The 57,671-nt window shown below is 45.1% G+C and carries 46 protein-coding genes and 1 pseudogene; 13 read left to right on the top strand and 34 right to left on the bottom strand.

The window, feature by feature from the left end:
- Positions 1–165 precede the first annotated feature (165 nt).
- The 8 genes from ASG89_RS23825 to leuC all read right to left on the bottom strand — a co-directional run bounded on the left by ASG89_RS23825 (position 166) and on the right by leuC (position 12,360).
- Complete coding sequence (locus tag ASG89_RS23825) at positions 166–3,873, bottom strand: dynamin family protein (protein ID WP_057313520.1); 3,708 nt, start codon at positions 3,871–3,873, stop codon at positions 166–168.
- Positions 3,874–3,960: 87 nt separating this feature from the next.
- Entirely contained in the window at positions 3,961–4,236 is a 276-nt protein-coding gene (locus tag ASG89_RS23820; RefSeq protein WP_028554377.1) for a hypothetical protein, read from the bottom strand.
- A 25-nt stretch (positions 4,237–4,261) separates the two neighbouring features.
- Positions 4,262–4,933: an endonuclease III gene (nth, locus tag ASG89_RS23815; RefSeq protein ID WP_057313519.1), complete on the bottom strand. Its 672-nt coding sequence runs from the start codon at positions 4,931–4,933 to the stop codon at positions 4,262–4,264.
- A gap of 194 nt (positions 4,934–5,127) precedes the next feature.
- The gene (locus ASG89_RS23810) at positions 5,128–7,857 is read right to left on the bottom strand and encodes an S-layer homology domain-containing protein (protein ID WP_057313518.1); all 2,730 of its coding nucleotides are present in this window, start codon (positions 7,855–7,857) and stop codon (positions 5,128–5,130) included.
- A 33-nt stretch (positions 7,858–7,890) separates the two neighbouring features.
- Positions 7,891–8,475: a GerMN domain-containing protein gene (locus ASG89_RS23805; RefSeq protein ID WP_057313517.1), complete on the bottom strand. Its 585-nt coding sequence runs from the start codon at positions 8,473–8,475 to the stop codon at positions 7,891–7,893.
- Between the two features lie 68 nt (positions 8,476–8,543).
- Positions 8,544–9,983, bottom strand: a complete 1,440-nt coding sequence (locus tag ASG89_RS23800) for an N-acetylmuramoyl-L-alanine amidase family protein (protein ID WP_235549899.1) — start codon at positions 9,981–9,983, stop codon at positions 8,544–8,546.
- Between the two features lie 280 nt (positions 9,984–10,263).
- Entirely contained in the window at positions 10,264–10,869 is a 606-nt protein-coding gene (leuD, locus tag ASG89_RS23795; protein WP_057313515.1) for a 3-isopropylmalate dehydratase small subunit, read from the bottom strand.
- A gap of 69 nt (positions 10,870–10,938) precedes the next feature.
- Positions 10,939–12,360: a 3-isopropylmalate dehydratase large subunit gene (leuC, locus tag ASG89_RS23790; RefSeq protein ID WP_057313514.1), complete on the bottom strand. Its 1,422-nt coding sequence runs from the start codon at positions 12,358–12,360 to the stop codon at positions 10,939–10,941.
- A 258-nt stretch (positions 12,361–12,618) separates the two neighbouring features.
- Here leuC and ASG89_RS23785 point away from each other — a divergent pair, with 258 nt between their 5' ends.
- The 4 genes from ASG89_RS23785 (at position 12,619) to ASG89_RS23770 (ending at position 17,086) form a co-directional block, all read left to right on the top strand.
- Positions 12,619–13,635, top strand: coding sequence for an ABC transporter substrate-binding protein (locus tag ASG89_RS23785; RefSeq protein WP_057313513.1), 1,017 nt, complete (start codon positions 12,619–12,621; stop codon positions 13,633–13,635).
- A gap of 11 nt (positions 13,636–13,646) precedes the next feature.
- Positions 13,647–15,692, top strand: coding sequence for a Fe(3+)-hydroxamate ABC transporter permease FhuB (fhuB, locus tag ASG89_RS23780; RefSeq protein ID WP_057313512.1), 2,046 nt, complete (start codon positions 13,647–13,649; stop codon positions 15,690–15,692).
- A 156-nt stretch (positions 15,693–15,848) separates the two neighbouring features.
- A complete protein-coding gene (locus tag ASG89_RS23775; RefSeq protein ID WP_057313511.1) occupies positions 15,849–16,742 on the top strand; it encodes a LysR family transcriptional regulator in 894 nt (297 codons plus the stop codon).
- Between the two features lie 32 nt (positions 16,743–16,774).
- A complete protein-coding gene (locus ASG89_RS23770) occupies positions 16,775–17,086 on the top strand; it encodes a DUF5658 family protein (RefSeq protein ID WP_057313510.1) in 312 nt (103 codons plus the stop codon).
- Here ASG89_RS23770 and ASG89_RS23765 read toward each other — a convergent pair.
- The 17 genes and pseudogenes from ASG89_RS23765 to ASG89_RS23685 form a co-directional block, all read right to left on the bottom strand.
- Entirely contained in the window at positions 17,068–18,327 is a 1,260-nt protein-coding gene (locus ASG89_RS23765; protein ID WP_057313509.1) for a methyl-accepting chemotaxis protein, read from the bottom strand. The genes ASG89_RS23770 and ASG89_RS23765 overlap by 19 nt on opposite strands.
- Positions 18,328–18,364: 37 nt before the next feature.
- Positions 18,365–19,144: a prepilin peptidase gene (locus ASG89_RS23760; RefSeq protein WP_057313508.1), complete on the bottom strand. Its 780-nt coding sequence runs from the start codon at positions 19,142–19,144 to the stop codon at positions 18,365–18,367.
- Positions 19,145–20,421: 1,277 nt separating this feature from the next.
- A pseudogene (locus ASG89_RS37865) lies at positions 20,422–20,772 on the bottom strand (response regulator); the annotation flags it as partial.
- Between the two features lie 35 nt (positions 20,773–20,807).
- Positions 20,808–22,700: a hypothetical protein gene (locus ASG89_RS23750; protein ID WP_157276780.1), complete on the bottom strand. Its 1,893-nt coding sequence runs from the start codon at positions 22,698–22,700 to the stop codon at positions 20,808–20,810.
- A gap of 26 nt (positions 22,701–22,726) precedes the next feature.
- Positions 22,727–23,266: a type II secretion system protein J gene (locus ASG89_RS23745; RefSeq protein WP_057313506.1), complete on the bottom strand. Its 540-nt coding sequence runs from the start codon at positions 23,264–23,266 to the stop codon at positions 22,727–22,729.
- Between the two features lie 6 nt (positions 23,267–23,272).
- Positions 23,273–23,803 carry a prepilin-type N-terminal cleavage/methylation domain-containing protein gene (locus ASG89_RS23740; RefSeq protein ID WP_057313505.1) on the bottom strand — a complete coding sequence of 177 codons (531 nt, stop codon included), beginning with the start codon at positions 23,801–23,803 and terminating at the stop codon, positions 23,273–23,275.
- Positions 23,804–23,839: 36 nt separating this feature from the next.
- Positions 23,840–26,233, bottom strand: a complete 2,394-nt coding sequence (locus tag ASG89_RS23735) for a vWA domain-containing protein (protein ID WP_057313504.1) — start codon at positions 26,231–26,233, stop codon at positions 23,840–23,842.
- Positions 26,234–26,248: 15 nt separating this feature from the next.
- Positions 26,249–27,448, bottom strand: a complete 1,200-nt coding sequence (locus ASG89_RS23730; protein WP_057313503.1) for an S-layer homology domain-containing protein — start codon at positions 27,446–27,448, stop codon at positions 26,249–26,251.
- Entirely contained in the window at positions 27,449–28,519 is a 1,071-nt protein-coding gene (locus tag ASG89_RS23725; protein ID WP_321166532.1) for a type IV pilus twitching motility protein PilT, read from the bottom strand.
- Positions 28,520–28,548: 29 nt separating this feature from the next.
- Positions 28,549–29,268, bottom strand: a complete 720-nt coding sequence (locus ASG89_RS23720; protein ID WP_057313502.1) for a hypothetical protein — start codon at positions 29,266–29,268, stop codon at positions 28,549–28,551.
- An 8-nt stretch (positions 29,269–29,276) separates the two neighbouring features.
- Entirely contained in the window at positions 29,277–29,888 is a 612-nt protein-coding gene (locus tag ASG89_RS23715) for a PilN domain-containing protein (protein ID WP_057313501.1), read from the bottom strand.
- A 5-nt stretch (positions 29,889–29,893) separates the two neighbouring features.
- Positions 29,894–30,892 carry a type IV pilus biogenesis protein PilM gene (gene pilM / locus ASG89_RS23710; RefSeq protein ID WP_057313500.1) on the bottom strand — a complete coding sequence of 333 codons (999 nt, stop codon included), beginning with the start codon at positions 30,890–30,892 and terminating at the stop codon, positions 29,894–29,896.
- A gap of 75 nt (positions 30,893–30,967) precedes the next feature.
- Positions 30,968–31,606: a prepilin-type N-terminal cleavage/methylation domain-containing protein gene (locus ASG89_RS23705; RefSeq protein WP_057313499.1), complete on the bottom strand. Its 639-nt coding sequence runs from the start codon at positions 31,604–31,606 to the stop codon at positions 30,968–30,970.
- Positions 31,607–31,652: 46 nt separating this feature from the next.
- Positions 31,653–32,879, bottom strand: a complete 1,227-nt coding sequence (locus ASG89_RS23700) for a type II secretion system F family protein (RefSeq protein ID WP_057313498.1) — start codon at positions 32,877–32,879, stop codon at positions 31,653–31,655.
- Between the two features lie 24 nt (positions 32,880–32,903).
- Entirely contained in the window at positions 32,904–34,634 is a 1,731-nt protein-coding gene (locus ASG89_RS23695) for a GspE/PulE family protein (protein ID WP_063868104.1), read from the bottom strand.
- Between the two features lie 60 nt (positions 34,635–34,694).
- Positions 34,695–35,714, bottom strand: a complete 1,020-nt coding sequence (locus ASG89_RS23690) for a VanW family protein (protein ID WP_057313496.1) — start codon at positions 35,712–35,714, stop codon at positions 34,695–34,697.
- 590 nt (positions 35,715–36,304) lie between these two features.
- A complete protein-coding gene (locus tag ASG89_RS23685; protein WP_057313495.1) occupies positions 36,305–37,150 on the bottom strand; it encodes a helix-turn-helix domain-containing protein in 846 nt (281 codons plus the stop codon).
- Between the two features lie 504 nt (positions 37,151–37,654).
- On the opposite strand from ASG89_RS23685, the gene ASG89_RS23680 reads away from it, so the two are divergent.
- Positions 37,655–38,146: a cysteine dioxygenase gene (locus tag ASG89_RS23680; RefSeq protein WP_057313494.1), complete on the top strand. Its 492-nt coding sequence runs from the start codon at positions 37,655–37,657 to the stop codon at positions 38,144–38,146.
- A 67-nt stretch (positions 38,147–38,213) separates the two neighbouring features.
- Here the strand turns inward: ASG89_RS23680 and ASG89_RS23675 are convergent, their stop codons facing one another.
- The 3 genes from ASG89_RS23675 to ASG89_RS23665 form a co-directional block, all read right to left on the bottom strand.
- On the bottom strand, positions 38,214–39,596 hold the full coding sequence (locus ASG89_RS23675; protein WP_057313493.1) for a glycine--tRNA ligase: 1,383 nt from the start codon (positions 39,594–39,596) through the stop codon (positions 38,214–38,216).
- A gap of 345 nt (positions 39,597–39,941) precedes the next feature.
- The gene (locus ASG89_RS23670; protein ID WP_057313492.1) at positions 39,942–40,742 is read right to left on the bottom strand and encodes a carbon-nitrogen family hydrolase; all 801 of its coding nucleotides are present in this window, start codon (positions 40,740–40,742) and stop codon (positions 39,942–39,944) included.
- A 63-nt stretch (positions 40,743–40,805) separates the two neighbouring features.
- Positions 40,806–41,342, bottom strand: coding sequence for a DUF1572 family protein (locus tag ASG89_RS23665; RefSeq protein ID WP_082593532.1), 537 nt, complete (start codon positions 41,340–41,342; stop codon positions 40,806–40,808).
- 163 nt (positions 41,343–41,505) lie between these two features.
- On the opposite strand from ASG89_RS23665, the gene ASG89_RS23660 reads away from it, so the two are divergent.
- From ASG89_RS23660 to mtnB, 8 genes are all read left to right on the top strand, one after another.
- Positions 41,506–42,705: a pyridoxal phosphate-dependent aminotransferase gene (locus tag ASG89_RS23660; protein ID WP_268795655.1), complete on the top strand. Its 1,200-nt coding sequence runs from the start codon at positions 41,506–41,508 to the stop codon at positions 42,703–42,705.
- A gap of 382 nt (positions 42,706–43,087) precedes the next feature.
- Positions 43,088–44,188, top strand: coding sequence for a glutamate 5-kinase (gene proB / locus ASG89_RS23655; protein ID WP_057313490.1), 1,101 nt, complete (start codon positions 43,088–43,090; stop codon positions 44,186–44,188).
- Between the two features lie 40 nt (positions 44,189–44,228).
- Positions 44,229–45,941: a proline--tRNA ligase gene (locus ASG89_RS23650; protein WP_057313489.1), complete on the top strand. Its 1,713-nt coding sequence runs from the start codon at positions 44,229–44,231 to the stop codon at positions 45,939–45,941.
- A gap of 11 nt (positions 45,942–45,952) precedes the next feature.
- Positions 45,953–47,200, top strand: a complete 1,248-nt coding sequence (locus ASG89_RS23645) for a glutamate-5-semialdehyde dehydrogenase (RefSeq protein ID WP_057313488.1) — start codon at positions 45,953–45,955, stop codon at positions 47,198–47,200.
- A 22-nt stretch (positions 47,201–47,222) separates the two neighbouring features.
- Entirely contained in the window at positions 47,223–48,092 is an 870-nt protein-coding gene (proC, locus tag ASG89_RS23640; RefSeq protein WP_057313487.1) for a pyrroline-5-carboxylate reductase, read from the top strand.
- Positions 48,093–48,152: 60 nt separating this feature from the next.
- Positions 48,153–49,421 (top strand): 2,3-diketo-5-methylthiopentyl-1-phosphate enolase, encoded by a 1,269-nt coding sequence (locus tag ASG89_RS23635; protein WP_057313486.1) that lies wholly within the window; start codon positions 48,153–48,155, stop codon positions 49,419–49,421.
- Complete coding sequence (locus tag ASG89_RS23630; RefSeq protein ID WP_057313485.1) at positions 49,418–50,080, top strand: 2-hydroxy-3-keto-5-methylthiopentenyl-1-phosphate phosphatase; 663 nt, start codon at positions 49,418–49,420, stop codon at positions 50,078–50,080. The genes ASG89_RS23635 and ASG89_RS23630 overlap by 4 nt, the downstream gene beginning before the upstream one ends.
- The gene (gene mtnB / locus ASG89_RS23625; RefSeq protein WP_057313484.1) at positions 50,077–50,712 is read left to right on the top strand and encodes a methylthioribulose 1-phosphate dehydratase; all 636 of its coding nucleotides are present in this window, start codon (positions 50,077–50,079) and stop codon (positions 50,710–50,712) included. Before ASG89_RS23630 ends, mtnB begins: the two co-directional genes overlap by 4 nt.
- 234 nt (positions 50,713–50,946) lie before the next feature.
- On the opposite strand, the gene ASG89_RS23620 is transcribed toward mtnB, so the two are convergent.
- The 6 genes from ASG89_RS23620 to ASG89_RS23595 form a co-directional block, all read right to left on the bottom strand.
- Entirely contained in the window at positions 50,947–51,633 is a 687-nt protein-coding gene (locus ASG89_RS23620) for a DnaD domain-containing protein (RefSeq protein WP_057313483.1), read from the bottom strand.
- A 38-nt stretch (positions 51,634–51,671) separates the two neighbouring features.
- Positions 51,672–52,967: an asparagine--tRNA ligase gene (asnS, locus tag ASG89_RS23615; protein WP_200963535.1), complete on the bottom strand. Its 1,296-nt coding sequence runs from the start codon at positions 52,965–52,967 to the stop codon at positions 51,672–51,674.
- Between the two features lie 65 nt (positions 52,968–53,032).
- Positions 53,033–54,241: an acetate kinase gene (locus ASG89_RS23610; protein ID WP_057313481.1), complete on the bottom strand. Its 1,209-nt coding sequence runs from the start codon at positions 54,239–54,241 to the stop codon at positions 53,033–53,035.
- Entirely contained in the window at positions 54,238–55,110 is an 873-nt protein-coding gene (locus ASG89_RS23605) for a 3-hydroxyacyl-CoA dehydrogenase family protein (protein ID WP_057313480.1), read from the bottom strand. Before ASG89_RS23605 ends, ASG89_RS23610 begins: the two co-directional genes overlap by 4 nt.
- A gap of 286 nt (positions 55,111–55,396) precedes the next feature.
- Positions 55,397–56,902: an AAA family ATPase gene (locus tag ASG89_RS23600; RefSeq protein WP_057313479.1), complete on the bottom strand. Its 1,506-nt coding sequence runs from the start codon at positions 56,900–56,902 to the stop codon at positions 55,397–55,399.
- Positions 56,895–57,431 carry a hypothetical protein gene (locus ASG89_RS23595; protein ID WP_057313478.1) on the bottom strand — a complete coding sequence of 179 codons (537 nt, stop codon included), beginning with the start codon at positions 57,429–57,431 and terminating at the stop codon, positions 56,895–56,897. The genes ASG89_RS23600 and ASG89_RS23595 overlap by 8 nt, the downstream gene beginning before the upstream one ends.
- Positions 57,432–57,671 lie beyond the last annotated feature (240 nt).

The following is a 57,671-nucleotide window of genomic DNA, read 5'->3' as shown; positions in this document are numbered from 1 at the left end:
CTCGGATTTAAACGCTTAAATAGGCATAAATTCACAAAAACGTGTAGTAATCCCCCCTATTCTTTTAAATCATCGGGATACCCACCATTGTAAGCCCTTACATGAGCAATCCAAAAAAAGGGGTAACGAAGTTCCGCAGAACCAAGTCCCCCTTTTGATAAACGGCTATACAAAGGCCTTTAACTGATGCTGTTTGGATATGAGTTCATCCAAATCAATCTTCATTTGTAGGGCATCGCGCAGCCCTTCTGCATGCTCTTTGACCTGCTGTTCCATAATTAATTTCTGAGCGACTAACCAATTCTCTAATTGGATGCCATACGCTTGTTCAAGCTCTAGCGTTTGACTTTCAATAAATGCAACAACCGGCGCATTGATCCGATTCTCCAATTCAGCCTTCAGCTTACTTTTCCCGTCACCTTCAAAAAATTGCTTCGCATTCTTGAAATAACTTTGAAGCAGCTTCAAGCTCACTTCTGAAGCCTCAAGCTTTGTTGTCACGTCAGGCGTCGCAAACGCATTGGACTCATAGGCAGCCTTATCAAAGCCTTCTAGCAGTAAGCTAAGCTCCTCGCCCCAGCGATTCATCCGTTTGGTGCTGATGAGATTCATGCGATTCTCTACACGCAGTGTAGTAGCGAGCACTTCTTGCGATAAATCATGGCCAATCATTCGCAACAGTTCATTCCATGCAAATTGAAGTGCAGCTTTCGGATCTTTGGCTTCATCACGAAACGTAGATGGATTGAACGCGAAATTATAGAGCTCGCCAAACCGATACATCGTTCGTTGTTTAACATAATACATCAACTCTTGAATTTCTTTTTTCAATTCTTTAAGCTCAGCATCATACCGCGTGTCATCAAGTAGATCTAAGCCCTGTTGTTCCGACTCATCCAGCATAATGAGCTGCAGTTTACGTTCTTCCTCACCGGATTGCGCTCGCTCCAGCCACTTCTGCATCGTACCAATTGCGCGATGCAGTTCCAAATTAGCGGAATGAATAGCCACATCACTGAGCTCATTCAAAGTAAACTGAACAAACTGCTGTTCGAATGGTTGAATTCCCGATTGTACGACTAAGCTTTCATTGCCATTGATTTTACCTTCAGCTGCTAAATAGCTTGAAATGGGATAGATACGTGGGTGACGAATGCCGTGCTGCACCAGATTCGTTTCCACATGCTTAACAACACCTGCCAGCTCCTCTGAGCTTGCCGCCAAATCAGCTGCATTCACGATGAAAAACATTTTATCCATTTCAAAGCTATCCTTCACGCGGCCTAGCTGAAGTAGAAACTCGCGATCAGCTTGGGAGAAAGCATGATTATAATAAGTGACGAATAGGATGGCATCTGCATTTTTAATATAGTTAAAAGCGACACCTGTATGTCGGGCATTGATGGAATCTGCCCCAGGTGTATCCACGAAAATGATACCTTGATCCGTCAGTGGATTGGAATAATATAATTCAATAAATTCTACGAAGCAGGACTTGTGTTCTTCCGCCACATAACCTGAGAATTCATCCTTCGTGATTTTCAATTCAGTGCCCAAGTGGCTTGATGCGGCTTCCCAACCCTTCTCCACCGCTTTCAGGAATGAGAAATGCGGTTTCCCTTTGGCTGTTACATCAGCCGGAGAAAGCTGACCTATCCGCTTCAATGCGGAAGTCATATCTGTCGCCTCTACCCCTAGAATTTGAAGCGAGTACAGCACATCTTCCAAGATGGCATCTGCCTTCTTCATCTTGACCTTTGCTGTGCCATGCGGCCAGCCTTCCGTCGGCGGCATGATCTTATTGATCGCCGCCGTCGTCGGATTCGGCGACACCGGTAACACCCGTTCACCAATCAACGCATTGGCGAACGAAGATTTACCAGCGCTGAACGCGCCGAACAGCGCAATCGTGAACGTCCGCTGGCGCAGACGTTCCGCTTTCTCGCGCATGGAGCGCGCGAGCGACCGCATCGACGGCAGCCCGTCGATGAGAGCTGAGGCCGTCTGCAAGTCGGCGGCCTTGCGCTCCATGCGCTTGCCGTGTTCACCCGAGGTGAACACGGATGACGTCGCCTCGGCTGCCTCAGCGGGGCGAGCCGAGTCCGTGCCTGCTGCCGCCGACGCTACTGATGACGCGGCTTGCAGGATCATCCCCATGGAGGTCACGTGCAGGTTAGCCCCGCTCAGCGGGGCAGCTGCCGGCTCCTCCATGGCCGTGTACTGCTGCGCATCCGGCAGCGCCGGCGCAGAAGGTCTTTCCCAGCTGGCCATGCGCAGCAGCTGGGTCTCTGCCGCCGCCTCGGCTTCCTCGAGGCGGGCGAGTTCGCGGCTGGCGCTCAGCCTGCCGCTTAAGGCTTGCAGCTCAGCCGCTAGCGCAGCGGCGGCTGGACGTGAGCTATCGCGGACCGAGGCCGCGATGATGTCAATCACCGCAAACGACAGTTTGCGGTACTGCAGCTTCAGCTCCCCAGCAAGCTGCTTCATGTAGTTCAGCGTGTACTCGCCGCCAAACGTCGCACCTGTATTCACCTGGGACCCGATTAACACGCCAGTGACTTCAACCTTCAACGCTTCAATCTGTGCAATTAATGCAGCATCATGTTGACCTTGTTCACTCGCTGCCTTTTTCAGTGCATCTCGCAAATGCCAATCCAGCTGTGCTTCTACTTGTTCAGCCAAATCCGCCTGAAACGCTGTCAGCCGTTTCTCCTGCTCAGCAGCGGTCTGTGCTGCACGCGAGAAAAATCCAACCTTAAATCCTGGCTTACGGCTCTCCAGATAGGCATGCGCGTAATCACGGGTTAATGCCGGTGTAATATTGGCATTCTCAATGATCGCGCCAACTTCCTTGCGTAATACTGTCGTCAATGTTTCTGGCAAGCTATTTAACGTATTCAATTCATCTTGCTTGGCAACAGCCAGCAATTGAACGTCCTCAACATCGCCTTCCTCGTTGATTGATTCCAGTAAATCTGCCTTCTGCGTTTCATGTTGCTCCGCCAACCATTTGCTGTGCTCAGCCGCCAAATAACGAGCAGATGCATCAATGCTATAGCTTCGCAAGATATCACCGCGCTCGATAAGACGACTCAGCAGCCACTGCAGCTTAGCGTACTCATTATGGGGGTGAGCTGGCTCCTTCATCGTCACAAACAACAGATCATCGGGCTCAATTCCCCAATTTAAGAAAGCTTGCTTCGTTCCCCTTTGATATTGCTCAAATGGAAGCTCCCATTCCTTATGTTTATCAATCATATTCACAACGAGATAGAGCGGTTTCCCCCACTCTTTCATTTTCTTTGTGAACGCTAAATTCACTTCGGATTGTACATGGTTATAATCCATGACATAGAACACCACATCAGCTAAATGCAAAGCGGATTCGGTCGATTGATGATGTGCATCATCTGTAGAATCAATACCCGGAGTGTCCAACAAAGCTGTATCTTCTCCGAGAAATGCTATAGGGTAAGTAATTTCAACGGTTTCGATATCCGTGCCATTCACACAATAGGCCTCTAACTCGCTAAGTGGAATGGTTGTCGTCTCCCCTTGTGGGGTGACTTTCTCATTATCACTGCGATGTGTCACATGCGCGCCAGGTTGTCCTTTGCGAATACTAACAATATTAGCACTCGTTGGGATCGGACTTGATGGTAACAAAGCTTGTCCGCACAGCTGATTAATAAGTGTCGATTTCCCAGCAGAAAAATGCCCGCAGAACGCAATATTCATCCGCCCACTATCGAGCTTGTCCAGCAATTGCCCCATTTTCGTGGCATTATCGCCATCACCTGCACGCCCAAGCACTTGCCCCATCTTCTTAAGTGCATCCGGCATGACCGTGATGCTTCCAGCTACTAATTGCGTCATTCGTTCATTCCGCTCCTCTTTGATTTGTTCTTTATAAATACCTGTCAGCTATACAGAAAAAAAATCTCCCAAAGGGAGATTCTGGACTTACGTGAGGGCGATTTTTTCTTTTTCCGGTAGGAAAATTTCAAAAACGTCACGATGTTGAAGAATCGTAATATCCGAATCCTTCACTTTCATCACAACAACCTCGGATTTTGTTTTCATTTTGTCTATGTAATTCTGAGGAACCTCACCGGATTCACTGACAGTTACACCTTCAATGACTTTTTCCTCATTATCGGCTAGCGGTGTGTTGATGACTTGCTCATAAATATCGGAGAACAATTCAAAACTATTGGTATATACGGCGATGCATTTCATTTCAATCCCATCCTTTGTCAGCATTTCATTTGTTTGTAATAGTTTTCCTAGTTGGCTGTGGTTTCATACGTTTCTTTCCCTCGCGACATTTGTCCAATAGTGGACACAATGTGCAATGGGGGTTCTGTGCCTTACAGTGATATCGACCAAAGAATATGAGTCGATGATGCGTTTGCGTCCATTCGTCTCGAGGTACTTTCTTCATTAGCTTCTTTTCAACTTCCAGCACGGAATCATCCCAGCCTACAAGTCCTAATCGCTTAGAGACTCGTTCCACATGCGTGTCAACGGCAATCGCCGGTACGCCGAAAGCGTTCGATACAACGACATTTGCCGTCTTACGTCCAACACCAGGCAATTCAACTAATTGCTCATGCTTCTCAGGAATTTCACCACCGAACTTGTCCAGTAGCAATTGACACAGCTTATGAATATGACTAGCCTTGTTACGAAATAGTCCAATCCTCCGAATGTCTTGTTCCAATTCTTCTAACGGAACGGCCAAGTAGTCTTCAGGACATTTATACTTCGCAAACAAGTCCTTAGTAACCTTATTCACGGTTTCATCCGTACATTGAGCTGAGAGCAATACAGCAATCGTTAATTCAAAAGGATTACTGTGATTCAACTCACAATGAGCATCCGGATATAGCTCACCGATCGTATCCAGAATATGTCTTACTGTCTTCTGCGTCATAGCTGATCTTCCTTAGGGTCGTAATATTCTCCAGTTTAGCGAATTGTTAGGGCAGAATCAATCCTTGAAAGCGTCAAAATGCGAACATTTTATAAAAAATAAACATTTTTTTTTGAAATTCCGAAAAAAACCGTCTAAATAAGAAGATTTGCTCCTCTTATATAGACGGATTTCCGAAAATATTAGTTCATAATCTACTTTTCAATCTCAACAATCTTATCATCTAGGATGTAAAGATTCAATTGATCACCTGCAAGATAGGAGGATAACAACACAATATTTGATCCATTATGCAGATACGCTCTTGGGAATACATTGTAAGCTGTCCGATCACCTGCTCCAGTAGCTTTCAAATAGACTTGGTTCAATGTAGGGCTATATTGATCAAACTCACGTTTAGATACAGCAGCTACTTGGATAATCAATTTATCATTGACATCCTTCATCAATTGAACACGATCCCCGACTTTAATGGAGGAGAAGCTCCAGTCTACACCACCATTCAGTTTCACACTGTAATTGCTGCCAGCATTAACGACTTGACTTTTCCCCGTAAAATCTTGAACCGTCAAGCTCGTGCCTGCTGCATTCACAGCTGTTACTTTACCACGAATTGGTGTTATTAACTCTGCCTTCGTGATCATGAGCCCTTTGTATGTCAATTTCACATAGTCGTCAATCGCCAAATCTGCGAACACTGCACGAGTACCATCGGCTTTCACAAGTGAAACACCATCAAATGCGACAGTATAGTTCGTATTCGTACCATCCATTACCGTAGCTTGTTTCAAGTTCGCATTGGTTAGAAGGGTTTTATATACTGTCGTATTCGTTGTAACGATTTTAGTTACTGTCGTTTGATCATAGCTAAGCAGAATACTTACTTTATCTCCCACTTTCAAATCAGCAAGTGTACTGTTCGGCTTATTGGCAACTTCAACGGTTGGTGTAAAGTTCAGTTTGAACGTTAGACTTTGCCCACTATCCGTTTTCAACGTTACATCATTGGTCAGTAAATTCAATTGTGTTAAAGCGCCATCCAACTGAGTGGACATTTGGATACTCAACACTTTTTTGTTAGAAACCAAGACATCTACATATTTGCCAGGGGTAAAAATACTATTAAAAGAACTAAACGGCAGTTTGCTGCCATTAAACGAAATTGAAATACCATCATTTAGAATATAAGCATTTGGATTTCCAGCATTATCTGTAACCGTTAAAATTTTAGATGAGTCCTTATAATCAATGATTTTGGCAAAATATAAATTCTCAATCGAACGATTAATAACTGTAATCCTAGTAACCTTGTTATTCAACACGTCTAGCTTTAACTGGTCACCTGCAGCAAGATCATAAATACTTGCGTTCGCTAAACCATCAATAACAACGTTAGTATTATTACTCAATTCAAAGGCATCGACAGTTTTACCAGATGTTTTATTAATTAAAATCGTAGAATGATCATCCGTAAATTGTTTGAACGTCCCTTCCACACTCGTCCCAACATCCGCTTGCTTTTTAACAATGATCTTAACAATTTCACTATTCTTTACGGTGTATTCAATTGTATCTCCCGCATGAATCGCATCCACATTAATTAAAGTGTTATCTGCCAGCGTGGCAATCAAATTACTCGAAAAGCCAAAAGTTTCTGTCTCTCCAGAGGTAGACTCTATCAATGTTAATTGCATTGCATCTTTATTCAACGACTGAATATCACCGATCGCTGTTTTGTTCACTGGAATTTGTTTAACAATGATAGAAGTATATTTGTCACTGCCTACAAGTTGACTTTTACGAATTTGAATTGTGCTTCCCGCAACAATCTCTCCTAAGCTAAGTCCTCGTCCATCGATATCAGTTATTGCAACATCCGATGCTAAATCATAACTTTCATAATCATCCAGTGTCGCTTTCATTGTTGCTATATTAAGCTTCAATAACTGTCCTTCATGTATGTCCATATGCAGTTCATCACTTAGTATTTCTACATAATAAGCTGTACCATTTACTTGAACAATTGAAATTTCATATGTTTCTTGCAATTCTTTCGATGAAATAGCTAGATCATTCTTGTTCCCGAAGAATACGGTATTAGGCGAAATCTTAAACGTACTTGTATTCCCGTCTTTATCCATTAGACCAATGCTTTCTCTTGTTAGGCTAGTCATATAACCTTTCTTAGCACGCTCTGGCAAAGTAAGTGAATCCTTCTGAGAACGACTTAGGAAAGCTGCCATTTGCGCACGTGTTACAGCGCCTTTCGGTTGAAACGAACCATCCTCGAACCCATCTACGATTCTCAGAGATACAGCAGCATTAATGAAACCTAATGCACTGGAGCTAATCTCTGTATTATCCGTGAATGATGTTGCCTTACTCGATAAGCCTTGAGCAAGTGAAGCTTTACCAATAGCGCGGATAACTACTTCTGCTACCCATTCTCTCGTCGCTTTTTGTTGTCCCCAATTGCCAACTGGCTTCGTGCCTTGACTTCTCAATTTTTCTTGTTCTGTAGTAATTAAACCCTTTTGAAGTGCTAGCGCTACGTAGTTTCGAGCATATTTATCAACTAACATGAAATCAGGAAACACCGTTTCAGAAGCCATAGAATCGACGTCTGCCTGTAATCCCATCATCCGTGTAGCCATAATTAATACATCTTGTTGTGTGACCGAAGTTTCAGGCGAATAAATGCCATCCCCTACTCCCTCAATAACTCCTTCCAAAGCTAGCTTAGATATGTGGCGAATCCCCCAATAATCACTGCTCACATCATTAAATGATAATCTAACATTCGCGGTTGATGCAGTCGTTGAAGTTGTTGAATTATTCACGGGTGCTGCTAGGACTGGCGTACCTGCTAGACTTGTGATGATCAATGAGCTTACGATAGCACTCGCCAATTTCTTATTTTTCATATTCAAAGTTAACTCCTCTTCAGTTCCTAAAATTTAGTTGGATCGTTTAATTGGGTAAGGAAGCTCCAAATGTCCCATTAAACTATCTACTTGCTTACCGTCTTTAAGCACATACAACGTTTTTACTTCTGGGAATTGGAACATCGTTTTCTTCAATGCTTGTACGAATAACTCTTCTCCAGGAGCACCTAATTGCGTTTTGGGACCAAATGTCATATCCAGCTTCATTTCGCCTTTGACCGCATCAAATTTCACACTTGTGAATTTCAAATCATCGAACAAGGGAATAGCCTTCGGATCATCACTCTTCTGAAGAGCTTTCAGTGCAGCTTCATATGCATCAGAATCCTTTTCAACACTCACTGTAACCACTTTCTCAACGAGCTTCATTTCATCTAAGTCACTGTAATAGGCCTTGACCTGCAACTGCTTCAGTGGTGCAGCTGTAGGCTTAGGTGTCATCGTTTGGATGGGCGTTGTTGCAATAGGTGTAGAAGTTTTTTGTGGTGCAATAGAAGCGGCCCCAGATAGTTGACTTTTCTGGCCACACGCTGTAACAGACAATGTGATGGCACTTACAAGGAGCGCTCCTTGAACTAGGCGACTTGTTTTGTTCATCTTATTCACTCCTTAGCGTTATGCCTAGACAGGCTAGCCTAATTTGATCCGCTTGATGGTCTACATGCTTACTTAAGGTCCAAATACTCCTTAATAGCAGCAACAAGTGAAGCTGCCAATTTGTCCTGGAATGGCTCTTTGTACATCGCAGATTCATCATTCTTATTGGACAAATAACCAACTTCAAGCAAGACTGCAGGCATACTAGTTTTGGTGATAACACGGAAGTCTGCTTGACGAACCTTTCGATCAGCAAATCCAGTAGCTGGAACAGCGTACTTATGAATCACATTGGCGAAATCTAAGCTCTCAGGCCTGTTATAGTAAGTTTCTGTCCCTGATACTGTTGCTTTGGCGCTATTTCCGTGGATCGATAGAAAGAGGTCTGCTGAAATATCATTGGCAAATGAAACACGATCATCTAATGGAATGAAGGTATCATCAGAACGGGTCATCAAAACATGCAACCGCTTATCCTTGGCTAATAGTGCCTCTACCTTCTTCGCTGTAGCGAGTGTAAATTCCTTCTCATGCTTACCAGTAATGGAAAGTGCACCAGGATCGTTGTCACCATGGCCAGCATCGAGAATAACAGTTAATTTCCTCTCACCAATCGTTGCCTTCCATTGATTAGGAAGTTTAGACGTTATCATCTGGTACTCCGTTGGCCCGTTCAAATCCAGAATAATTCTTACTGTAGCTGGATTATCGTTGAAATTTGAAAATCTGACTTTTGACACCAGCGGTTGCTTAGATGGCAATTCTCCGGAATTTTTAATAAGTAGTTTCTTTAGGGAATCATCTAATATGGTGTTAGGGAAATCAAACACGAGACGAGATGGATTAGATAAAGTTAAGACCTTAGGACTAAGGACTCCATCCTTAGCAATGACTGAAAAGTCCGTTTCGGAAAGTGCAATAGAAGTAATCACGTGTACGGATGGGTCTGGCGTGTTTGTTCCTGTTCCGTTTCCTGTTCCGTTCCCAGTGCTTGTCCCGGTAGAAGGCTTCGTCCCTGGAGGTTTTGTCTCTGGCTTTCCTGTACCTTCGTCGGGTACTACAACATCGACAGGACCCGAGACCGGTTTAGAATCCGATTCAATAACTTTGAACATATGTACGGATGAAGTTGGGCCATCCCATTTAAATTCAATCCCCAATACCTCTCCAATGAAACGCAGTGGCAGCATTGTAGAGCCATTCTCAATCTTTGGTCCTACTTCTAATGTTTCTTTCTTTCCATTAACGAGTGCTGTTACATTGTTAATCACAAGCTGGATATTGATTTTATCCTTCACGATCGTTACTTTACTTGTAGCTTCATCCCAGCTAACTTGGGCACCAATTTGTTCGACAATAATTCGAACGGGTACAATCGTATTATCATTCACAATTCGCGGCTGAACGCCTTGAACTTCGAGCTGCTTCTCATTCATATAAAGCTTAATTGGTTTGGATGCTTCAGCTCCAAGGGCGGTAGTTGGCAGCAGCAACAGACATGCGAGCAAAAATAAACAAAATGCAGGAAATTTCATCATTCACCTCTATATAATGTCGGAATTGGGGGATGGGGAACGCAACCATTCAGCTAATTCTACGAAACTATCAGTTTCCTTTATATTATAGCAAATTTAACCTATACCTGACAGCACAACCTCCTTTACTTCGACATTCTAGTCATCTATTAGACGAAGCAAATTGCCAAAAGTTGCAAGATTTATAAGTGAAACTTGAAAATAGAAACAAAAAAAGACGTATCCACAAGGGGATACGTCTTCTAGTAATCTCTTATTTGTAAGCTAAACGTTTTTGGTGAGCTTGCTCATATGCTGTGATTTTCGCTTCATGTTGAAGTGTCAATCCGATGTCATCCAAGCCTTGCAGCAAGAATTGACGACGGTGCTCATCTAAATCAAACTGGATTTCAAGACCGTACTCATCCGTCAGCTTTTTATTTTCAAGATCAACATTCAATTTGTATCCTTCATGCTTAGCAGTACGTTGGAACAAATCTTCAACTTGTTCTTCTGACAATTTGATTGGCAGAATGCTGTTTTTGAAACAGTTGTTGTAGAAGATATCTGCATAAGAAGGTGCAATGATAACGCGGAATCCGAAATCTTGAATCGCCCATGGCGCATGCTCACGGGAAGATCCGCAACCGAAGTTCGCTCTGGAAATCAGAACGGAAGCTCCTTGATAACGCTCTTGATTTAGCGGGAAATTCTCGATTACGTTACCTGCCTCATCCCATCTCCACTCGAAGAAAAGGAATTGTCCGAAACCTGAACGCTCAATTCTTTTAAGAAACTGTTTGGGGATAATTGCATCTGTATCTACGTTGACACGATCAACGGGGCCTACAAGACCTGTATGTTGTTTGAAAGCTTCCATGTTCTCATTCTCCTTAAAGTTTTGCTATGGCAAAACTAGCATCGTAAGTAGTGCCTGAATCAGCCGAAATTAAGCTTGTTGATATTCTTTGATTTCCCAATCACGAACGTCATAGAAATGACCTTTGATCGCTGCAGCGACAGCCATAGCCGGGGATACAAGGTGCGTACGTCCGCCGCGGCCTTGACGACCTTCGAAGTTACGGTTGGATGTAGATGCACAACGTTGTCCTGGTTGAAGTACGTCTGGGTTCATTGCCAAACACATACTGCAACCTGCATCGCGCCATTCGAATCCAGCGTCGGAGAAGATTTTGTCCAAACCTTCTTTCTCAGCTTGAATTTTAACACGGCCTGAACCTGGAACAACAATTGCTGTTACGCTTGGATCAACGGAATAACCTTGTGCAATCTTAGCTGCTGCACGAAGATCTTCGATACGTCCATTTGTACAAGAACCGATAAAGACATAATCAACTTTAAGATCAGTCATAGGTGTTCCTGGTGTTAAATCCATATATTCAAGCGCTTTTTCAGCAGCTTTACGTTCATTCTCTGTTTCGAAGCTTTGTGGATCTGGAACCAAGGAAGTAACGCTTGTTCCCATACCAGGGCTCGTACCCCAGGTTACTTGCGGGATCAATGTATCTGCGTCGAACTCCAATACCCAGTCATACGTAGCGCCTTCGTCAGTAACAAGATTCGTCCACTCTGCTACAGCTGCGTCGAAATCAGCACCTTGCGGTACATACTCACGACCACGCAGGTAGTTAAAAGTAGTAGCATCCGGAGCAATTAGACCTGCACGAGCTCCACCTTCAATGGACATATTACACACCGTCATACGCTCTTCCATGGAAAGACCACGGATCGCTTCACCTGTGTACTCAATAACATAACCTGTTGCGAAGTCTGTTCCGTATTTAGCAATTACACCAAGGATCAAATCCTTTGCTGTAACGCCTGGTTTCAAGCTGCCCGTGATACGAACTTCAAGGGATTTCGCTCTGGATTGTTGCAGCGTCTGTGTTGCCATTACGTGTTCAACTTCACTTGTTCCAATACCGAAAGCAAGTGCGCCAAATGCGCCATGCGTCGAAGTATGGCTGTCGCCACAAACGATTGTTTTACCTGGGTGTGTAAGGCCAAGTTCAGGGCCCATTACGTGAACAACACCTTGGTCAAGACTATCTAGATCGAACAGCGTGACACCGAAATCACGGCAGTTTTGAGAAAGTGTATCAATTTGTTGTTTAGAAATTGGATCAGTAATATTGAAGCGATCCTTTGTAGGCACGTTATGATCCATCGTTGCGAACGTTAGGTCAGGACGACGAACTTTACGACCGGACAAACGAAGTCCTTCAAATGCTTGTGGTGAAGTTACTTCATGTACTAGATGCAAATCAATATAAATAACGCTAGGCTTTCCATCTTCCTGGTTAATAACGTGATTATCCCAAATCTTCTCGAACATTGTCTTTTTACTCATATCCAGTCACCTCTTGTCATTATCCGCATTAGTTTGCTAATGTCTTACCCTCATATAGTACTTTAGCACGGATTACGTCATAGTTCCAAGATATAATAACTATAAGCTTGATAGATAACTCCTATATAGCAAAGAGTTGTTAATATTTTGAAGAATGTTGTTGACTTCTTCGATGATAATGATTATCATTCTCCTAGCGGTATCGAATTGGCCATCGATTCACAATGTATTAGAATACATATAATCAGGGGGATTAACGTGCGAAACTTTATTAAACCAGTTACTTTATCACTTTCACTTCTTTTACTATTTATCACAGCAGCTTGCGGATCTTCGAATTCATCTTCTTCTACTACTTCACCTGCTCCAGCAGCAACCGTTCAACCTTCTGTAACACCTGTTGCAGATAAGACAATTACTCACGCACTGGGAACAACAACAATTAAAGGTACACCGAAGCGCATTGTAACCTTAGAGTGGGCATACACAGAAGATGTGTTAGCTCTTGGTCTTCAACCTGTAGGTCAAGCTGATAATAAAGGCTACCTGGGTGCGGTAAATGTTAAGCCTGCCTTAGATGCTTCCGTTGTTGACGTTGGGACTCGTCAAGAGCCTAACCTAGAAACAATCACTGGCCTGAAACCAGATCTAATTATTACAAGCACATTGCGTTCAAGCAAAAATTACGAAGCTCTTTCGAAGATCGCCCCAACGATTGCGTTTGAATCCTATCCTGCCGAAGGAAAAGGCGATCAATATTCAGATATGATTACGACATTCAAGACAATTTCAGATATTGTTGGTAAGAAAGCTGAAGGAGACAAAATTCTTGCAGATCTTGATAAAGCCTTCGCGGATACGAAAGCCAAATTAGTTGCAGCGAAAAAAGATGGTGCTGAGTTCGCTTTAACACAAGCGTTCAGCAATCAAAATAATGCTGTTCTACGTATGTTCACTGACAACTCGATGGTCGTTCAAATTATGCAACGTATCGGTTTGAAAAATGTATTTAAGTCCACTAAATTTGAGCTTTATGGCTTCTCAACTGCTTCCGTAGAAGCTCTACCTGCTGTTCAAAATGCGAACTTCTTCTACATCGTTCAAGATGCAGATAATGTATTCGAGAAACAATTGAAAGACAATGCTGTATGGAAAGGTCTTTCTTTCGTGAAAGACAACAAGACATTTAAGCTTCCTGGCAACACTTGGACTTTTGGCGGACCTCTATCTGCTAAATTATTTGCTGAGCTAGCTGCTGCTTCACTTACGAAATGAGTCAATCCGCGATGAAATCGAAAACTAATCGTTTCGCTAATATCGAGTGGAAATCACTTCTTGTATTTGGAGGTGGGGGGCTCGCTCTCTGCCTCTTGCTTTTTCTCAACTTAACGCAAGGAGAAGCGAACATTACCGTTCATACGGTTATACAAGCTTTGATAACTCCACAAGATACCCCCGACCATTTAATGGTGCGGGGGCTTCGCATGCCGCGGGCTGTGATTGGGATGCTCGCAGGAGCAGCACTTGCAGTTGCTGGCGCCTTATTACAAACTGTCACCCGTAATCCACTCGCTTCAGCTTCAACGCTAGGTTTGAACGCAGGTGCCTATTTCATAATCGTTTTGGCTGCTGTTTTTTTCCCAGCTCTGAAGTCGGATCACGCCTTACTTTTGGCACTAGTTGGAGCTTGTGGCGCAGCAGTTATGGCCTATTACATGTCAGGCGGACGCAAAAGTTCGCCACTACGCATGGCATTAGCTGGGATGATAGTAACACTCGTACTCTCAGCCTTCACAAGCGGACTGCAGATCATGTTTGAGGATGCGACTAATGGACTATTCATGTGGGGCTCAGGTGCATTAGGACAGAATGATTGGCTAGGTGTCCAGTATGCGCTCCCTTGGATTTGCATTGGGCTTGTCGTTGCTTCTCTGTTCCATCAAAAGCTAGATATGCTTGCTTTAAGCGAAGAAACCGCTATTTCATTAGGAGAGAACATCAACCTAGTTCGCTTCATTGCGCTAGCCGCAGCGATTCTGCTGGCTGGTGTAACGGTGAGCGTTGTAGGACCTATCGGGTTTATAGGGCTTATCGCACCTCATCTTGTCCGACTAATTGGCCTACAACGTCATCGACTATTAATTCCAGGAAGTGCGCTCTGGGGAGCCGCAGTTCTAATTGGTGCAGATACCATTGCCAAAATGTTCCGCAGTACACTTGGTGAGCTTCCCGCAGGTTCCGTAACTGCATTGATTGGTGCACCATGGTTAATTTGGCTCGCAATTCGCGGTTCCCGAATGAAAACTTCCGCCGAGAGCAGCTCTATGAGCGTCGGTTACGTTGGTACCAAAATCCCATATCCAATCATCGTTGTGGTATCCGCAATTGCCCTTATCGTCTTGGTGCTCTTCGGCTTAACAGCAGGAGCTTTGCATATCCCCATATCTAATGTAATCGCCGTCATGACTGGCCATGGCGAAGAAATGGCTCGCAATGTCATTCTGAACTTACGACTGCCGCGTATTCTGGTTGCTGCGCTCGCTGGCGCCTCCTTGGCTGTTGCTGGTTCAATGATGCAGGGAGCTGTGCGCAATCCGCTGGCAGACCCATCCGTTGTTGGCGTTACATCCGGTGCCGGAATGGGTGCCCTGCTCGTATTAACCATTTGGCCAACTGCGTCTGCTACTTGGGTCCCTGTTGGTGCAATGATCGGAGCACTCCTTTCCGCAGGCAGCGTCTACGCCCTCGCTTGGAAAAAGGGACTAAATCCCGTCGTTCTGATTCTTGTCGGAATTGCGATTTCTGCAATAGGCTCGGCTGTCATTCAATTTCTCGTCATCCAATCCAAGCTTGGTGCGGCTCCAGCGCTTACTTGGTTAGCTGGGAGCACCTATGCCAGAGGCTGGAAAGAAGTCATCCACCTGCTGATCACAACGATCATTCTACTGCCAAGTGCTTGGTTACTTGGTCGCCGTGTAGATCTATTAGCATTCGGTGACCACGTGTCAATTGGATTAGGACTGAAGTTACAGAGAACGAGGTTGGTTTCCGCTGCAATCGGCGTGGTCGTTGCTGCGATTGCCGTTGCCGCGGTTGGAACCGTCAGCTTCGTAGGCTTACTCGCGCCTCACGCTGTTCGGCTCTTCATGGGGCAGCACCATCAGAAGTCGGTTGTACTCTCGGCTATCTTAGGAGCAATTCTTCTTACATTGGCTGATATAATTGGGAAAACGATCCTCATTCCCAAAGAGATTCCATCCGGTATCGTTGTAGCTATTATTGGCGCTCCGTACCTATTATTCCTTATGTACAGAAGTACTGTTCGTAAATAGCGATGAATAGCCAAAACTAGCGATAAAGGGCAATGAGACTGGATGAAACCATTCTCATTGCCCTTTATGGTTATTTATTCCTATACCCACCTTGTTTCGCCCCATAAAGCTTGATATGATATCCTTCTAGACATCTATAAAGGAGCACTTCTTCGCATGGAATTACGTCAATTACAGTATGCCATCCAGATCGCCATAGAACGGAATTTCTCTCGTGCGGCGGAGAAGTTACATATTGCCCAACCTTCCTTGAGCCAACAGCTCTCGAAGCTAGAGAAGGAACTCGGTGTCCTCTTATTTCAACGCAGTACGAATTCAGTTGAGCTGACCCACGCGGGTTCCCTCTTCGTGGAGAAGTCACAGAAAATTCTCGATATGATCGAGGGACTCAAAAAAGAAATGGAAGACATTTCTCAAATGAAGAAAGGCCGCCTAGTGATCGGCTCTATGCCAATTACAGGCTCAACAATTTTGCCTTTCGTAGTACCTGTCTTTCAAGCAGCTTATCCGGATATTGAGATTTCACTTGTTGAAGAAACATCATCCAACCTGGAGACCTTAACAGTGAACGGGCAAACTGATATTTCACTTCTATCCTTGCCTTTACGAGAAGAATCTCTCGTCTATGAGACGTTGTTAGAAGAAGAAATCATCCTTGCCATTCCGCCGCTGCATCCACTAGCATCTAGTAAAGAACCTATACGAATATCCCAATTGGAAAAAGAAGCATTCATCGCACTGAAGAAAGGTCAAGGCTTCCGAAAGCTGACTCTTGATCTATGCCAGGAAGCAGGATTCACGCCGAATATTGTGTTTGAATCGAGTAATATGGAAACCGTACAATCGCTTGTTGCTGCTGGGATGGGGATCGCTTTCGTACCCTACTTGATATCGAAAAGAAGTTTACATGAACTTTCGCCTGTAAATGTTGCCCTAGAGGGCAGACCTACGCGCAAGCTTGTGATAGCCTATCGCAAAGGACGCTACATTTCCAAAGCTGCTGAGGCATTTATCTTTACAATGAAAGAGGTTATGCAAACGATACGTTAGCATAACCTCCAATGTCAAAAGGAGTGTTCCCTTTGAGTCGAAATTTAATCATTTTCCTCTGTATTGCGAGTTTAATGGACGCAGGGCTAACGGATATAGGCCTTCGCTTGCAATTGATTGACGAAGCCAATCCGATTATGGAGTTCCTGTATGATCATAGCTACATTGCCTTCTATGGCATTAAAATCATTCTCCCCCTTTCTCTCTTCTTTATTGGGGCAAAAGTAGGCAAACGATTACTCATCAACAATTTGTTTCGCCTCTCTACTGTCATTTATGTAGGCATTCTCCTCTTGCACGCTTACTGGATCTCAACTTCATTCTCTCAAAGCTTGAATATCTGAATTGTGCGCTGTAATTGCGTCACCATACGCAGCATTTGTTCGGACTGAATGACAACAGCCTTGACGGAACGCGTTTGTTGTACCATCGATGTAGATACTTGCTCCGTACCAGCTGCTGATTGCTGTGTAATCGCTGAAATATTTTCCATGGTGCCCGTAATGAACTGGGCTGCATTTAACATCTTCTGACTTTCTCCTGTAAACTCACTCATACGCTGCGTAATGAATTGAATACTATCAACCATCTCACCGAATATTTTCTCTGTTGCTTCAATGGACTCTGTCTGCCGGCGAGCAATTTCCTCATTAATTTGAATATTTTTCTGCGCCATCTTTATACTATTCTCAATGTTATGTACCATATGGAATACGCTCTTGGCCGATTTGGATGATTCTTCTGCCAGCTTACGAACTTCTTGAGCAACAACAGAGAACCCTCTGCCATGCTCACCTGCACGCGCTGCTTCAATGGAAGCATTCAAGGACAGCAAGTTGGTTTGTTCAGCAATTTCGGATATTGTGCGTGTAATGGAAGAAATTCCAGCTGCTTCCTTTACGAGATCATCAATCGTCCCCGATACATTACTTGTCGCAAGAACGATATGAGAAACGCTCTCAGATTGACTTTCTACCGCTCTCATACCTTTTTTCACAAGATCGAGCGTTTGCCCGCAACGATTGTTCATTTCATGTGTGGAATCCACATAATCCGTGATTTTGGTTTCGATTTCCTTTACGACGGAAAAGCTTTTAAACACACCAGATGAGATCTCATTCGCTCCCTCAGCAAGTGAAGTGACTGAGCCTGTTGCTTCAACAATCATCGTGTTAATACCTTCGTTTTTATGGTAGATATCACGACTTGAGTCCGCTACATGCTTCGAAATCGAAGCCGTTTCATTTAACAGCTCCTTGAGTTTTACGATCATGGCATTAAAGGATCGTCCCATATCGCCCAGGGCATCCTTGGAGGAAGCATCCACGGTTTGTGTGAAGTCTCCTTTGGCAATATTCATCGCGACTCGAGTAACATTATCAATAGGCTCTGTTAATGCTTTTTCCAAGAAACGCACATAAGGAAAGCTAAACACCATGAGAATAAGAGACGAAGATAAAGCAAAAATAATGGATACATCTGCCGTTAACATGAGAATAAGGATAATGATTGTGTAGAAGGCAACAACAGTATAATAACCGAGCTGAAGCTTGGCACGAAACGATTGCGCTAGAAACCAGTTCATAGGAGTACGACCTCTCTTTTTTACAAAATGTGTAGTTTTACTGCCATACGATGAGGTCCATGTACCACGTCACCAATGGGTCTCCAAAACAAAAACAGATGAAACCTGAGGCAGCGATGAAAGGACCATAGGGAATTGGTGAACGCCGATCGAGTTTACCTGAGGCGATAAGAGCCACACCGATGACGCTGCCAAGCAGCGCCGACAGAAAAATGCATAACAGCACGAGCTTGATTCCCATGACGAGTCCTACTAAAGCCATCAATCGAATATCACCAAATCCCATAGCCGGCTTCCCCATCCAAGTTGCAGCAAGAGACACAGCGAGCAGTGTGCCCCCTCCAATTACGAATCCCAACGCATAGTACCAAATTGGCAACGGATGAATGAACAGTCGCAAACCCGTAAATAGCAGCATGGCTGGATAAATAATTTTGTTAGGCAGGAGCATGTAGGCCAAATCACTCACTGTTAGAATGAGAAGCACAGAGACAAGTGGATAAGCAATCCACAGTTCATTTACGCTGACCAAAAAGGGAAGGGAGGCAAATAGGACACCTCCTGCTAACTCTCCAACGATATACACAGGGGATATTGGTGAACCGCATGTGTGACATCTTCCTCTTCGGATAAACCATCCCAAGATTGGAATTAAATCAATCGCGTTAAGCTGGCGCCCACAACTTCCGCAGCTAGATCGTGGAGCAACGACGGATAAACCTTTCGGTACCCGAAGCCCAACGACATTAAAGAATGAACCGAACAAAGCACCCACAATGAACAATAAAACTGTGTAACTCCATGCTTCCCACCCCATTGCCTAACCCCCTCTAGATGTCTTAGCTTACCAGATCATGTTTAGAAATCTGCTTTCTTTGCGTATTCGCGATTGCTCACAGGTGCAGTTCCCAATTGAACTTGCAGCCAAGCAGCTAATTGATTAAAGCTCTCAATGGTAACGGTTATGGATTGCTTTTGCCCACTTGCCGTTGTCATATCAATCTCAATTTTATTCTCCGCTTCTGTGCAAACTACCAAATATTGCGACATCTCACCGTTCAAATCCTCGCTCCAATTACACATAACACTGCTTGTGAAATTTTTCATTGGTCCAGTCCCCCTGAATAAATTAATGATCTTTCCACCATTCACAGCTTTAAAGCCAACTTTATTCACGTCAGCCACTTCCTGTGACTTAGAAGACATGCTAACGGGTACTTCCTCTTTGAATACTGGAACTTCTAAGACTGGATCTTTCATTTCATTGGTGGATTCTAAAGATTCCATCTCCATAGTGATCTCATTGAGGTCATCAATACTAAGTTCCATTGAGCTCGAATCTGTATCCTCTACGATGGCTTCGACCGCTTGCACTGCGATAGGAGAGTTCTCTGTAGTTGAAGTGGCCTCGTACGACGCCATAAAGCTTGCTTCTTTCTGTTGCAGTAGCTCCAGCTGCCATTCCTGCTCTAAGTCACCTTGCATCTCAGCAGCAAGCCTCTCCATTTCCAAGAGACGATCCTCTTCTTCTGTCGACTGTATCTGTTTAGGCGTCTCCTGCATGTTCATAGGATCCGAGGATTCTACAGCAACCTTAGACTCCTCAACTTCGGCAAACGCCAGCAAAACTTCTAGTGCATTGACAACTTGAGCAGGTTTTGCTGTAACTTTCATTTCCTCCGCGACGTAATTCTTGCTTTGGGATTCTAGTACCGGTTCTGGTTCTGGCTCAGGTGCAGTCTCTGGTTCAAGACTACTTTGTTGGAGTTCAACGACTTCAGGAACTTGCTCTTCCTCATGAATCAGCTTAGTTGCGATTTCTTGATTGGACTGGTTGGACTCCGTGCTCGATGAGACTTCATTCAAGATTTCCACATCTTGCTTCGTAGGTTGCAGTTCCTTCGGCTCTGCATAGCCTTGATCAACGGCACGTAAACTTTCTGCTGGAACAGCTGCACCTTCGACTAAGTTAGCCTGCAATTCCAATTCATCTATCGCAACCGTCGGCTCTACAACCTCGATTTCTACGGCAACTGCATCCGTCCGCTGCATTTCTTGCGGTATAAGATGGCCAATTACACGGGGAACACCATATTTTCGAACAATTTCATTCACACGATTCGGTTTAAAAGGCTTCATCACATACCCATTTGCCCCAGCTTTCAAAGCATCTGAGATGAGATCCTGCTGACTCATTGCCGAACAAATGAGAACGACTGCCGATGGATTGAGTTTACGAATTTCCTTCATCGCTTCAATTCCGTCCATTTCGGGCATCGTAATGTCCATCAGAACAATATCAGGCTGAAGTTCCTCATACTTCTGTACAGCCTGTCTTCCATTCTCTGCTTCTCCGACCACCTCATGACCGTATTGCTTCAAAATATCAGTCAACATTTTCCGCATAAATTTCGTATCGTCAACGACCAGGATTTGGAATGACATTGAAGGTACCTCCTTCCAGAATGGTTAATCTGTAGTTACTTGATGTATTTGACGTTTTTCACAAAAACGTTAAAATTTTCTGTTGTAGGGATGCCATCAGGCGGTGAATCGTAAAGATTATCGTCATAAAAAATCTGAAGTCTTGATGGTTTGGAATTATTCAATTGCACCTCAGGAACGTCTTTATTCCAAATCGGGCTGCCTTGATATCGTATGACCGAGTTTACATCTCCTGTTGTTACGTCACCTCTCACCGCATTGAGTTCTACACCACCAGAACCACCGTGTATACCGCCTGTTAGCTTCAGTTTCGACATGACACCATACAAACGAATTCCTTCCTTCGTGTAAAAGAAAGCGCGTACATTCTCGTCATCAGCGTTCGTACTATTCCCCAGCACAATTTCACCCGATGCGACTACAATTAGTGGTGTTAAAGCTGTACCCGCAGCCCCCTCAATATCTTTGTTAATCGAAGTCATCTGCTTCAACTCTACATTACCTTCCACGTACACGGTTCCTTGCAGCCAAGCATTCCCAATGATTTTGAGATCACCTTTGATATACATCGTGCCTTTCGGAAAACGAAATCCGTCATTCAGAGTCACATTGCCATCAACAACGACGAATTTACCTGCTGCAAGCGAAAGCTCCCCTCGAAGATCAGCAGCTACTAAATTAGGATCAGGTGATTTCACATAAAGCGATCCATTGACTAGCGTAAGCTTCGATTCGGCTTTTGACATCGTTAGAACACCATTATTAATGAATAAATCCGCCTCTTTGGTAGGTGAAGCCGCATCCTTCACGATAACGGAACGGTCAACCGTCTTCCAAAGATCGTTGTACAACGTACTTTGGTTCAACTCTTCAGCCAAGACTTCTTCTTCTAAAAGAATTGAATCGGGCTCTTTATAGCCACCTAACTCAGCTAACTTCGCCGGTAAATCTATTTGCATTTTATTCGAGACATACCTGAGAACATCGACCTCGACATCAGCATCAAGGGTAGGATCTTCTAAGGGAAAATACTGAGGAGCAAAATATAACGGCTCTACATTTTCACTGGTATTTGTCAATGGCGGGAACTCCGTCATTCCGTCCGATTGTGTAAAATTAAACTTCCCCGGGGCTATCGTATCGTTATCACCATCGACCCTAATGAATCCACGGATCGAAGGATGTCCGGTTTGAAAACCGTATTTACTCCGATTAGTCCCACTCGTTGTACCCGAAAATATTGCCTCATCTCGAATTTGAAGATGTTTGGCCACATAAATATCACCAGTAATGGAAGGTGTACCATTTAGCACCAAATCACCACTCGATGAAACTGGATAACGAAATACGGGGTTAATCGTACTTACGTAAACCGTCATCTTTTTCGTCACTATTGTAGAGGGTTTCCCCTCCATAATACCTCGCGAAGTAATGATGAATTTGCGTACGTATGGTGAATCAGGGAGTGATATAGGTTTAATCGCAGGTGATTCTGGATTGGTTGGTTTAGCAAGGACAATATCGACTTGATAGCTTCCTTTCTTAGCCTCCACCACTTCTCCATTTTCCATATTGGGATGATCGGGATCACCAATATCCTGATCAATAAATGGCAGCATCAACATTAACTGATTCTCCACATTCCTCACACGACTTCGGAAGTTGTCCCCTCCTATGGACTCACCATTAGCGACGGCTCTTCGGATTTGAGCGAGTGTATCATCCAACCCTTTCTGTGCAATCGCTTCTGCCTGAACACCGGACTCCGTTGTATCAGCTTGTATGGCTCCACCGCGCAGAACACTTAACAGGATAAGACCCATCATGGTCATTAACACGACAGCTAGTAAGGCGATGACAAGTGCAGAGCCTTCCTCCTTATGCATCCTCGGTTGGAGGACATTGTTGTCTTCCTTCATAGAGTTCACTACATGCCTCCTCCATTCCGTTACATTTAATCATTGCGGAACAGCGGAATTTGCGAATCAATGACCAACTTCGGCCTATCCGCTTGCTTTAATTGATCCGCGTTGCTTCTGGCATACTCTAACGTAACTTGTACACGGTCATGATTCTCACTCGCTTCGCTCAAGCTACCCTCTCGGATGGTAAAATTACTTCCAAGTTGGAAAACATTCGTAACCGTGTTCGTTCCTGCAAGCCTAATTTCAATTTTTCCTCCGCTTGTTGCATTCGGTATGACTTCCATTTCATAGAGATCAATATAAATATCTGGTTTATCGTTTTTCTTCGCATATCGAATGATCTTCTTATCTGTTCCCTCATCCTGCACATAGATTGCTTCTTTCAGCTCTGAAATAATCTGACTGTATAAGCCGTCTCCTTGATTACGCATCTGGGTTTCCATCGTGACTCGTTTATACATCGACACGCCCATTAGCATAAAAGAGTACAGGATGGAGGCTACCATGCCGAAGATCAACAAGGCAGCCAAAATCTCAATCAAGGTCATCCCTTTCTCATTGCGCTGCATGTGGCGTTACCACCTTTTGATAAGATACGTATCAAGTGTCGTTGATAATTTTGCTGAAGGTTGTTCCATAGACTCTTGACCCGACCAATACACAGTAACGTACATTTGAGCTAAATATTTGTCCGAATCATTGCGAAATGGATCGGCAGCTTCCCATCGTACATAGCTTTTACCTAGCTCAACCAAATAGCGGTATGTCGTCCCGTTAATCTCGGTTGGGTTCAACCTGCCTTTCATCAGATCAGAATGATTATTTGATAAGTCACCGGCAAACTTAGGACTGCTCGTCAGCTGAGAAACAATGGCGTCATCATAGCCCGATTTGAAGGAATCTCGCAGTTCCGCTGCTTTCAAACGAGCTAAGTTAGCACCAATAATTTTGCGGCTCTCTTGCGCCGACTTATCAACAGCTGAGGTAAAATAGCCCATCAGTGTGATGCTAATAATCGACATAATCGTCACAGCAATCAAGATTTCTACGAGTGACAAACCGTCTTCGTTAGGCTTCACTTGCTTCAGACGCTCATTGCGGCGCACCGTTAGTCCTCCTCACTACTCTCCGATTTCGCTAGTCTAGTTGTTGTTTTGTTCCGTATCGAATTGAACTGCAAACGGTTGTTGTACAATTTCAACATTGGAACTGTCAACCATCTTAAGGAAGACATAGTAAGTGCCTGATGTCGTGTTTGTTCTTGTCGTTACCGTTAAACGCTTCGATGCGAGTGGTTTCCAATCGCTAGATCCAACTTCCGGCTTCTCGGAGGATGGTTTGATAACATAATACATAGCTTTCAGAGTAAAGCCTTTCTCCTCGTGGCTGCCGAAGGTACGATCAACTACAGGATACTTCTCATCTACCACAGTTACGCTTACTGGTTTGTCCGAAATATCGCCTGGATTATAATTCATGCCTTTGAGCGTAGCCGTTGGACCTGGATTAACCACGAAATATTCAGGCTCCTGCGCTGTTGATGTGGTTCCGCCAATGGAAGTCGCCTCAAAATGAATTTGATGCCAGCCTTGGCGTTGCTCGATCGTACCCATGCCTGTCACATCACTCAATCTAAACGCATAGGTGTTTCCATTCTTTGTCATTTTGGAAGAACTAGAAGTGATAGAAAGGGTTTTGTTATCGAACCAGACCTTTACACCAGTTACAGGACTTAGATTATCAGTTGCCGTAATATAAATGATGCCGTCGGCCTCGATGTCTGTCGGATTTTTTATATCTTTACTCCAGCTAATCATAGGGCCCGTACTATCTAAAGAGACATTGCCAGTTGCTACCGCCCCTGCAATCGTTATCGCTGAACTTCCGCTGATCGCATTGGTGAAGGCACGTGTTTTGAAGTTCACGCCATCGCCATCAGGAATGACAACACCGTTCGCCGTTTGAGATTGCCAATTACCGTTATCCACAGACATTTCATAGCCAGCAAGATAGCTCCCTTGGAAATCATCATTGGCATATACCGTTGAACTTGGAAGCTGTGATTTAGCCCCCGATATTGCGCGAAGCTTACCAGGTCCGGCATGCCAGCCATTTTCAGCAATCAATTTCCCTGCCCCATCTACGAGTTCATACGATGTCGGCGCTGTAGGCTTCAAATCAATTTCCTCGTTCGTTCCATCCTTGTAACTAATGCGAACAATTGAATGAAGATCAGGATCTACAAAACGGATATCCGTGATTGCTGAATTCTTGTTTTTAATTGTCCATTGTTTTTGTTTATCACTTGCGCGTAATCGTTGTAACTCACCAGCACTATTCCCGATATACACATTGCCATATCTATCAACCACACGCACACTAACCGACAGCTGCGTATTAAAATTAATGTTGAATTGTCGATTCGCATTGCAAGCATCCTTATAGGTCACCTTAGCATCTTGCAGTGGATAGTCACCTGCTGCCGTATCGGGAATTAATTTTATTGCGAGATCAATCTTGTCTTGGTTAAAAGGGAAATTAATATCACCAACGTTGATTACAACTTCGTGTGTCGCAGCTTCATACTTTACATTTGTAGCATTCTCCCCTGGAGCCAAAATGAAACCAACTGGAATCGGTTGACGAAGGAGCACGTTTTTGAGCTGAGCTGGCGTTTCTATTGTTGTTGCGATATTATCAAAAATCGCCGAAAGTTGACTTGCCGAACTCGCTTCATAAGCGGTTCCCCCTGTCTTCGTAGCAATATAATTCAACAGATCCAAATCAATCTCTTCAGAACCAGGCGTAGCCAGAGCTATCGTAAACACTTTAATCCCAAGACCTGCTAAGACGTCAGCGTCTGCTTTTGCAGCGTTTTTGGCACCTGAATCGCTCGTTATCTCCCTGATGCCATTGTTCTCATCGGTCCATACGGTTGCTTTACCATCCGTTAACAAAATAATTTGTTTCACAGGCTTTGTACCAGATGCGGTTAACATCGCTTTCGCTTTAGCGAGACCATCATCAATATTCGTGCTGCCACCCGATACAAACTTGTTAATTTCCGTTTGAACATTCGTATAATCGTCTGATAGATTAAGTACTTTTGTTGCGCTGGAGCTAAATTTAATAAGACCAAGACGATCGCCCATGTTTACTGTTCTAAACTTATTGGTTAGTGTGGATGAGGCAGTCTTCAAAATATCCAAACGAATAGGAGTTCTGTTATCATCTTTGTCCATATGATAGGCCATACTGCCGGAAACGTCGGCTACGAAGGCAATATCAACCGCATCGCGGGTTTGTGTAACGGTGTGTGTACCACTCGGGTCTAGCGTGTAATTAATCGTAACTACTTGATTCTGTTCAACGCTCGTGACAGGAACATTTCCTACTCCGCTAATCGCTAAGCAACCATTGTCTGTCTCAGCCCCATAAACGGGGTTTGTTCCAACGAAAGCAGGGAGCATACTCGTGAGCAGCATCCCTGCCAGCATGATCGCACTTTTCTTTTTCGCTTTAAGATACCATTGCATAGATTGAACTCCTTCCTACACCAAATGAATGATTCTCGAGATGACCTTGAATGCTTCAGCACGAGTTAGTGACCCTTGCGGTCTGAATGAACCATCTTCATAACCGCCAACGATTCCAGCTTGTATCACATGTTGTAGCGATGTTTTATTTAGATCTGTTAAGTTACTGATATCCGTGAAGTCACCAGTGTCCGCTGCACCTTTTACCGCATACTTCTTTAAAATACGATCCACAAGTCCGACCATCTCAATCCGCGTAATGAGTAAATCCGGTGAAAAATTCAGATCCACAGGTCTTATATCAAGTAGTCCCATTGTTTGCGCAGAAGCTACCATGCCAGATGACCAATGCTTCCCCATATCCTCGTAGCCCACTACTAGCGACTTCACAGGTTCAATGCCTAATGATTTAACAACAAGTGTGATAAATTCAGCCTTTGAAAGTGTTCGATTCGGGCGAATGGTATGATCTTCATACCCATCAATAATGGATTTCTGCATCAAATCCAGCATTTCTTCCTTGGCCCAATGGGACTCAGCATCGGAAGGCACTGTCGTTACCGTAGTTTGTTTCCATCTGCGAAGGGTCGGTACAACTTCAGGAATATCAGCGGCTTTCTTTACTGATCCCAACGATTTTGCCACTTCGCGATCTGGACTTTGAAATGCGATACCATACACGTTCACTAAACCATCCGATGTTACCTTCGTGCTTCCATTGAGTGTGGCTTCCGCATCCGTTGGGATATTCGCCCATGGTACTTTGCCAAGATAGGCTTTAACTCGATAAAATTCTTGAGAGGCGCTTTCAAAGTACGAACGTATCGACTCTTCCACATCTGTCGCATGAAAATCTAGCTGACCGGCATTATCGATGCCGATTTCATCCCAGAATACGAGTAAATCGTTATGATCCCGAGCAATTGCACCCGTCCAAATTTTCACATGTATGCCTGAAGCATCTGCTTTCGTAACAACAGCATAAGGCTCTTTGGAAACAACCATGCCGACCTGCCAACCTGCAGGTGATAGCTTCATTGTTGCGTACTTCTCATTCCGCGCTTCATAATCAAGCCCCTGTAGAGCTGCGAATAGGTTGCTGACTTGACTTGTAGTTACCGAGTTGACGGCCTCTTCGTTTGCAAGGACCACTGACGGTGACATGATGGATAAAGCAAGCAGTGCAGTGACGAGTGCATGTTTATTGGTTTTCATTTAATCTTCTCCTAAGGTCATCTCATATTCTTTGATCGCTTCTCGGTGAATAATGCCTTCCTCAACAAGCTGCTTCAAGCTGGATACCATCGTTTGCATACCGATTTGTCGATTTGTTTGAATAACCGATTTGATTTGATAAATTTTCTCTTGCCGAATTAAGTTGGCTACTGCAGGGGTATTAATTAATATTTCCAGCGCCATAGCTCTTCCTCTTCCATCTACTCGTGGAATTAGACGTTGGGATAAGATACTTATCAGTACAGAGGCAAGCTGTACGCGAATTTGTCGTTGTTGCTCCGTTGGAAAAACGTCGATAATCCGATCAACCGTTTGAGGTGCATCTGGGGTATGAAGTGTCGCGAGAACAAGGTGACCCGTCTCAGCGGCAGTAATCGCCGTCTTGATGGTTTCTAAATCCCGCATCTCACCGACAAGAATAACGTCTGGATCTTGACGAAGTGCAGCACGCAAACCATTGGAAAACGTTAACGTATCGATACCAATTTCACGTTGTGCGACTAGACAATTCTTACTTGGATGAATATACTCAATCGGATCTTCCAGGGTAATAATATGCTTCTTCTGCGTTTCATTGATAAAATCGATAATGGAGGCAAGTGTCGTTGACTTCCCGCTTCCTGTAGGACCTGTTACTAGGACCAAACCTTGATGTTTATGAGCAAATTCCTGAACCAAATCAGGCAAATTCAAGCTAAAAAGGGAAGGCACTGTCGTCGACAGGACACGAAACACCATGTTAATACATCGTTTTTGCTTGAACACATTGCCCCGATAACGCGAAAGACCCTGAAGTTCGAACGAAAAGTCAACTTCCCCCTTTTTGGATAAGGTCTCATATTGCTCTTTCGTCAAAATTTCTTTCGCCATTCGATGTGTATCTTCAGGTGAAAGCACAGAATCAACAACTTTCATCAACTTTCCATGTAGACGCATAAGTGGTTCTGTGCTTGCATTGATGTGCAAATCAGAAGCCTTCGATTCGTACGAAACACGCAGCAGATCTTTCAGTGATAAGGTGTCAGACGTAGTTGGCGCTATCATACTCATCGTATTCCCCCTATATGTACATGTTTTCGTTAATAGACTGGATTGGACTTACCAGCAGGTTTACTATAAGGAACTGGTAAAGGTTCTTTGAAAAACTTCTGTAAACCAGGAGCATAATACGAGACTAAGGAAACATTCACCGTGATCTCACGTTTTAAGGCATTCAGCTTGACAGGTGCTCCACCCTTCACCGCAAAAGTCAACTTGTCAACTTGCATCAAGCGATTTGTCGTTTGCAGCTCTTCTAGGTAGCGATGAATTTGCTGATAGTCGCCTTTAGCCGTTGTGTTGAGCTTAATTGGAATAGCTAAAGATGGCATAGATGGAGCTGCAGGAGCTGGTGTTGTATTTCCATTCGCGGGTGCCGGGCTGCTCTGTGGTGAGACAGCAGAAGCTGTTATCACTGGATCCGCCACCTTCCCAATTTCAAAGTTGTAGCTAGCCAGCGACATCTTTGTGATAACTTCCAGCATGCGAATATCGCGAATGAGCCCTTCTACATCCGGTACTTCAGGAACACGTATCCGCGTTTGTGCAAGACCGACTTGTTCCGCAGGGCCTATTGCACTTCCACCAGAAGCCCGTTTATTCAAGTCATCTAATTCTTTCTTTTTTTGTACCAAAAGATGTGCTTTAGTTGCCTTATCACTTTGTAATGGAGCGATGAAGTTGATATACATCATCACGAGTGCCAACGTAAGAATGATGGCTGCGATGATTTGATTTCTAGTGGAGCTGAGCATGCTCATTCGTTCGATCAACCTTTCTTGTTGGCATCGGACTTGTATTGAAGCTCGAATGTCGCTTGAATTACGGGTAATGGCGGTTCCGTAACCACAGGTGCATTTTTATCTTCAGGCGTTGAAGCCACTTTGTTCATACCACTTGTAGATAGTAACGTAAATGAGGCTGAAGCCTTTGTCGCCTGCATGAACGTGATGACATCTTCACTTGAAGCAAAATTCCCTGTTACCTTGAGCTTATTACCATCTCCAAAGGAGAGAGCAGTTAGATTCGATGCGAGTGGCATTAGCGCAGAAAGCTTATCTAACACGTCGATAGTCATCGGTTTACTAGCACTCAATTGCTTCGGCATTGCAACGAAATCGGCAACTGCCCCTGCCGTTGGAGAACTGGCTATCTTCGATTTACCTTCCTTGATTTGAAGGTTCACTTGCTCCAATGCCGTATTCGTCTTCTTTAATTCTGACTTCGCGCTCGTGTACATCCATCCCATGCCGCCAACAACTAGCACGATTGCAGTCATAAAGACATAACGTAGAAGCGGGCTTGTACCTGCTTGTTCTTCGTGCCGCATTTGCAGCAAGTTAATTTCGATGGACTGTAGTTTCTGTACGCCTGCACTCATCTTCCCTAAGCCCCTTTCATCGCCAATCCAACTGGAACCGCGTAAGCTTGACATGTTGTATCTTCGTCTTTCAGAATCGCTGGCAATGGAAATGAGGTGATCTCACCAGTGAAAGCACTTTCCAGATGTTCAGGGAGTGTAGTAATCCAGTCATGATCGCCTACAAGATATACAAGTTCGACATGCTTTTGATCCGTGGAAACGGTATATTGGAAATAATTCAGGACTCGACCAAGCTCCATAGATAGATTACGAGCATAAGCTGCAAGTTGATCTGTTCCCGTATCTAAGAAGAAACTCGTATTAATTTGAATAGAACGGAAAAACACAGGGATGCCATCCACGAATATGCTGACATCCGCATGATCGGGCTCGACATGCAGCAGCATGAATCGATCCTTCATCGCGGTGCCGGTTAACCGTGTATGACGTACCAACATGCGGTGTAAGGCTAGTGGTGCCAAATCAACGGACACAGGTACTAACCCTGACTGCTTCACAACGTGCGCATAGCTTTCAACGACCTCACCTGGTGTTGCAAAAATAAGCACTTCCTCTTGCGCTAACGCTTTGGCGGATTTCGAAGTGCCCTCCACAGAAGCCGCTGCTTCATCCTTCGGTGCGCCTAATCTAACGAAGTCAAATACAGGATTCTTAAATGGCAGCTGCTGTCCACCATGTAATTCAACGTCAATCATGTTGCGTAATGCTTTATCTTTTAAGGCCGAAAAGACTGATTTACGCAGCACCACATTGGAAAGCGGCACTGTCACATTGATATGCGCTCCTTGTAACCCAATTTGCTTGACTAGGGTTGAGATGCGTGCAATGACCGAGTCTTCGTCCACGAATTTTCCGTGTTTAATACTGCCTCTATCCAGCGCTATGGAATGACGCTGTGTCAGGGTAACCTGTCCATTCACGTTCATAATTTCAACCAGCTTTGCTTCTGTATCCGAAATTTGCATGCCGTATGTGTACTTGCTCGTTTTCTTTGCGAACATTGCGGTAACTCCTCTCGGTTATGCATGACTAGAAATGGGCACGCCGCCTGAGGCGGCGCGCTTCTGGTTTAGGGATTAAGGTAAATCTAGAGCTTCTGTATCAATTTTTTCTTCATCTAAATCGCTCATATAAGTCACAGCTGTTGTTTGTTTACCTACTAAAGTTACTGTATAACTAAATACGCCAGCCGTATTCGTAATTTCTACTAATGAACCGTCAGTTCCACCAGTATTCGGAGCAGTGAATGTACCAGCGTTATACGTTTCTCCTTTATTTGATGGATCTTGTGGGACGGATTGCAAATAACCTAAAGCTTTCATCTTCTCCATGTTAATGATCGTTGGTGCAGTCGTGCTAACATTGACACCTTCACCAGAAATATAGAGTCTTGCAGCGTCTACTAGCATATGAGCATTAGAACGATGAGCGCTTTGTTTTGATTTCTCAATAATTGTGGAGATTGAAGGAATAGCGATAGCTGCAATAATAGCAATAATAACGATTACCGCTAGCAATTCGATTAGTGTCAAACCTTTTTCATTCTTCATTGCGTCGCGGAAAGACATTTTAGGAGCTTTAAATCCTTTAATTTGTTTGTTTTCCATTACCATAGCGTTCATTTCATTCCCACCTCTAGGTTTATTTTGGTTATGTACGTGCTCTTGCCAAGCTTGTGATGCATTATGTTGTAGGGCTAGTAAAGCCGCCGACATTTTTTCTATCACCTCCCTTCAAGCAGATAAAGCTTGATCATGATCACTACAAGTAATTTTCGTACATCTTAAACATAGGGCTCATAATGGCAGCTACGATGACTCCGACTAATGCAGATATGAATAGCAGCATGAGTGGCTCGATCACCGCTTTTAATCGGTCTACGCTCTGATCAACATCAGCTTCAAAGAAATCCGCGATCTTGGAAAGCATATTATCAACTTGTCCTGTTTCTTCACCTATAATGAGCATTTGCACAACCATTTTAGGGAAAATCCCGCTTTGTTGAATCGGCTCAGAGAGCATCTTGCCTTGCTGTAAGCTGTCTTTCGCCTCTCGAAGCACTTTGGCAATGACACGATTGCCAACAACCTTCTCTGTGACATCCAGTGCTTGAAGCACAGGCACTGCACTTACGAAAAGTGAAGACAACGTACGTGTCATACGAGCTACAGCTGCTTTTTTGAGAATAATACCGAACACCGGAATACGAAACTTGATCGAATCGATCCAGTATTTCCCTTCCTCCCCTGACACGAACAATCGGTATAAGAAAATGACACCAATTAATCCGGCCACGAACATCCACCAATAATGAATGATCGCATCACTGGCAGCCATTACGAATCGAGTGATTAACGGTAATTCCGAACCTTGCTCCATAAACATATCTGCGAAGGTCGGTACAATCTTCAAGAGCAGGAAAATAACGACGACAACTGCTATAACGAGGACGATAATCGGATACGTCATCGCTGATTTCACTTTTTGAACCGTCTTGTGTTCTTTCTCGTAGTGTTCCGCCATTCGCTCCAGGACTTCGTCCAAATTCCCTCCGGTTTCGCCCGAAGCCATCATATTGACGAACATATCGGGAAATACCTTTGGGTGTTCACCCATCCCTTTGGACAATGGGTGCCCGCTTCTTATTTGTTCCGAAATATCACCTAAAGCCGCTTTCAAATATTTGGAGGTCGATTGGTCTTCTAGAATCGAAACGGCTTGGTCAATTTGAATCCCAGCTCGGATCAACGTAGCGAATTGCCGACAAAAGATGACGAAGTCTTCTAGCTTGACTGCCCTTCCGATATGAATCTCCAGATCCATCGTTGTCTTTCGCTGCTCTTGAATACTCCGAATGGTAATCCCGCGTCCTCGTAACTCCGTAATCGCCAGCTGTTTGTTCTGGGCTTTCACCAAGCCCTTCAGCTTCTTGCCGCTTTCATTGACGGCTTCATACGTAAAGTTCGCCAAGTTATTGTTCACCCCCATTCATAGCCTTCTTCAGTCCAACTGCTATTCGTCTGCTACGGCTTTCAACACTTCTTCGATTGTGGTATGTCCTTGGCGAATCTTGAGCAAGCCATCATAGAGCATGTTTTTAAAACCATTCTTCATCAAATGCTGCTCTAACTCGCTAATAGGTCGATTCTGCACAATGAGGCTGCGCAAAGGTTCATCAACAACTAACAGCTCATGCACGGCTATTCGACCTCTGTAGCCTGTTTTATTGCATGTTCCGCAGCCCTTGCCTCTCGTTACCATGATCGGTTTATCCATGGCTCTCGGCGAAGTCATAGGAACTACAACACCTGTTCCAGTTCCCGCCAGTTGTTGTTCAGTCCCGCTTAACAGCCCATGCGTTTCCAGCAGCTTCATTTCATCCTCCCTGGCAGGTACCTGCGCAGCACATTCACGACATACACGTCGTACTAGGCGCTGAGCCACGATACAGGATAGCGATGACGCGATCAAGTAGGAATCAATTCCCATATCAACAAGTCTGCTAATCGTACTTACCGCACTGTTTGTATGGATGGTGCTTAACACCAAGTGCCCCGTAAGGGAAGCACGTACTGCAATTTCTGCTGTCTCTGCATCCCGGACCTCCCCGACCATAACAATGTTCGGATCTTGTCTGAGAATGGAGCGTAAACCAGATGCGAAAGTTAGCCCAATCTGCGAATTAACCTGTACTTGCGTTACACCATTCATTCGATATTCGACTGGATCCTCAACTGTGATGATTTTGACATCATCGCCATTTAATTGGCCCAGTGCTGAATAGAGAGTTGATGTTTTCCCGCTTCCCGTAGGTCCTGAGATCAGCATGATCCCATTCGGCTTTCCAATCATTTTGTCGAATTTCAGCAGATTCGCATCACTTAGTCCCAATTCGGCAATTTTTTTAACCCCTGCCGATTGATCTAGGATCCGAAGAACGATACTTTCACCATGTACTGTCGGTAATGTCGAGACCCGGATATCAATTCGGCGGTTATCCACCTGCATCTGGATTCGACCATCTTGCGGCAGTCGTCTTTCCGCGATGTTCAACTTTGCAATGATTTTTAATCTCGCTGTCAACACACCTTGCATATGTTTCGGCAGCGCTTTCTCCGTTCGAAGCACACCATCGATTCGGTACTTCACAATCAGCTGTTTCTCCTGAGGATCAACATGAATATCGGACGCCCTCTGCTGCACAGCGGATTGAATGATTTGATTGACCAGCTTGACGATCGGTGAGCCTTGATCATTCGCTTCAGTTTCCTCATCTTTAATCTCGATTTTATCTAAGTCGACCATCAATTCATCGACAGATTCTTTCATGCCATAATTTTTCGTGATAGCTTGCTCGACCTCAGACCGAATCGCGATGACAGGCTGTACACTCATGTTCGTTGCCATTCGAATTTCTTCAATAGCTCCATAGTTCAACGGATCAACCATTGCAACTTTGATTTTGCCATTCTTACGTTCAATGGGGATAACACAGTGCTTGCGAGCAAGCGTTTCTGGAATGAGTTGAACGGTTTGCATATCGAGCTGAGTCTCAAACATGTTAACAACCGGAAAACCTAACTGAAATTCCAGCACTTCAACCAGTTGTCTTTCTGTGATCAACCCTTTATCGATAAGAATCTCACCGATTTTCTTCCTCGTGTGCACTTGCTGCTTCAGCCCTTGTTCAAGCTGATCCTCTGTGATGAGTCCGTTCATGACAAATAATTCACCTATGCGCATTGGGGGGTCCTCCCTTCTGTTAATAGAGTACGTGACGGATCTGTGCATCCTAACAAGTGATTAAGGTGATTTAAGCTCTTCCGCCGTTGGCGCCTTTGCAATGACAGTTGGATGCGGTGCGTAGTAATCTTTATATATCAACTCGTTCTTGCCATCATTCTTCCTATCCGCGAACACTTTGACTAGAAGTCCAGATTGACCTTCACTACGTTTATCACCTTGACCAGCTAGTGTAAAATCTGTAAGTGCAATGCTCTCTGGTGCAAATACTTCTTTACTAACCGTGATTTTCGGACCTTTCCAATCCGCTTCCGGTTTCCCATTGAACGTAACGACAGGTGTTTCCCCGTTATAGATCACGCCTACTGTAATGGCTACATCGATCGAATTATAGAAGGTTAAATCCCTCAAATCACTTTGAAAATTTACGTCAAATCCAGCAGCAGCATAATCGGGATTATCTTGATGCGGATAACGCTCACCAACTTGCATGCCAGCACGCAGTGCAGCTTCATACAATAAGGATGCAACGTGTGATAACTCGTCAGCCTTCTTCTCAGGCACTTTGCCTTTACTGACCTCAGTCAACCAAGCTTGATAAGAGAACAGCTTCCCTGGTTCAATCTTGATCAGTCCTGCATGTTCCAACCAGACTTTCTCATTCGCATTTACAGCGACAATACTCTGTGCTTGCGAAATGACTTGCATACCCGATGTTGAAGTCTTGTCTGGTGATGTTGAAACTGCTGGTGTACTTGTAGGCGTACTTGCCAATACAGCTGTAGGCGATGCCAAGGCAATAGTCATTGCCGTTGATGCCGGTTTAACCGATTGCTTAGTACTTTCTTTCCCCTCACCTGCTGCAAGCGCTGTCCCTTTCGTTGAAGCATGATCCGTGTCTTTCCAGAACATCAAACTTTCTAGTTTGTGCTCTGAATTCCACTCAATGAACCCTGCCGCCGATAACCCATATACACTTCCAGAACCAACGACGCCTAGAAGAAGAATCCATTTAATAGGCTGCAGGATCAAGGCCCTTCTTCGTTGTCTCATAGCCAACCGTCCCTCAAAGCTCGACATTTTCCCTCCCGTTTCGGTGGGATGCCTCAAATATAGACGGTAAATTCTGTAGCGCAAATCATACATATTTATTAATTCAAATGACCTAATGCATGAACTATAATTCTTAAGCCACGTTAGCCATTCAGACGCTATTTTATAGGGAATTCAATCTATTTGGGGGCTGGGACGGAGGGCTGAAGTCGGGACTTCGTAATAGAAGTCGTACTTAGGAAGCGGTTTCATGTAGTTCTTTTGAAGCGCCAAATTACCTTGTAAGTTTTGCAGCTTCTATATATCACTTGCATATATTTCTGATCGAACGTGCTTTTTCAGCAAATTAACTAAAAAATGGGTCTTCCTTGTATATTTTTGGAGAATATATTTGACACTGCTTATCTGAAAAATGTGGATATGCCTAGACATGTAAGGGATTTTATACGCTGCTTCTAAAAGAAAACCCGCAAGTAACATACAAAAAAAGCCCCGATCCTCACATACATCGTGATAGATCGAAGCTTTTTTCCTCTAATTTGAACCATTCCTCAGCTTATTGCGTCCTTATGTATAAACCGTTTGTCGAGCATATGTATATCCGCTTGCCCTCCGCATTAAATTGCGCCAAGAACACTAAGTATCAATGATGCTTTCGAATTAACTTTCAATTTGCGATTGATCTTCGTTACGTAAACACGCACAGTGTTCTCACTGATCCCCAAAACTTTGCCGATTTGCTTATAATCGTAATCCAGCAGCCAATATGTCGCGACTTCTTTTTCACGCAGCGTCAGCTTGAAAGCTTTCAATCGTTCTTCCAACATTTCCTCAACGAACCATGTTTTACTTTGCAACTCGGTCTTTCTAAGCTCATATTCAAGCAGAAGAGCAATTGATTTGATACACGGATACATAAAAGGTGCCGAAATATACTGGAAAGCAGTCAAGACTAAGTAACCGATGATCAGATTATCTGCCGTTTGAATCGGAACGCACATTGTCACCCAGTTATGCATCGTATCCAGATAATGATCCTCGCCACTAATCCAAACTGGGCGCTGAAGATCAATGGCTGCCGAAACCGCATTGGTCCCCGCACTTGACAGCGATAACGAAGATCCGATCCCGATGTTGTTCAAATTCGCGGCTTGCAAGATAGATCGTTCATCCCCATTAATCGATAGAATGACCCCATGATTATCTGTTACCATCAATAAATTAGGAAAGTAGAAGGTGTTCGTCTTCAGATGTGCTTGCCGAAGGATGACATCCATGAGTCCTTGGTTTTTAGCTAACAGCCGTTCCATCATTTTTCCTTGCACGCGAAACCTCACGCGCGTCGAATCTCTTTGAACGCCATTAAGAAATGATTTCTCATGCAGCTTAGTTATCTCCGGTTGTGAAATGCCGACTCTCTCTGTAAATTCATGCATTTGCGTCTCTTCAGCTAATCCTTGCATCAATCCCACTCCTTTTTCCTATGTAACCCCGAAATGAATAGCATCCATGCTGTGAGTAGAATTGAATTATTTGTCGTATGCCGTCGCCCCGATCTTCACAACCTTTACAAATTTATGTATTTTTCGCACATGTGTCACTAACTATAAGGCTCAAATCGAATGCTTGAAATAGTGCAAAGGTAGTAATTCTAAGAATATAGTATACTTGCACTACAAAAAGATAGCGTTTGCAATATTTCCATCAGGATTAAGGATTTCTGGCATGTGCCGTTCGTAGGATATATACGAAATAAGTGTCCCACCTCTCCTCCAATGCCGATTGCATGACTTCCCAACACAGCTAATCGTTCGAAATTAGAGATAGTCGATTTCTAATAGTACGTAAAAAATTACCCTAATACCCCTAACGCATTCAGCTCCGAAGGCATATTATATAAACAAAACTTATCCTTTACCAAATTAATTCTGATAAAGAGATAAGAATGCCTAGGAGGCGAGATGCCAATGACGCTCATCAGAGCAATTGAACAGACATTCTGTAAGTTGTACGCACCCACTCTGGAACAATTAATAGAGGCCCTTCAATCGATAGAGCGAAATCTATCCTTCGTTCCAGACCTCAAAACCGAGCCAACACAACTGCCTTATGGCCGAAATGTAGTGTTTAGCTCACCCGATCTAGAAGTTATCGTCATCCACATTCCAGCTTCCCGCTCTACAGCCATCCATAACCATGGGTTGTCTATTGGCGCGGCTTATTTATGCTTAGGTTCCTTAGTAAATTCAACCTTTTCGTTAGATTCAGAGGGCTTTCCCGTTGCTCAAAAGGATGACTTCATTCAATCCGGAGAATATTTCACTGCGCCTGCTGAGCAAATTCACCAATTAAGCAATCCTTTTCATGAGCCGGCTATTTCAATCCATGTGTATACACCGCCGCTGCGTGAAGTTAGACGTTACTTACCTTATAGTGATGTCTTAGATTATGTTATCTAGCGAAAAACCCCTTGCAAGCCTACGTCATATTGACGAGCTTACAAGGGGTTTTCTAATTTATCAACGATTAGAATTGTAGCGCATTTTCGATAAAGGCTTTCAATTCAGAAATCGGCATACGCGTTTGTTCCATCGTATCACGATCACGAACCGTTACTTGCCCATCTGTCTCGGACTCGAAATCGTAGGTGATACAGAATGGTGTACCGATCTCATCATGACGACGGTATCTTTTACCAATCGATCCTGTATCATCGTAATCCACCATGAAATGCTTCGCAAGATCAGCAAACACAGCCTGTGCACCTTCATTTAATTTCTTGGAAAGTGGGAAGATCGCTGCTTTCATTGGTGCCAATGCAGGGTGGAAGTGAAGAACCGTACGGCTGTCATCACCTTCCAGTTTCTGCTCTTCGAATGCATCAATCAGAAGCGCTAATGTAACTCGGTCTGCTCCTAGGGATGGCTCGATACAATAAGGAACATAACGCTCATTCGTTTCTTGATCAATGTAGTTGAAATCTTCACCGGAATGCGCCATGTGCTGCTTCAAATCGAAGTCTGTACGATCCGCGATGCCCCATAACTCGCCCCAACCAAACGGGAATTTGTACTCGATATCTGTTGTCGCATTACTGTAATGGGACAACTCATCCTCGTTATGGTCACGAAGACGAAGATGATCTGGCTTGGCACCTAGGGAAAGCAACCAGTTATGGCAGAAGCTTCTCCAGTACTCGAACCATTTCATGTCTTCACCTGGTTTGCAGAAGAACTCAAGTTCCATTTGTTCGAATTCACGCGTACGGAACGTAAAGTTACCTGGCGTGATTTCGTTACGGAAGCTTTTACCGATTTGACCGATACCGAATGGCAGCTTTTTACGCATCGTACGTTGTGCGTTTTTGAAGTTAACGAAGATCCCTTGCGCCGTTTCAGGACGTAGATAAACAACGTTAGAACTCGCTTCTGTTACACCTTGGAACGTTTTGAACATCAAGTTGAACTGACGAATATCTGTGAAATCTTTACTTCCGCAATCTGGACACACGATGTTATGCTCCACGATCAGCTTCATCATGTCATCAAACGTCATTCCATCAACGATGATTTCGATATCCTTCTCAGCCAGCTTGTTTTCGATCAATTTATCCGCGCGGTGACGGGCTTTACAGCTTTTGCAATCGATCATTGGATCATTAAAGTTCCCTACGTGACCGGATGCAACCCATGCTTGCGGGTTCATCAAGATCGCTGCGTCTAAACCAACGTTATACGGGGATTCTTGAATGAATTTTTTCCACCATGCGCGTTTAATGTTGTTTTTCAATTCAACACCAAGCGGGCCGTAATCCCATGTATTTGCCAAACCGCCATAAATTTCTGAACCTGGGAATACAAAACCTCTGTGCTTCGCTAATGCGACGACTTGCTCCATTGTTACACTCATTGTTCAATCGCTCCTTAAGCTTGTGGTAGTGGGTCTTCGCCCGAAGATGACCGTATGGATATGAGCAAACATCAAAAAAGCTCAACATCCAAAGGCATCAAAGAATGCCTAGGGACGAGAGCTTTAGCACCCGCGGTTCCACCCTAGTTGATATACCTGATACAAGCATATATCCCCTTTATCGTATAGGCTCCGGATAGCCGTTTCCTTGACCTTCATTCTGGGCTTTCACCAACCCCAGCTCGCTGAACATGAAGTGCTTCAAGTACTATTCATCCTTCACAGCCATAATTGATCATTCAATTGGTCTTAGTTTACAGAATATCGAAGCAAAAATCAATCTCCCTAGTACAAATGGGGCCGGCGATCTTCAAAAACGGGGATCTTGCCCCGTACACGCACAACTTCTTCTAAATCAATTGTCGTTCGAAGAATTGCTTCGGTCTCATCACCTTCAACGAGCACCTCGCCCCAAGGGTCGATGACCATCGAGTGACCGAAGAAATTCGTCGTACCGCTCGTCCCTACACGATTGCAAGAAACGACGTACATTTGATTCTCAATCGCGCGCGCCATAAGAAGTGTACGCCAGTGATGCAGTCGCGGATGTGGCCATTCCGCAGGCACGAACATAATTCGTGCTCCATCTAAAGCCAATTTACGTGACAGCTCCGGAAAACGAATATCATAACAAATCATTGCCCCAGCCGGTACCCCTTCTAGCTCAAACAAGCCTAGTTGCTCCCCGCTGTGTAAAAATTTCTCTTCATCCATGAGTCGGAATAGATGAATTTTGGAATATTCTGCGATCTCGTTACCCTCGCGATCCCAGGCATAAATCGTGTTAAGCACACGATCCTCTTTTTTATCCGCTATCGATCCGCCAATAATATTGACGCTGTGAGTTCGAGCAAATTCACTTAAGAACGCTTTCGTTCTCTCGCCATTTACATCCGCAAGTTGATGAATTTCAGTTAGGGCATAGCCGGTATTCCACATTTCGGGGAAAATCAGAACATCGGGCTTCTTCTCGGCTTCCATCGCTTCCTGCAGCAGCTTCGCTAGGTGCGCAAAATTCGCGTCGGGATCACCGATCGTAATATCCATTTGAATAAGTGCAAGGTTCAGTAATTGATTTTGGGACATGGATGAAGACTCCTTCCGGATAAAAAAATTGCTTTATGTGTACATACTAGTCGAAATGTGCGGCTAACTCAACTTCGTTGGTTTAAACTGCTTAGATTGACCTCGCGCAATACTGAGCGTATTCCAATCCTGACTAGCCCAGTGCTTGCAAAGCAGCACGATTTGCCCGACATGATAGCCATAATGCGACACTTGCCGTTGAATCGCTTGGATGACCGTAAGGCTTTCACCACGAATCTGGATGTCAGACAGCACGTCGTCAGGTGTCAACGAGCGAAGCGTTTCAAACAGCACCTGCCAACCCGCTTCCCATAACAGCAACAGCTCTTCACGCGAAAGTTGATCACCTTCAAACTCACCATCGCGGTCACGCGTCTCTTTTTCCCCATCGGAGGTTAAGAAATCGGTCCAACGGGACAACATATTCCCATGCATATGTTTGATAAGCACTTCAAGAGAATTTGATTCTTCATCTAATGTCTGATAAAAGAAAGCCTCATCTGTTTGGGCGAAAGCTTTGTCCGCCAGCTTCTTCATACTTTGAAATGCACGAATCGATTCCTGTAAAAATACTTCAGCAACTTGCGTGTTCGTTATCATCCGCATTCATCTCCTTCGACATTTGGACATTTACTATCTCAATAGTATGACACTGTCAAAATGAAGTACAATCGATTATCTTCATCGACTATGAAAAAAAGATTAATCATGTTACATTTAGGGTATAGTTTAAAATCCCGACCTCCGGAGTGTGAATTAAACCGTGACAAACGTATCTTCAACATCCTCTCGATTTGCCATACAACCAGCTGAAAGAATGAAGGGTCTGCCTACACAATTCTTCGCTACGCTCGTGGGCAAAGCAAATGCACAAATCTCCGCTGGCCATGACGTCATTAATTTAGGCCAAGGGAATCCTGACCGTCCTACACCTCAGCATATTGTGACTTCCATTCAGGAAGCTTCTGCGAATCCGTTGTATCATAAATATCCGCCATTCAGCGGCTTTCCATTTCTGAAACAGGCGATTGCACAGCGGTATAAAGAAGATCACAACGTGGATTTGGATCCCGATACCGAAGTTGCCATCTTATTCGGCGGCAAAACAGGTCTCATCGAAATTGCCCAATGCTTATTGAATCCAGGCGATGTCTGCCTTGTTCCTGATCCTGGCTATCCTGATTATTGGTCAGGTGTCGCACTTGCAGGAGCTGAAATGGCATTCATGCCGTTACGCGAGGAAAATAACTTCCTGCCTGACTACTCACAGTTAAAGCAGACTGACTTGGACCGCGCTAAGCTGATGTTCATTAATTATCCGAATAACCCGACAGGTGCGACGGCTCCTGCCTCTTTTTATGAAGAAACCGTTGCCTTCGCTGAGAAAAATGGCGTCGTCGTAGCCAGTGATTTCGCCTATGGGGCTATTGGATTTGATGGCCAGAAGCCGATCTCATTCCTGCAAACTCCCGGAGCCAAAGAAGTAGGCATTGAGTTCTACACTTTGTCCAAAACTTACAATATGGCTGGCTGGCGTGTTGGATTTGCCCTTGGTAACAAAGAAGTCATTCGCCTCATTAACTTGATGCAGGATCATTACTATTGCTCTTTGTTCGGCGGTATCCAAGCAGCGGCTGCTACAGCATTAACGGCCTCACAAGACTGTGTAACAGAGTTGCGTGATGTGTACGAAAGTCGTCGGAACGCGTTGTATACGGCACTTGCCAGCATCGGCTGGAACGCAAAGCCATCGCAAGGTTCCTTCTTCTCGTGGCTGCCAGTGCCGAAAGGACATTCCTCACAGAGCCTTGCTGATCTACTTTTGGAAGAAGCCAAAGTTGTCGTAGCACCAGGCGTAGGCTTCGGTACGCACGGTGAGGGCTATGTCCGACTTGGCCTTCTTTCTTCGGAAGAGCGATTGGAAGAAGCTGTAAGGCGGATCGGGAAGTTGAATCTTTTTTAGCTCCTCATTATCCAAAGACCCTTGAAAGCAAGCCATTTATACCTTTACAAAGTCTCTTATACCATGCTATTCTAGATAGAATTAAAATTCCAAACAGCAACGTTATGATGGGAATAGTACGAATCGTGCAGCACGTAACCAGGGAGTAAGCTCCACCGACTGAGAGAGCTTGCCGTGAACCGAATCCGAACCCGCCCCTGAACCGTCAACGATGAGTTGAACAGAGCCCTACTGTTATACAGGGATCTAGAGTTGAGCGCTTTCTATTTGATATGCGCTAATCTAAGGTGGTACCGCGGAAGCAACAGACTTTCGTCCTTATGTTTAAGGACGGGAGTCTTTTTTGTATCTACATAGCCCAAAACCGAAGGATGGGATGAACATGACTCAGCGAATTGTTGTCAAAATCGGCAGCTCCTCATTAACCTCAGATACGGGCGGCCTGAATCCGGATAAAATACGTTTTTTTGCGTCTGAACTCGCGCAATTGCAGCGGGGCGGCAGCCAAGTACTGCTAGTAACCTCAGGTGCAGTAGCCGCAGGCTTCACCTCCCTTGGCTATCGCTCACGGCCCAAGGTGCTGCACGAGAAACAGGCCGCCGCAGCCGTCGGCCAAGCGCTCTTAATGCAGGCGTACCATGAAGCATTTGCATCCCACGGCGTGAGCGTGGCGCAAATCCTGCTGACCCGGTACGACTTCTCTAACCGCAAGCGTGTGCAGAACGCGATGATGACGATTGACGAGCTCCTGCAGCGCGGCGTCGTCCCGATTATTAACGAGAACGACACCGTCTCGGTGGATGAATTAAAATTCGGCGACAATGATACGTTGTCGGCATTGGTAGGCAATTTGGTCAAAGCGAACAAATTGATCATCATTACCGATATGGACGGCCTGTACACGGACGATCCTCGCAAGAACGCGAACGCACAGCGTATCGATCGCGTAGACGCCATCAGCGATGAGCTATTCTCCTTCGCTGGAGGCTCTGGGAGCGCGGTCGGCACCGGCGGCATGCGCTCCAAGGTCGAAGCCGCCCGCATCGCGATGCGCGGGGGCGTGCCGGTCTTCATCGGGCGCGTACTCGAGCCCGATGATCTGAACCTTGCCGTGGGCGGCACCGGCAAGGGTACGTACTTTGACACGGCGCTGAACAATCTGCCGGTCAAGAAGCAGTGGGTCGGCTTCCACTCGCTGCCCCAAGGGCAAATCATCGTTGATCAAGGGGCTAAGGCAGCCCTGATCAACGGCGGGAAGAGCTTGCTCCCCGCTGGCATTACCGCAGCGGTTGGCGACTTCCACCCCGGCGACGTCGTCGAGGTGTTCTGCAGTGAAGGCGCGCTGCTGGGCCGCGGCGTCGTGAATTATGCGGCTTGGCAAGTGCAAGCCGCGGCAGGTCTGTCCACCGACGAAGTCCAAAAACGCGTCGAAGTGTCACGCATCGAAGTCATTCATCGCGATGAATGGGTGCCTTTGACCTAACTTTGGATTCAGCTATAGAAAGCGAGGTGCTCCCTTATTCATGAGACAGCAACGATTACTTAATCCAACATTACGAGATGTACCGGGTGATGCCGAGGCAGTCAGTCACCGACTTATGCTGCGAGCAGGGCTCATTCGTCAACTATCGAGCGGTATTTATTCCTACTTACCCATGGGTCTCAAGGCCTTACAACATATTCAAACGATTGTACGAGAAGAAATGGATCGCGCAGGTGCCCAAGAAATGCTCATGCCTGCCCTCCATCCTGCCGAATTATGGAAAGCCTCTGGTCGTTGGGATGTCTATGGTCCTGAATTAATGCGACTCCATGACCGCAATGGTCGTGAGTTTGCTTTAGGTGCGACGCATGAGGAAGTGATTACAACTCTCGTCAAAGATGAGATACATTCTTATAAGAAGTTACCTGTGACGTTATATCAAATCCAAACGAAATATCGTGATGAGCGCAGACCACGATTCGGTCTATTGCGTGGACGTGAATTTCTAATGAAGGATGCCTACTCCTTCGATCGCTCCGCAAGTGGACTTGATGCCAGTTATCAAGCGATGTTTGATAGCTATGTCAACATTTTCACACGCTGCGGCCTGCAGTTCCGTGCAGTTGAAGCAGATTCCGGCGCAATCGGCGGTACAGATACACATGAATTCATGGCGTTGGCGGATGTCGGCGAGGATACGATCGTACATTGTCCTTCCTGTCAGTATGCGGCGAATTTGGAGAAAGCCTCAGGGAGCATTACTAACGTAAGTGCATCCCGTGCATCCTCTACTGACATGGCGAATGCACAACCAGAGAAAGTTCACACACCTAACGTAACGAGCATCAAACAATTAAGCGAATTCCTTAACATTGAACCGCAGCAAATTATCAAATCCGTCGCTGTCCTTGCGCATGGTGAGCCTGTGATCGTGCTCATACGTGGAGATCTTGAAATTAATGAAATCAAGCTGAGTAATATGCTCGGGGTAGATGAAATCACGATGCTATCGGAAGCTGAAATTACAACTATTGGTTCGACTGCTGGATTTATCGGACCAATTGGTCTAAAGAACGTCAAATTAATCGCCGACACTTCGATTCAAGGATTAAACAACGCAGTTGTTGGCGCCAATGAAACGGACTATCATCTTCAAGGCGTGAACGTTAAGCTTGATCTAGCAGACATCATTTACGCGGATGTTCGCAATGTCGGTCACGGTGAAAGCTGTATCTACTGCGGGCATGAGCTTGCTTTTGCTAAAGGTATTGAAGTCGGCCATGTATTTAAGCTCGGCACCAAATATAGCGAAGCTCTCGGCGCTTCCTTCACCGATGAGAATGGGCTCTCCGAGCCAATGATTATGGGCTGCTATGGAATAGGTGTATCACGCGTATTGGCTGCCGTGATTGAACAACATCAGGATGAGCGAGGCATTATTTGGCCCAACGCTATCGCTCCATATTCCATTCACCTTCTAACTGTTCATCTGGCTGATGAAGCACAAATGACATTATCCGAAGAGCTGTACCAATCTTTAACTCGCGCAGGCTTCTCCGTTCTCTGGGATGATCGCGATGAACGACCAGGCGTGAAATTTAATGATGCCGATTTACTTGGCTTCCCATTACGACTAACCGTTGGTAAAAAGGCGAACGAACGTATCGTTGAATGTAAAGAACGTCGAAGCGGTACTGCCTATGAACTTAACGTGGAACAATTGTTAACGCACTGCCAATCCTTTTTCAACTAGGAGGTCCTTCCATGAGTGAAGTTATTAACAAATCCAAGCTTGCCAAGCAAGCCGCCCAAGCAATGGGCAATCTCTCAACTGAACAAAAGAATGCAGCCCTACTGCTTATGGCAGATGCTCTTATTACGGAGCAACAAGCGATCATTGAAGCGAATAGCAAGGATTTGCAGCGTGGCAAAGAGCTAGGCACTAGCGCTTCTCTACTTGACCGATTGGCGTTAAACGAAACGCGTATTGCTGCGATGGCTGAAGGTCTTCGTCAAATCGCTGAGCTACCTGATCCAATTGGGGATACGCTCGAGTCCTTTGACCGCCCCAATGGATTACGAATTCGCAAAATCCGTGTTCCGCTAGGCGTCATCGGCATTATTTATGAAGCAAGACCGAACGTTACCGTAGATGCCGCAGGCCTATGTCTCAAAACAGGCAACGCTGTCGTGCTGCGTGGCGGATCTTCTGCCCTATTTTCGAATGAGAAAATTGTGGAGGTGCTGCATGCTGCCTTAGAGCGTTCTGACCTGCCGGCAGATGCCCTGCAATTAATCCTTAGCGCTGATCGCAGCTCCGTCGATGAAATGCTGAAGCTCAATGGTCTCATTGACGTGCTAATCCCGCGTGGGGGCCACTCACTTATTCAAAATGTTGTCAATAACGCGTCCGTCCCAGTCATTGAAACAGGTGCAGGGGTGTGTCATACTTTTATAGATCAAAGTGCTCAGCTTGATATGGCTGTTAGGATCGGGATTAATGCCAAAGCACAGCGCCCATCTGTTTGTAATAGTATGGAAACGTTGCTCGTGCATGAAGCGATTGCTGCGAAACATCTTGCTGCCATTGCTGAAGCATTTCAAGGGGTTAACGTTGAGCTTAGAGGCGACGAGCGTTCCAGAGAACTGGTTCCTAGTATGCTTGTTGCTGAGCAAGCGGATTGGGGTACGGAGTACGGAGATTATATTTTATCGATTAAAGTCGTTAAAGATCTGGATGAAGCTCTTGCCCACATTCGTACTTATGGTACGATGCACTCCGAGTGTATTGTGACAGAAGATACTGCCAATGCAGAGAAATTTTTACAAGAAGTAGATGCTGCTGCTGTTTATCATAATGCTTCGACGCGTTTTACCGATGGGTTTGAGTTTGGCTTTGGCGCGGAGATTGGAATCTCCACTCAGAAGCTTCACGCACGTGGACCAATGGGTCTCCCTGCGTTAACCTCGACCAAATACCGTGTTTACGGAACCGGGCAAATACGCGAATAAACCTTAGGAGGAGGAACAACGGATGTCAATCATGTTATCGCAAACTAAAATTGTTTTTGTAGGCGCAGGCTCCATGGCTGAAGCTATCGTCCGCGGACTTATTCAGACGAAAGTCGCAAATCCGCAAAACGTTTATATGATGAATCGCTCCAATCAGGATCGCTTGGCATTTTTATGCTCGGAATATGGCGTTCAATCCACTTCCGATCAAGCAACGAAAAACACAATTATTCAAGAAGCCGATGTTATTGTTCTCTGCATGAAACCGAAAGATGTAGAGTCTTCTTTTGCCGAGCTTGGGCCGCTTTTGAGCGAGCGTCAGCTGTTAATTTCCGTCATTGCAGGCCTTTCCATCGAAAAGGCTGAAAGACTTCTGCAATCCAACTCGCCAATTGTTCGTACGATGCCAAATACTTCCTCCACCATCGGATTAGGTGCAACAGGAATGAGCTTCTCGTCTAAGGTTAATGATACATTCAAGCAGCTTGCTATCCAAATGTTTGAAGCGGTCGGAACTGTCACGATTGTAGATGAAGACAAACTTGAAATCCTTACAGGAATTTCCGGCAGCGGTCCTGCCTATGTGTACTACCTTATGGAAGCCATGATTAAAGCGGGTATCGAAGGCGGCCTATCGGCAGAAGATGCGAATCAATTAACGCTTCAAACGGTGCTTGGTGCCGCACACATGGTACACAATACGAAGGAACATCCTGCGGAACTACGCCGTAAAGTGACGTCTCCTAACGGCGCTACGCATGCTGCTATTCAAGCTTTGGATCGTTATCAGTTCGACGAAGCTATCCATCAAGCTGTGTTGCATTGCGCCGCTCGTACAAAAGAAATGGGCGAACAAATCGCTGCGAACAGTCCTGTTGGCAAATCGGTCTAGTCTTTTTTCTCCCCTTGATATGTAGGTTTCAATTCTAGTTAAAGCAGGTGAAAGTTCGTCATGAGTTCATATTGTTTAGCAACCTATCGGAGTTTCGATGAGAAAGCCGATTTTCATAAAAAAGCAACAAGCATCGCAGTTGGGCTTACCGTTGGCAGTTGGACGGAACTGCCTGAAGCTCAGAAAGCTTCTATGGAGAAGCATTTGGGCAAGGTCATTTCTGTTGAAGTCCATGAGCCTGGTGTTGGAGAAGCTATTTCGGGGCGCTATGCGGATATCACCATCGCTTATCCCGATGTGAACTATAGCCGAGATATCCCCGCGCTGTTAGTGACGGTGTTCGGCAAGCTGTCTATGGATGGCAAAATCAAGCTGATCGACCTTGCCTTCTCTTCTGATTTTCTCGCTGGGTTCCCTGGCCCGAAATTTGGTATGCAAGGTGTTCGTGATCTGCTTGGCGTGCATGATCGCCCGTTGCTCATGAGCATATTCAAGTCTGTAGTAGGCTACGAATTGCCGGCACTTCGCGAGCAGTTTTACTTGCAAGCCGCTGGTGGCGTTGATCTGATTAAGGACGACGAGATCTTATTTGAGAATCCATTAACGCCGATGGAGAAACGAATTGCGATTTGTCTTGAAGCTGCTGAGCAAGCGAAGAAGGAAACAGGTCAAAAGCTGCTCTATGCGGTTAATTTGACAGGTTCAACGTCTAAACTTGCTTCACAAGCGAAGAAAGCCATTGCTGAAGGAGCCAACGCATTGTTATTTAACGTGTTGGCTTACGGCTTCGATGTGCTGCATGAATTAAGCTCAGACCCAGACATTAACATTCCGATCATGGCACATCCTGCATTGGCTGGTGCTACTTATCCGTCACCGCACTACGGGATCTCGCCTTCCGTCCTTTTGGGCAAATTAATGCGCCTTGCGGGTGCTGATTTGGTGTTATTCCCTTCTCCATATGGCTCGGTTGTGATGCCGAAGGAAGAGAATTTGGCCATAAAGCATGTACTGCTAACGCAGGATTTACGTAAAGATTACACATATCAGGCCCTGCCTGATGTAGAATTAAAATTAGCGCCAAGCTTCCCGGTTCCATCCGCGGGTATCCATCCTGGTCTAGTTCCGCTCATTTTGCGTGATTTCGGAGGGGATGTTATCGTGAACGCCGGAGGCGGTATCCACGGTCACCCGATGGGAACGATCGCTGGGGGACAAGCTTTCCGTCAAGCGATTGATGCAACTTTACAAGGTAAAACTTTACGTGAATATGCCCTGACACATCCAGAGCTACAATCAGCTATTGACACATGGGGGATTAGAGAATGAGCAAGGAACGCATTATCTTTTGTGACTTTGACGGTACGATTACCGTTAACGATAACATTGTAGCGATTATGAAGCATTTCAATCCTGAAGGTTGGGAAGGCATTGTCGAGCAGATTGTGACACAACAAATTTCCATTCGCGAAGGGGTAGGGGCGATGTTCGCCCTCCTGCCTACCTCACGTAAATCGGAGATTGTGGACTACGCTATCAACAATGCGACCATCCGTGATGGTTTTGAAGAATTTGTCTCCTACTGCAAGGAGCGGGGGATTACCCTTTTGATCACAAGCGGGGGCATTGATTTCTTTATTTATCCACTTCTACGTGCGTTTGCGATTCCGGAGGATCATATTTATTGCAATGCCAGCTCATTCGAAGGGGAAACGATCGAGATCCTATGGCCGAATCCGTGTGATGCTCACTGTCAAACCGACTGCGGTATGTGCAAAACAAGCATCATTCGATCCTACGATTCAGAGCGGTATGAGCGCATTATTATCGGAGACAGCATTACTGATTTTGAAGGTGCTAAGCTAGTGGATACGATTTTTGCCAGATCCCATCTCATCGATCGTTGCGATCAACTAGGATATGCGTACCACCCCTTCGAAACGTTCTTCGATATCATTAAGCAACTGGAGGCTGAACCCGTCAAATGAGTATTTTACTAGAAGAAAAACAACGTGCCTTCGCTGAATTAAGAGAAATTAAAGCAAATTTAGCGGCGCGCGGATGGTTTCCTGCGACTAGCGGCAACTTATCCGTGCGTGTTGGCGGCTTTGAAGCAAGTGCTTTCACCTTCGCTATTACGTCTAGTGGAAGAGATAAATCCGTGCAAACACCTGAGGATTTCCTTCTCGTCAACGAGAAAGGCTTGCCAACGGAAGCAACTAGCCTTAAACCATCTGCGGAAACTTTGATCCATAGTGAGATTTATCGCTTAACTGGCGCAGGCGCCATTTTCCACGTTCACACGATCTTCAACAACTTAGCCTCTGAGCTGTACGCAGAGCGTGGGAGCATTCCTGTCGATGGCGTTGAGTTAATTAAAGCATTCAACATTTGGGATGAAGAAGCTCAGATTGAGATTCCAATTTTGCCAAATTTTGCTGATATTCCGCGTATTGCTGAGCTTGTTGAAGGCGCGATCGTACCTCGTATTCCGGGCATCGTGCTTCGTAAGCACGGGATCTACGCTTGGGGTGCAAATGCTTTTGAAGCGAAACGGCACCTTGAGGCATTCGAATTCTTATTCGAATATGTGTACCGCTTGCATGTCATGAAGAAGTAAAAGTGATTCTTGCGACTAAGTCGAACGGCGCTTAGCGGGTCTGTAAGTCGATTTTTTCGACTTATGGGAGCATTTGCTGCGCTTTGTGAGCGTCTAAGTCGATTTTTTCGACTTATGGGCGCTTTTGCRCGCTTCGCGRGCCTSTAAGTCGATTTTTTCGACTTACAGGCTCGCGGCTTTCAAAAAGAAAACGTCCAACCTTCCCCCTTAGGGTGAAGAATTGGACGTTTTTTCTTACCGCGACTGCCTAAACCTCTGCGAATATTCCTTCGCCTGATCCACAGTCGAGACGCGATTGCGACTCCAATCAAGCAAAATCCGATCAATATACCGGAAATGGACTTTCCCGGCAAACACAGCTTCCTTCAAAGCTGTCATGATCAGCTCTTCTTTGTACATATCTTTGTCTAGCCAATTGCTGATCGTTTCTAGCTCCATTGGCGTTAGAGGTCTTGCGAATTCATTTTCAATCATTGTATAAATGTTCTTCACACGATCATCGCTAGGTGCTTGTGTATGCAAAGCCAACTCCGCTAACTCTTTAAGTTGCTGCTCCGCCACGCGTTTCGCTAATTTCTTATAGAGCGGCGTCAGGTTATACTGCTCACTTCGAAACCCTGTTGTTTCATGAGTATCCTCATCGATCGCGATAAACTGCTCGCGGATCAGCTTCTGCACACTGGCAATAACCACATCTGGTGGAGCCGACATCCGCGTTTGAATTTCATCCAGCGTCGGGAATGTATTCCTATCCTTTTCAACAAAGGAGATGAAATGGATTAGTGTCATAACATCAACTTCACTCAAAAGTAGTGCACGATAATGTTTGAGCAATAGGCTCGGTACCGCGACACTCCCCTCGAGAAAGCTATTCATCAGGATTGCTTCGACCTTCGTCTGTGTATTTGATTGCGTACTCATACGTCCTCCCCCTTTCTCCCCATGGACAATGCAAATACTTAAGGGTATAGACGATATAACAAACGCGGGAATGGAATTGTTTCACGCACATGATCTAAGCCGCAAATCCAAGCTACCGTGCGTTCTAAACCTAAACCGAAGCCGGAATGCGGCACAGTTCCATATTTGCGAAGATCCAAGTACCATTGATACGCTTCTTGTGAAAGCTCATGCTCCTTGAAGCGCTTCTCCATTAATTCCGGATCATCAATACGTTGACTGCCCCCGATAATTTCACCATAACCCTCTGGCGCGATCATATCGGCACACAGCACGACTTCCGGACGACTAGGATCTGGTTTCATATAGAAAGCCTTAATTTCCGTTGGCCAGTGAGTGATAAATACTGGTGTTTCGTATTGAGCTGCAATCGCTGTCTCATGAGGAGCCCCGAAATCTTCTCCCCAAGCGAACTCATGCCCATTCTTTTGCAAATAGTCAACAGCCTCATCGTAAGTGATACGCGGAAAACTGCCTTTAATTTTCTCAAGCTTGGACGTATCCCGCTCCAGCGTTTCAAGTTCAGCTTGGCAGTTCTGCAGCACCGTTTGCACAATATGCGATACGAATTGCTCCTGTACCTCCAGATTTTCTACATGATCCACGAAAGCCATCTCTGGCTCGATCATCCAGAACTCGATAAGATGTCGGCGTGTCTTCGATTTCTCTGCACGGAAGGTAGGGCCGAAGGAATATACGCGGCCTAGCGCCATCGCAGCAGCTTCCATGTAAAGCTGTCCGCTCTGCGTTAGGAAGGCATCTTCATCGAAATATTTCGTGTGAAACAAGTTGGTCGTTCCTTCGCAAGAAGATGGTGTCAAGATCGGAGGATCTACCAAATGAAACCCTCTGTCATTGAAGAAACCTTGAACAGCTTTGATAATTTCTGCGCGAATGACAAGGACCGCACGCTGACGCGGGCTCCGAATCCACAGATGACGATTGTCCATTAGGAAATCTACGCCATGCTCCTTCGGTGTAATCGGATACTCTTCCGTGATTTGAATGATTTCTACACCCGTCACGTCAAGTTCGAAACCACCTTTGCTTCGTGTGTCTTCTTTCACTTTACCCGTTATGTATAAGGAGCTCTCTTGGGTTAGCTTTGAAGCTGCTTCCCACACGTCTTCACTCACTTCACTTTTAACTACAACACCTTGTATATAGCCTGAACCGTCACGAAGCTGCAAAAATTGAATTTTACCACTTGAACGTTTCTTGTTTAGCCAACAGCCGATGGTAACGGACTCTCCGACATGATGTTTGACTTCACCTATTGTACTTTTCATTTGGATTTCCTTCCTCTCTACAAACTGAAGATTATTTCTATTGTACACTATTTCACGAATTCCACGAAAGATCAGTCGGCTTGCGATAGAACAAGACTGTACGTATCTTGAGCGATTACCCATTCCTCGTTCGTAGGAATCACAAGTACTTCAACCCGGGAGCCGAGCTTTGTAATTCGCTTTTCTATGCCTCTTCCAAGCAGATTCGCTTCCTCATCAAAATCGACCCCAAGGAAGCTTAAGCCTTCACATACCGCTTTACGCAGTGGCGCGGAATTCTCGCCAACGCCAGCCGTAAACACTATCCCATCAACACCATTCATCGCTGCGGCATAAGCCCCGATGTATTTGCGCAGCCGATATGCATACATCTCAAAAGCCAAGGTAGCGTTCTTATCGCCCGCTTCTACTGCTTCCATGATCTCCCGCATGTCGCTGGAGATCCCCGAGATCGCCTGCAGGCCGCTATGCTTATTCAGCATCGAACTCACCTCGCCGATCGTCAAATCCTCCTTGCCCATCACATAGGGCACGATGGCCGGATCCAGATCGCCGCTGCGCGTGCCCATCATCAGACCTTCGAGCGGGGTCATGCCCATGCTCGTGTCAACGGACTGGCCGCCCCATACAGCGGCGCAGGAAGCGCCATTACCAATGTGACAGGTAATGAGCTTTAGCTGCTCCAGCGGGCGCCCTAGGAAGGCAGCGGCACGCTCGCTCACGTACTTGTGCGACGTACCGTGGAAGCCGTAGCGGCGCACCTTGTGTTTCCGGTAGAGCGCCATCGGCACCGGATACAGGTAGGCCTTCGCCGGCATCGTCTGATGGAAGGCGGTGTCGAAGACGACAGCCTGCGGTACGCCAGGCATGTTCGCATCCACCGCCGAGATGCCCAGCATATGCGCCGGGTTGTGCAGCGGCGCCAAATCGAAGAGGCGCCGGATCTCCTTCTTCACCTCGTCAGTGACGAGGACGGAGCTCTTAAAGGATTCGCCGCCATGAACGACACGGTGGCCAACAGCATCGATCAGCGAGATGGCGGTCAGCACGCCATGCTCTGGATGGACAAGAACATCCAACACTCTACGGATGGCTGTTGTATGCTCCAGAATTTCATCCACTTTGTGAAATTCAGGCTTACCTGCTGGTTCATGCATCAGAATAGCAGTATCCATGCCAATGCGTTCAACTCTGCCTTTGGCAAGCACAGTCGCATGATCCATATCATAGAGCTGATATTTAACTGAAGAGCTGCCAGCATTAATGACCAGAACATTCATAGTCGGTCACCATCCTTGTCATAGCGGAAGAAACCTTCTCCCGTCTTAGCCCCAAGATGCCCTGCTCGAACCATTTGCTTCAGTAAATACGATGGTCGATACTTGATATCGCCATATTCACGGAACATCCCCTCTAACGCAGCCAACACTGCATCTAGCCCGAACCTATCACACATCTCCAAGGGACCATGTTTGAAATCATAGCCTATACGCATCGCTTGATCGATATCTTCCGCGGAAGCGACACCTTCGGATAAGGTGTGTAATGCCTCATTAATGAGCGTGCAGATCAACCTTGTCGTAATATATCCCGGTGATTCATTTACTTTAATACTTTTTTTCGTTAGTACGTCATCAACGAATTGTCGTGTAAGATTGTATGTGTCATCTGACGTTTTCATTGCGCGTACAATTTCTACAAGGTTTACCTTGGCAACGGGATGTAAAAAATGAAGTCCAATGACACGTTCTGGATGTGTCGTGATTGCAGCGATCTCCGTTACACTTAACGTGGAAGTATTTGTGGCTAAGATAATTTGCGGTGAACATATTTGATTCAACTGGAAAAAGACATGCTTTTTCGCATTCAAATCTTCTGAAATCGTTTCGATCACGAGCTCACAGGATGCCATGTCTTGAATCGAGTTGGCTCTTCTAATTTTCGAAAGGATAGACTTCTTCTCCGCTTCCGTCAATGCCCAACGCTCAATTTGCTTATCTAAGCTAACCGTAATTTGCTCAAAGGCGCGGTCAAGCTTTTCTGTTGTTTTCTCAGCAAGAATAACATCTAGTCCACGAGCGGCAAGCATTTCAGATATGCCCTGCCCCATCGTCCCGCCGCCAATTACACCTATTGTTCTAAACATCATAGCTTGTCTTCTCCTTCATCCGAACTTCTGCGTTACTCTTTTATAAGTAGTAAAAAGTCCACTTTTGATCCCGAAGTAATACATGAAGCGTATGCGACATCCAATATTGAATTTAGCCGGAACTTCCGATGCTCTCGTAGCTGCCGCTCCGCTCCTCATTTCCTAGCTTCATTCAATTTTCCCAGTGCTGAAAATCGGATTTTTTTAAATCACTCTATAAGTATATGTATCTTTCATAGGTGTAGTAAAGCCAAGAACCGCTGACCTAATTGGCCAACGGTCATTATTATGCACTTTGTGACACAGAAGCGTCAAATAATGTACGAAATGTATCCCCTGAAAGTACTTCTTCCTTCATAAGGATAGCAAATGAATGTTCGAATACGTTTCTCTGCTCTTCTAGCATTTTCTTTGTACGCAGCATTAAAGCATCTAGAATAGAAGCATTTTCTTTCATTAGCTGTTCTTTCGTCACCATTTCACGATCAATAATACCTAAGCTAGTAAGTCCGGCATCCATCATATTGCGAACCATAGAAAGCGATTGTTCGAAATCGTTACGAGACCCGGTACTTCGTCCACCGTAAATCATTTCTTCCGCAGCGGCCCCACCAAGAGCAATCATGATCTGATCTTCGATATAATCCTTTGTATATAAATAATGATCCTGTGGTGGATTATGACGTACATATCCCAAGGCTTTCCCACGAGGACTCACTGTAACCTGGGAGACAGATCCTGGTCGAACAAGCTCTGCAATAATTGCATGGCCTAATTCATGATAAGCCACACGTTCTTTCTCTTCATTCGCTGTTTCTTTATCTGTTCGTTCACCCATCATTACCTTATCAATCGCCGAAGCCAAATGCGGCTGTTCAATCGCTGGTTTATCTTCACGCATCGCATAAATGGCTGCTTCATTCAGCACACCTTCTAACTGCGCTCCTGAGAAGCCAAAGGTTTGATCTGCCGTTTGATCCAACGTAACACCGTCAGCTAACGGTTTATTTTTGGCATGAATATGCAGAATAGCCAAACGTCCTTTTTTATCAGGGAGATCCACCTCAATATGTCGGTCAAAACGGCCTGGACGAAGCAAGGCACTATCGAGCATTTCCTTTCGATTCGTTGCGGCAATAATAAGAATGCGTGGGGCATCATTGGTATGAATTCCATCCATCTCCGTTAACAATTGGTTCAAGGTCTGGTCATACTCACGTTGCCCACCACTATCACGTTTACCACCGATAACATCGATCTCATCAATAAAAATTATGGCGTTATCCTTGCCCTCTTTCACAGCTCGTGTTCTTGCTTCCTTAAATAAATCACGAACTCGACTTGCACCGACACCTACATACATCTCTACAAATTCACTACCTGATGCGGCCATATAGACAGAATTCGTATAATGTGCAGCCGCTTTAGCCATTAATGTTTTCCCTGTACCTGGGGGCCCTGTCAAGAGCAACCCTTTAAGTGGACGAATGCCTAGCTTCTTAATTTCCTCATGTTTGATCAAGAAATCGAGAGCTTCCATCAATTCTTTCTTTGCTCGATCTTGTCCGCCAATTTCATCAAATGTGAGAAAAGAAGGAGTCCGATGTTTGCTTTTCCGATCTCCACCGCCTGCAGCCGCTCCGATTCCGCCGCGGTTTTTTATCATGTAGAATAGCGAAACACCCAGTGCGCTTACGAATAATATTGGAATCACATTCACACCCTGATAAGCTAAGAACACAAGAAGAACAGGAATAAATCCAATCCCAATTTCTTTATATATTTTACTCATTCGGCCACACTCCAATCTGGGAGATTCTTGGCAGCATGATAAATTTCGTTGCTTCACCATCTGTTAATCGAATGTATACATGATGCTCATCCATTTCACTATCTACGTTCATCGAGTTTACAACATTCGCATATTTCTGTAAGGTTGTTGGAATATCCGCATAATGCTTCGTTTCCATCGCCTGAGCTACCTCAAATAACGCTTTAGACCACCATTGATCCAGCTTGTCCGAGGATTGATTCTTGAGGGTTATATTCACAGTGCGCTTCCCAATGATCGATGCGCCTTCCTCGTTAATTAATTCAACAACTTGCCGCAAATTAGCATCAGGCTTCAATGTCAACTCGATATCCACTTGATTGGAAGAAAGCTTCATCGTTGAATTCGTTACACCCGGTGCCGTACTGATTATATGAGATAATGGATTTTCCATCGCAAAGCTTGTATAAGCGAACCAGCCTCCAAAAAGTACACCAGCTGAAATAATCACGCTCAAAATAACAGGCAAAACGCGCAGTTTCATCTTCATAGCTCGGCGTCCACCTTTCTGTGATATTAGTTTTGTATGACTCAATTGCAATACGATTAGTATATCACTTCTCATACACGACACGCCTTATGTAAACAGTGGAAACACGCGAAAGTTCTCCTTAATAGTAGGGTAAGACGAGGGATTACTCCCTCGGACTCCCCGTCAAACCGTGCATGCGGATTTCCCGCACACGGCTTTCCTTCGTCAGTTCCCCATCTTCAGGAGTGAGTCATCTTC

Origin of the sequence: Paenibacillus sp. Soil766 (assembly GCF_001428105.1) — a bacterium.
In the GTDB taxonomy this organism is placed as follows: domain Bacteria; phylum Bacillota; class Bacilli; order Paenibacillales; family NBRC-103111; genus Paenibacillus_E.
Note: the sequence above shows the minus strand (reverse complement) of the source record. Positions and strands in the feature narration are given on the sequence as shown.

Excerpts from the sequence above, each read along its gene's own strand:
- ASG89_RS23825 (WP_057313520.1), bottom strand. The coding sequence starts at position 3,873 with ATGACGCAATTAGTAGCTGGAAGCATCACGGTCATGCCGGATGCACTT.
- ASG89_RS23820 (WP_028554377.1), bottom strand. The coding sequence starts at position 4,236 with ATGAAATGCATCGCCGTATATACCAATAGTTTTGAATTGTTCTCCGAT.
- nth (WP_057313519.1), bottom strand. The coding sequence starts at position 4,933 with ATGACGCAGAAGACAGTAAGACATATTCTGGATACGATCGGTGAGCTA.
- ASG89_RS23810 (WP_057313518.1), bottom strand. The coding sequence starts at position 7,857 with ATGAAAAATAAGAAATTGGCGAGTGCTATCGTAAGCTCATTGATCATC.
- ASG89_RS23805 (WP_057313517.1), bottom strand. The coding sequence starts at position 8,475 with ATGAACAAAACAAGTCGCCTAGTTCAAGGAGCGCTCCTTGTAAGTGCC.
- leuD (WP_057313515.1), bottom strand. The coding sequence starts at position 10,869 with ATGGAAGCTTTCAAACAACATACAGGTCTTGTAGGCCCCGTTGATCGT.
- leuC (WP_057313514.1), bottom strand. The coding sequence starts at position 12,360 with ATGAGTAAAAAGACAATGTTCGAGAAGATTTGGGATAATCACGTTATT.
- fhuB (WP_057313512.1), top strand. The coding sequence starts at position 13,647 with ATGAAATCGAAAACTAATCGTTTCGCTAATATCGAGTGGAAATCACTT.
- ASG89_RS23775 (WP_057313511.1), top strand. The coding sequence starts at position 15,849 with ATGGAATTACGTCAATTACAGTATGCCATCCAGATCGCCATAGAACGG.
- ASG89_RS23765 (WP_057313509.1), bottom strand. The coding sequence starts at position 18,327 with ATGAACTGGTTTCTAGCGCAATCGTTTCGTGCCAAGCTTCAGCTCGGT.
- ASG89_RS23760 (WP_057313508.1), bottom strand. The coding sequence starts at position 19,144 with ATGGGGTGGGAAGCATGGAGTTACACAGTTTTATTGTTCATTGTGGGT.
- ASG89_RS23745 (WP_057313506.1), bottom strand. The coding sequence starts at position 23,266 with ATGCAGCGCAATGAGAAAGGGATGACCTTGATTGAGATTTTGGCTGCC.
- ASG89_RS23735 (WP_057313504.1), bottom strand. The coding sequence starts at position 26,233 with ATGCAATGGTATCTTAAAGCGAAAAAGAAAAGTGCGATCATGCTGGCA.
- ASG89_RS23730 (WP_057313503.1), bottom strand. The coding sequence starts at position 27,448 with ATGAAAACCAATAAACATGCACTCGTCACTGCACTGCTTGCTTTATCC.
- ASG89_RS23725 (WP_321166532.1), bottom strand. The coding sequence starts at position 28,519 with ATGAGTATGATAGCGCCAACTACGTCTGACACCTTATCACTGAAAGAT.
- ASG89_RS23720 (WP_057313502.1), bottom strand. The coding sequence starts at position 29,268 with ATGAGCATGCTCAGCTCCACTAGAAATCAAATCATCGCAGCCATCATT.
- ASG89_RS23715 (WP_057313501.1), bottom strand. The coding sequence starts at position 29,888 with ATGAGTGCAGGCGTACAGAAACTACAGTCCATCGAAATTAACTTGCTG.
- pilM (WP_057313500.1), bottom strand. The coding sequence starts at position 30,892 with ATGTTCGCAAAGAAAACGAGCAAGTACACATACGGCATGCAAATTTCG.
- ASG89_RS23705 (WP_057313499.1), bottom strand. The coding sequence starts at position 31,606 with ATGTCGGCGGCTTTACTAGCCCTACAACATAATGCATCACAAGCTTGG.
- ASG89_RS23700 (WP_057313498.1), bottom strand. The coding sequence starts at position 32,879 with ATGGGGGTGAACAATAACTTGGCGAACTTTACGTATGAAGCCGTCAAT.
- ASG89_RS23695 (WP_063868104.1), bottom strand. The coding sequence starts at position 34,634 with ATGCGCATAGGTGAATTATTTGTCATGAACGGACTCATCACAGAGGAT.
- ASG89_RS23690 (WP_057313496.1), bottom strand. The coding sequence starts at position 35,714 with ATGTCGAGCTTTGAGGGACGGTTGGCTATGAGACAACGAAGAAGGGCC.
- ASG89_RS23685 (WP_057313495.1), bottom strand. The coding sequence starts at position 37,150 with ATGCAAGGATTAGCTGAAGAGACGCAAATGCATGAATTTACAGAGAGA.
- ASG89_RS23680 (WP_057313494.1), top strand. The coding sequence starts at position 37,655 with ATGACGCTCATCAGAGCAATTGAACAGACATTCTGTAAGTTGTACGCA.
- ASG89_RS23675 (WP_057313493.1), bottom strand. The coding sequence starts at position 39,596 with ATGAGTGTAACAATGGAGCAAGTCGTCGCATTAGCGAAGCACAGAGGT.
- ASG89_RS23670 (WP_057313492.1), bottom strand. The coding sequence starts at position 40,742 with ATGTCCCAAAATCAATTACTGAACCTTGCACTTATTCAAATGGATATT.
- ASG89_RS23665 (WP_082593532.1), bottom strand. The coding sequence starts at position 41,342 with ATGATAACGAACACGCAAGTTGCTGAAGTATTTTTACAGGAATCGATT.
- proB (WP_057313490.1), top strand. The coding sequence starts at position 43,088 with ATGACTCAGCGAATTGTTGTCAAAATCGGCAGCTCCTCATTAACCTCA.
- ASG89_RS23650 (WP_057313489.1), top strand. The coding sequence starts at position 44,229 with ATGAGACAGCAACGATTACTTAATCCAACATTACGAGATGTACCGGGT.
- ASG89_RS23645 (WP_057313488.1), top strand. The coding sequence starts at position 45,953 with ATGAGTGAAGTTATTAACAAATCCAAGCTTGCCAAGCAAGCCGCCCAA.
- proC (WP_057313487.1), top strand. The coding sequence starts at position 47,223 with ATGTCAATCATGTTATCGCAAACTAAAATTGTTTTTGTAGGCGCAGGC.
- ASG89_RS23635 (WP_057313486.1), top strand. The coding sequence starts at position 48,153 with ATGAGTTCATATTGTTTAGCAACCTATCGGAGTTTCGATGAGAAAGCC.
- ASG89_RS23630 (WP_057313485.1), top strand. The coding sequence starts at position 49,418 with ATGAGCAAGGAACGCATTATCTTTTGTGACTTTGACGGTACGATTACC.
- mtnB (WP_057313484.1), top strand. The coding sequence starts at position 50,077 with ATGAGTATTTTACTAGAAGAAAAACAACGTGCCTTCGCTGAATTAAGA.
- ASG89_RS23620 (WP_057313483.1), bottom strand. The coding sequence starts at position 51,633 with ATGAGTACGCAATCAAATACACAGACGAAGGTCGAAGCAATCCTGATG.
- ASG89_RS23610 (WP_057313481.1), bottom strand. The coding sequence starts at position 54,241 with ATGAATGTTCTGGTCATTAATGCTGGCAGCTCTTCAGTTAAATATCAG.
- ASG89_RS23605 (WP_057313480.1), bottom strand. The coding sequence starts at position 55,110 with ATGATGTTTAGAACAATAGGTGTAATTGGCGGCGGGACGATGGGGCAG.
- ASG89_RS23600 (WP_057313479.1), bottom strand. The coding sequence starts at position 56,902 with ATGAGTAAAATATATAAAGAAATTGGGATTGGATTTATTCCTGTTCTT.
- ASG89_RS23595 (WP_057313478.1), bottom strand. The coding sequence starts at position 57,431 with ATGAAGATGAAACTGCGCGTTTTGCCTGTTATTTTGAGCGTGATTATT.